Source organism: Clostridium akagii DSM 12554 (assembly GCF_000686725.1).
Taxonomy (GTDB): Bacteria; Bacillota; Clostridia; order Clostridiales; family Clostridiaceae; genus Clostridium_I; species Clostridium_I akagii.
Window position 1 is genome coordinate 360,102 of sequence record NZ_KK366008.1, and the last position, 57,671, is coordinate 417,772.

Annotated in this window: 52 protein-coding genes and 2 pseudogenes (2 of these 54 cut by a window edge); 13 read left to right on the forward strand and 41 right to left on the reverse strand. The window is 30.4% G+C overall.

Annotated features, from left to right (window positions below; genetic code table 11):
- The 3 genes from BR66_RS0120190 to BR66_RS0120200 all read right to left on the reverse strand — a co-directional run.
- Positions 1–360, reverse strand: the start of a protein-coding gene (locus BR66_RS0120190) for an FtsX-like permease family protein (RefSeq protein WP_026884538.1). Its footprint begins 453 nt before the window's first position; only the first 360 of its 813 coding nucleotides appear in the window; the start codon lies at positions 358–360; its stop codon lies beyond the left edge, outside the window.
- Positions 361–583: 223 nt separating this feature from the next.
- Positions 584–1,714, reverse strand: a complete 1,131-nt coding sequence (locus tag BR66_RS0120195; RefSeq protein ID WP_026884539.1) for a right-handed parallel beta-helix repeat-containing protein — start codon at positions 1,712–1,714, stop codon at positions 584–586.
- A 201-nt stretch (positions 1,715–1,915) separates the two neighbouring features.
- Entirely contained in the window at positions 1,916–2,149 is a 234-nt protein-coding gene (locus BR66_RS0120200; RefSeq protein WP_026884540.1) for a hypothetical protein, read from the reverse strand.
- Positions 2,150–2,416: 267 nt separating this feature from the next.
- Here BR66_RS0120200 and BR66_RS24365 point away from each other — a divergent pair, with 267 nt between their 5' ends.
- Positions 2,417–4,045, forward strand: a complete 1,629-nt coding sequence (locus BR66_RS24365) for a putative bifunctional diguanylate cyclase/phosphodiesterase (RefSeq protein WP_051624322.1) — start codon at positions 2,417–2,419, stop codon at positions 4,043–4,045.
- Positions 4,046–4,241: 196 nt separating this feature from the next.
- Positions 4,242–5,414, forward strand: a complete 1,173-nt coding sequence (locus BR66_RS0120210) for an AI-2E family transporter (protein WP_026884541.1) — start codon at positions 4,242–4,244, stop codon at positions 5,412–5,414.
- Positions 5,415–5,477: 63 nt separating this feature from the next.
- Here BR66_RS0120210 and BR66_RS0120215 read toward each other — a convergent pair whose 3' ends face one another.
- The 4 genes and pseudogenes from BR66_RS0120215 to BR66_RS0120230 all read right to left on the reverse strand — a co-directional run bounded on the left by BR66_RS0120215 (position 5,478) and on the right by BR66_RS0120230 (position 10,298).
- Complete coding sequence (locus tag BR66_RS0120215; RefSeq protein WP_035796702.1) at positions 5,478–7,529, reverse strand: methyl-accepting chemotaxis protein; 2,052 nt, start codon at positions 7,527–7,529, stop codon at positions 5,478–5,480.
- A gap of 177 nt (positions 7,530–7,706) precedes the next feature.
- Complete coding sequence (locus BR66_RS25885; RefSeq protein ID WP_156946338.1) at positions 7,707–7,874, reverse strand: hypothetical protein; 168 nt, start codon at positions 7,872–7,874, stop codon at positions 7,707–7,709.
- Positions 7,875–7,934: 60 nt separating this feature from the next.
- Positions 7,935–8,468, reverse strand: a pseudogene (locus tag BR66_RS24370) (hotdog family protein).
- Between the two features lie 381 nt (positions 8,469–8,849).
- Positions 8,850–10,298 (reverse strand): MDR family MFS transporter, encoded by a 1,449-nt coding sequence (locus BR66_RS0120230; protein WP_026884543.1) that lies wholly within the window; start codon positions 10,296–10,298, stop codon positions 8,850–8,852.
- A gap of 283 nt (positions 10,299–10,581) precedes the next feature.
- On the opposite strand from BR66_RS0120230, the gene BR66_RS24375 reads away from it, so the two are divergent.
- Positions 10,582–11,184, forward strand: a complete 603-nt coding sequence (locus BR66_RS24375) for a TetR/AcrR family transcriptional regulator (protein ID WP_051624323.1) — start codon at positions 10,582–10,584, stop codon at positions 11,182–11,184.
- A gap of 98 nt (positions 11,185–11,282) precedes the next feature.
- Here BR66_RS24375 and BR66_RS0120240 read toward each other — a convergent pair whose 3' ends face one another.
- Together BR66_RS0120240 and BR66_RS0120245 are read right to left on the reverse strand one after the other, a co-directional pair.
- Positions 11,283–12,278 (reverse strand): aldo/keto reductase, encoded by a 996-nt coding sequence (locus BR66_RS0120240; RefSeq protein WP_242841189.1) that lies wholly within the window; start codon positions 12,276–12,278, stop codon positions 11,283–11,285.
- 13 nt (positions 12,279–12,291) lie between these two features.
- On the reverse strand, positions 12,292–12,639 hold the full coding sequence (locus tag BR66_RS0120245; RefSeq protein WP_026884545.1) for a winged helix-turn-helix transcriptional regulator: 348 nt from the start codon (positions 12,637–12,639) through the stop codon (positions 12,292–12,294).
- 156 nt (positions 12,640–12,795) lie between these two features.
- On the opposite strand from BR66_RS0120245, the gene BR66_RS0120250 reads away from it, so the two are divergent.
- A complete protein-coding gene (locus tag BR66_RS0120250) occupies positions 12,796–13,467 on the forward strand; it encodes a flavodoxin family protein (protein ID WP_026884546.1) in 672 nt (223 codons plus the stop codon).
- Here BR66_RS0120250 and BR66_RS0120255 read toward each other — a convergent pair.
- The 10 genes and pseudogenes from BR66_RS0120255 to BR66_RS0120295 form a co-directional block, all read right to left on the reverse strand.
- Complete coding sequence (locus tag BR66_RS0120255; protein WP_026884547.1) at positions 13,464–14,276, reverse strand: EFR1 family ferrodoxin; 813 nt, start codon at positions 14,274–14,276, stop codon at positions 13,464–13,466. The two genes, BR66_RS0120250 and BR66_RS0120255, sit on opposite strands and share 4 nt — an antisense overlap.
- A 359-nt stretch (positions 14,277–14,635) precedes the next feature.
- A complete protein-coding gene (locus BR66_RS0120260) occupies positions 14,636–15,433 on the reverse strand; it encodes a PhzF family phenazine biosynthesis protein (protein WP_026884548.1) in 798 nt (265 codons plus the stop codon).
- A gap of 29 nt (positions 15,434–15,462) precedes the next feature.
- Complete coding sequence (locus tag BR66_RS0120265; protein ID WP_026884549.1) at positions 15,463–15,993, reverse strand: CDP-alcohol phosphatidyltransferase family protein; 531 nt, start codon at positions 15,991–15,993, stop codon at positions 15,463–15,465.
- On the reverse strand, positions 15,993–18,995 hold the full coding sequence (locus BR66_RS0120270; protein ID WP_026884550.1) for a helicase C-terminal domain-containing protein: 3,003 nt from the start codon (positions 18,993–18,995) through the stop codon (positions 15,993–15,995). The genes BR66_RS0120265 and BR66_RS0120270 overlap by 1 nt, the downstream gene beginning before the upstream one ends.
- A 45-nt stretch (positions 18,996–19,040) precedes the next feature.
- Positions 19,041–20,258 (reverse strand): iron-containing alcohol dehydrogenase, encoded by a 1,218-nt coding sequence (locus BR66_RS0120275; RefSeq protein WP_026884551.1) that lies wholly within the window; start codon positions 20,256–20,258, stop codon positions 19,041–19,043.
- Between the two features lie 32 nt (positions 20,259–20,290).
- Positions 20,291–20,473 (reverse strand): annotated as a pseudogene (locus tag BR66_RS24380) (AraC family transcriptional regulator); the annotation flags it as partial.
- 148 nt (positions 20,474–20,621) lie between these two features.
- Positions 20,622–21,071: a GNAT family N-acetyltransferase gene (locus BR66_RS0120285; RefSeq protein WP_026884552.1), complete on the reverse strand. Its 450-nt coding sequence runs from the start codon at positions 21,069–21,071 to the stop codon at positions 20,622–20,624.
- Between the two features lie 368 nt (positions 21,072–21,439).
- Positions 21,440–21,640 carry a nucleotidyltransferase domain-containing protein gene (locus BR66_RS26520; RefSeq protein WP_242841197.1) on the reverse strand — a complete coding sequence of 67 codons (201 nt, stop codon included), beginning with the start codon at positions 21,638–21,640 and terminating at the stop codon, positions 21,440–21,442.
- Positions 21,564–22,097, reverse strand: coding sequence for a GNAT family N-acetyltransferase (locus BR66_RS0120290; protein WP_026884553.1), 534 nt, complete (start codon positions 22,095–22,097; stop codon positions 21,564–21,566). The genes BR66_RS26520 and BR66_RS0120290 overlap by 77 nt, the downstream gene beginning before the upstream one ends.
- A gap of 62 nt (positions 22,098–22,159) precedes the next feature.
- A complete protein-coding gene (locus BR66_RS0120295; protein ID WP_026884554.1) occupies positions 22,160–22,624 on the reverse strand; it encodes a hypothetical protein in 465 nt (154 codons plus the stop codon).
- A 277-nt stretch (positions 22,625–22,901) separates the two neighbouring features.
- On the opposite strand from BR66_RS0120295, the gene BR66_RS0120300 reads away from it, so the two are divergent.
- On the forward strand, positions 22,902–24,506 hold the full coding sequence (locus BR66_RS0120300) for an ATP-binding cassette domain-containing protein (protein WP_026884555.1): 1,605 nt from the start codon (positions 22,902–22,904) through the stop codon (positions 24,504–24,506).
- Positions 24,507–24,637: 131 nt separating this feature from the next.
- Here the strand turns inward: BR66_RS0120300 and BR66_RS0120305 are convergent, their stop codons facing one another.
- The 6 genes from BR66_RS0120305 to BR66_RS0120330 form a co-directional block, all read right to left on the reverse strand.
- Complete coding sequence (locus tag BR66_RS0120305) at positions 24,638–26,257, reverse strand: MORN repeat-containing protein (protein ID WP_026884556.1); 1,620 nt, start codon at positions 26,255–26,257, stop codon at positions 24,638–24,640.
- Between the two features lie 170 nt (positions 26,258–26,427).
- Positions 26,428–27,630 (reverse strand): HD-GYP domain-containing protein, encoded by a 1,203-nt coding sequence (locus tag BR66_RS0120310; RefSeq protein WP_026884557.1) that lies wholly within the window; start codon positions 27,628–27,630, stop codon positions 26,428–26,430.
- A 244-nt stretch (positions 27,631–27,874) separates the two neighbouring features.
- Positions 27,875–28,240: a hypothetical protein gene (locus tag BR66_RS0120315; protein WP_026884558.1), complete on the reverse strand. Its 366-nt coding sequence runs from the start codon at positions 28,238–28,240 to the stop codon at positions 27,875–27,877.
- 24 nt (positions 28,241–28,264) lie between these two features.
- A complete protein-coding gene (gene argS, locus BR66_RS0120320) occupies positions 28,265–29,956 on the reverse strand; it encodes an arginine--tRNA ligase (protein ID WP_026884559.1) in 1,692 nt (563 codons plus the stop codon).
- 414 nt (positions 29,957–30,370) lie between these two features.
- Complete coding sequence (locus tag BR66_RS0120325) at positions 30,371–32,476, reverse strand: RNA degradosome polyphosphate kinase (RefSeq protein ID WP_026884560.1); 2,106 nt, start codon at positions 32,474–32,476, stop codon at positions 30,371–30,373.
- Positions 32,477–32,508: 32 nt separating this feature from the next.
- The gene (locus BR66_RS0120330; RefSeq protein ID WP_026884561.1) at positions 32,509–34,041 is read right to left on the reverse strand and encodes a Ppx/GppA phosphatase family protein; all 1,533 of its coding nucleotides are present in this window, start codon (positions 34,039–34,041) and stop codon (positions 32,509–32,511) included.
- A 225-nt stretch (positions 34,042–34,266) separates the two neighbouring features.
- On the opposite strand from BR66_RS0120330, the gene ppx reads away from it, so the two are divergent.
- A complete protein-coding gene (gene ppx, locus BR66_RS0120335; RefSeq protein ID WP_026884562.1) occupies positions 34,267–35,769 on the forward strand; it encodes an exopolyphosphatase in 1,503 nt (500 codons plus the stop codon).
- Here ppx and BR66_RS0120340 read toward each other — a convergent pair.
- Positions 35,757–36,338 (reverse strand): sigma-70 family RNA polymerase sigma factor, encoded by a 582-nt coding sequence (locus BR66_RS0120340; protein WP_026884563.1) that lies wholly within the window; start codon positions 36,336–36,338, stop codon positions 35,757–35,759. The genes ppx and BR66_RS0120340 overlap by 13 nt on opposite strands.
- Positions 36,339–36,579: 241 nt before the next feature.
- On the opposite strand from BR66_RS0120340, the gene BR66_RS0120345 reads away from it, so the two are divergent.
- The gene (locus BR66_RS0120345) at positions 36,580–37,071 is read left to right on the forward strand and encodes a YajQ family cyclic di-GMP-binding protein (RefSeq protein WP_026884564.1); all 492 of its coding nucleotides are present in this window, start codon (positions 36,580–36,582) and stop codon (positions 37,069–37,071) included.
- Positions 37,072–37,228: 157 nt separating this feature from the next.
- Here BR66_RS0120345 and BR66_RS0120350 read toward each other — a convergent pair whose 3' ends face one another.
- Positions 37,229–38,779 (reverse strand): nitrite/sulfite reductase, encoded by a 1,551-nt coding sequence (locus BR66_RS0120350; protein ID WP_026884565.1) that lies wholly within the window; start codon positions 38,777–38,779, stop codon positions 37,229–37,231.
- 122 nt (positions 38,780–38,901) lie between these two features.
- Here BR66_RS0120350 and BR66_RS0120355 point away from each other — a divergent pair, with 122 nt between their 5' ends.
- Positions 38,902–39,789 (forward strand): LysR substrate-binding domain-containing protein, encoded by an 888-nt coding sequence (locus BR66_RS0120355; RefSeq protein WP_026884566.1) that lies wholly within the window; start codon positions 38,902–38,904, stop codon positions 39,787–39,789.
- Positions 39,790–39,810: 21 nt separating this feature from the next.
- Here the strand turns inward: BR66_RS0120355 and BR66_RS0120360 are convergent, their stop codons facing one another.
- The 3 genes from BR66_RS0120360 to BR66_RS0120370 are packed head-to-tail and all read right to left on the reverse strand — an operon-like array spanning position 39,811 to position 41,946.
- Positions 39,811–40,746, reverse strand: coding sequence for a cation diffusion facilitator family transporter (locus BR66_RS0120360; RefSeq protein ID WP_035796708.1), 936 nt, complete (start codon positions 40,744–40,746; stop codon positions 39,811–39,813).
- 14 nt (positions 40,747–40,760) lie between these two features.
- Positions 40,761–41,627 carry a Cof-type HAD-IIB family hydrolase gene (locus BR66_RS24385; RefSeq protein WP_084156567.1) on the reverse strand — a complete coding sequence of 289 codons (867 nt, stop codon included), beginning with the start codon at positions 41,625–41,627 and terminating at the stop codon, positions 40,761–40,763.
- A 28-nt stretch (positions 41,628–41,655) separates the two neighbouring features.
- Positions 41,656–41,946, reverse strand: coding sequence for a metal-sensitive transcriptional regulator (locus BR66_RS0120370; RefSeq protein WP_026884568.1), 291 nt, complete (start codon positions 41,944–41,946; stop codon positions 41,656–41,658).
- A 162-nt stretch (positions 41,947–42,108) separates the two neighbouring features.
- On the opposite strand from BR66_RS0120370, the gene iadA reads away from it, so the two are divergent.
- The gene (iadA, locus tag BR66_RS0120375) at positions 42,109–43,284 is read left to right on the forward strand and encodes a beta-aspartyl-peptidase (RefSeq protein WP_026884569.1); all 1,176 of its coding nucleotides are present in this window, start codon (positions 42,109–42,111) and stop codon (positions 43,282–43,284) included.
- Positions 43,285–43,302: 18 nt separating this feature from the next.
- Here the strand turns inward: iadA and aspD are convergent, their stop codons facing one another.
- From aspD to BR66_RS0120405, 6 genes are all read right to left on the reverse strand, one after another.
- Positions 43,303–44,952 (reverse strand): aspartate 4-decarboxylase, encoded by a 1,650-nt coding sequence (aspD, locus tag BR66_RS0120380; protein ID WP_026884570.1) that lies wholly within the window; start codon positions 44,950–44,952, stop codon positions 43,303–43,305.
- A 79-nt stretch (positions 44,953–45,031) separates the two neighbouring features.
- Entirely contained in the window at positions 45,032–45,823 is a 792-nt protein-coding gene (locus BR66_RS0120385; RefSeq protein WP_026884571.1) for a cyanophycinase, read from the reverse strand.
- 49 nt (positions 45,824–45,872) lie between these two features.
- The gene (cphA, locus tag BR66_RS0120390) at positions 45,873–48,497 is read right to left on the reverse strand and encodes a cyanophycin synthetase (RefSeq protein ID WP_026884572.1); all 2,625 of its coding nucleotides are present in this window, start codon (positions 48,495–48,497) and stop codon (positions 45,873–45,875) included.
- Positions 48,498–48,722: 225 nt separating this feature from the next.
- Positions 48,723–49,085 carry a DUF1634 domain-containing protein gene (locus tag BR66_RS0120395; protein WP_035796711.1) on the reverse strand — a complete coding sequence of 121 codons (363 nt, stop codon included), beginning with the start codon at positions 49,083–49,085 and terminating at the stop codon, positions 48,723–48,725.
- Positions 49,085–49,924 carry a sulfite exporter TauE/SafE family protein gene (locus BR66_RS0120400; RefSeq protein WP_026884574.1) on the reverse strand — a complete coding sequence of 280 codons (840 nt, stop codon included), beginning with the start codon at positions 49,922–49,924 and terminating at the stop codon, positions 49,085–49,087. The genes BR66_RS0120395 and BR66_RS0120400 overlap by 1 nt, the downstream gene beginning before the upstream one ends.
- Before the next feature lie 322 nt (positions 49,925–50,246).
- Positions 50,247–50,594, reverse strand: coding sequence for a DUF6483 family protein (locus tag BR66_RS0120405; protein ID WP_026884575.1), 348 nt, complete (start codon positions 50,592–50,594; stop codon positions 50,247–50,249).
- 311 nt (positions 50,595–50,905) lie between these two features.
- On the opposite strand from BR66_RS0120405, the gene BR66_RS0120410 reads away from it, so the two are divergent.
- Complete coding sequence (locus BR66_RS0120410) at positions 50,906–51,589, forward strand: TerC family protein (protein WP_026884576.1); 684 nt, start codon at positions 50,906–50,908, stop codon at positions 51,587–51,589.
- A 161-nt stretch (positions 51,590–51,750) separates the two neighbouring features.
- Here BR66_RS0120410 and BR66_RS0120415 read toward each other — a convergent pair whose 3' ends face one another.
- The 4 genes from BR66_RS0120415 to BR66_RS0120430 are packed head-to-tail and all read right to left on the reverse strand — an operon-like array spanning position 51,751 to position 54,966.
- The gene (locus BR66_RS0120415) at positions 51,751–52,548 is read right to left on the reverse strand and encodes an ABC transporter permease subunit (protein WP_026884577.1); all 798 of its coding nucleotides are present in this window, start codon (positions 52,546–52,548) and stop codon (positions 51,751–51,753) included.
- Between the two features lie 14 nt (positions 52,549–52,562).
- Positions 52,563–53,363 (reverse strand): ABC transporter permease, encoded by an 801-nt coding sequence (locus tag BR66_RS0120420; protein WP_026884578.1) that lies wholly within the window; start codon positions 53,361–53,363, stop codon positions 52,563–52,565.
- Between the two features lie 4 nt (positions 53,364–53,367).
- A complete protein-coding gene (locus BR66_RS0120425) occupies positions 53,368–54,252 on the reverse strand; it encodes an ABC transporter ATP-binding protein (RefSeq protein ID WP_026884579.1) in 885 nt (294 codons plus the stop codon).
- Between the two features lie 54 nt (positions 54,253–54,306).
- Positions 54,307–54,966, reverse strand: a complete 660-nt coding sequence (locus tag BR66_RS0120430) for a TetR/AcrR family transcriptional regulator (RefSeq protein WP_026884580.1) — start codon at positions 54,964–54,966, stop codon at positions 54,307–54,309.
- Between the two features lie 311 nt (positions 54,967–55,277).
- On the opposite strand from BR66_RS0120430, the gene BR66_RS24390 reads away from it, so the two are divergent.
- The 3 genes from BR66_RS24390 to BR66_RS0120445 all read left to right on the forward strand — a co-directional run bounded on the left by BR66_RS24390 (position 55,278) and on the right by BR66_RS0120445 (position 57,402).
- Entirely contained in the window at positions 55,278–56,027 is a 750-nt protein-coding gene (locus tag BR66_RS24390; protein WP_051624326.1) for a carbohydrate-binding protein, read from the forward strand.
- 286 nt (positions 56,028–56,313) lie between these two features.
- Positions 56,314–56,484 carry a DUF1737 domain-containing protein gene (locus tag BR66_RS25390; protein ID WP_084156569.1) on the forward strand — a complete coding sequence of 57 codons (171 nt, stop codon included), beginning with the start codon at positions 56,314–56,316 and terminating at the stop codon, positions 56,482–56,484.
- Between the two features lie 102 nt (positions 56,485–56,586).
- A complete protein-coding gene (locus BR66_RS0120445) occupies positions 56,587–57,402 on the forward strand; it encodes an alpha/beta fold hydrolase (protein ID WP_026884581.1) in 816 nt (271 codons plus the stop codon).
- Between the two features lie 168 nt (positions 57,403–57,570).
- Here the strand turns inward: BR66_RS0120445 and BR66_RS0120450 are convergent, their stop codons facing one another.
- Positions 57,571–57,671, reverse strand: partial view of a hypothetical protein gene (locus BR66_RS0120450; RefSeq protein WP_026884582.1) — the 3' end only. Its footprint extends 322 nt past the window's final position; only the last 101 of its 423 coding nucleotides appear in the window; the start codon falls outside the window, past its right edge — the gene reads right to left on this strand; its stop codon occupies positions 57,571–57,573.

A 57,671-nucleotide genomic window follows, 5' to 3' on the forward strand; every position in this document is an offset into this window, starting at 1 on the left:
TTTAATCTGAGATATTATTTTGGGTATATCATTAGGCGCATTCACTTTAATCATATATGCCGGTGATAGTGGTGGCTCATTGTGAAAAGTAAAAAAGGTTACACTATCTTCCCCTTTTATTTTATTATATATATTTTGCTGATCCGTAATCTTTATATCATGCTTTAATGTGGCCTTTATTTCAGATTGGGTTTCAATACCAATTATGCCCATTTTAACATTCAATATGAATAGCAAAAATATTCCTAAAACAAATAACGTTGACATTACTGTAGTAATGCTAGAAATGCTACTAGTAGAATTTCTTCTAAGATTTTTCAAAGCATCTTTTAAAAATAGATTCAAATTACTAATTCTCATAACATAATTATCCCTTTCTTAGTCTCTTGTCAACATCACATTTTCTTAACAATATAATAATACATATTAATCCATTTATCAACTTTTAATCTTTTGAAGTTCTTTCATCTTATCAGTCTATATATTGGAAAGTCCAGTAATTTAGATAAAAGAAATCACTATTTATAGTTTCAGTACAAATAGTGATTTCTTTATTGTATTAAGTTATATCATGATTTATAAATTAATCGTTGATACCAGGCAATGGAGTATTAGGAGCTGTTGCCGTAACGGTACCTCCTATAACTTTTGCAGCGGAATATATAGTGCATTTTCCTGTTGTTGTACAATTTGTAAAAGTAAATACATTTTCATTACCAGGATTGTAAGGAAAATTGAAGTTAGCTTTAGTAGTTTTTTGATTAGCATTAAGTATGTTATCTGCACCATTTCTATCAGCATCACAATTAGTAAGAGATAAAGATGCTGCACTATTATTTTGAGCAAACCCAGATGCTTTATTATCATAGGACTTACATCCAATTACCACATGATTACCTAATGATCTGTGTGTGCCTTTTGGAGGTTTTTGATTACCACCCAGTTTAATACCATCACCATTCATGCCTGAGTTGTTAAGTGAATTTTGCGAATCACCATGATAGTATCCATTTTTAGTAGCTGTGCAGTTAGTTAGTGTAACTACTTCATCAGTCCCAAGCAAATCCCAACCATCATCTGAATTATTGTAAGAGTTACAATCTGTAAATTTGTTTCCTGCTCCTGCAGCAAGTTTACAAGCAAATCCATCTGCATTTGAACCCTTTGTCCCTATATCATAGTTGTTAAAAGAATCAGAACCTTGTACTAAATTGTCGTGAGCACCAGCTGTAATTTGTAAACCTGCATCATTATTGTTATCTGTTATACAATTTGTAATTGTATTGTTATTAGATGCAACCCCTTTCATTAATATACCATTATCACCAGCACCATATACTTCTATATTGTCTATTTCCCAATATGAATTTGTAATGTTAATTCCATAAGAACTATCTCCATCTTTTTCACCAGTAAAATCAAGTTTAACTTTTGCCGTACCTGATGACTTTAATTTTATAGTGTTTCCTTTAGCTCCATCTTTGTTTAACACAATAGGTGATGTTAATTTGTAAGATGGACTAGTAAGCACAATGGTATCCCCAGGCACCGCTTTATTTATTGCTGCCTGAATAGCTGCTGAATCATTGTCGGTGCCTGTGCTTGCTACCTGTATAGGTGTTGATGCTGCATATACATTACTTGTTAATTGTGGAAGTGCAAGTAAAGAAAGAGACATTACCATAGAAGCAACTAAACTTAATTTCTTTTCCACTAATAAAAACTCCTTTTAATAATTTTTTCGTTAACGTTAACATTTTTAATTTAAATATAACAGGCCTGTTATATTTAAATTATATCTTAATATGAAATTTTTGTAAACGATTTTATGGTAAATTTTTTAAAAAAATTGTCGCCATATTATGCAGCGACAAAACTTTCAATTCTATAAGGTATAATTTTATAATTGTTACCTCTACTTATCTTCATCTACTGGAGTTCCATAACTAGTTTTATACATCTTATCTCTTTCAAAAGCATCAGCACCATCTTTAGTCTGTTCATCTCTAACAGCATTTTCACCTATGACTCCTGTTACGCCAGTATGTTTTCCAATAGTTTCTTTAGCAGTCTTCATATCTTGTTGGCTGTTCATTGAACTTAATTGACTTGGGTCCTGTTTTTTATTTATCTGCTTCGTTATAATCAACCTCCTTAGGTTTACCTTATATTCTAAGAAGTATCTAAATTTACTTCTCTAATAATAGTATTCCCTTATTGATTTTGGGTATTCTTATATATGGATTATGGCAATTTTTTATGAATTAAGAATCTACATTTTGCTATTAGCCAATTTTATGTGTATGCTAATAGATTGTTTTTAATATAAATCCATTGGTATATAGTATGAAGCAGAATGTAAAACCCAATAATTAATAGTACCATATGTTTAAAAATCGAAGGTGGGTAAAATGCAATGGTGGATGAAGATAGATCGGAAAGGATAGTAAAGTTAATTGTATCCAATAAGGAGTATGCCTTTCAATGTGAAGAGAATGCAGAATTGGGTGCAGAATTAATTATTGCTAATAAAGAACTTGCTTTTCAAAGCGGTGAGAAAGCTGACCGTGCCGCAGAATTAGTTATTGCTAATAAAGAACTTGTTTTTCAAAGCGGTGAAAAAGGTAAGCGGGCTGCAGAATTAATTATTGCCAACAAGGAACTTGCCTTTCAAAATCATGAGAAGGAAACACTCTTAACTGAATTAATTGCTGCTAATGAGGACCTTAAAAATGAGATTGCAGAAAAACTTATTGTTGAAGAGCAACTACGTCATTTTGTATATTATGATGCACTTACCGGTCTTGCAAACAGGAAAAATTTATTAGAAACTGTTGGTGACTTACTAAAAAATAGAAATAAAAATCTAGCTTTTTTATTTATAGATTTAGATAAATTTAAGGTTATAAATGATAGTTTTGGTCATGATGTGGGAGATATAATTCTCGCAAAAGTAGCTGATAGATTAAATGATAATATAGAATCAACTGATATCGTCAGCAGAAATGGTGGTGATGAATTCATTTTAATTATAAGAGATTTAAATTCTTCAAAAAGTATTACTAAAATTGCAGAAAAATTAGTAAAAGTATTAAATACTGCTTTTATTTATAATAATAATCTTTTATATATTGGTGCAAGTATAGGTATTAGCTTATTCCCTGAACATGGAACTGATATTGATGCATTAATAAAAAATGCTGATTTAGCCATGTATGAAGTGAAAAAGAACGGTGGCCATGGTTATCTTCTATATAACAAGATCTTGAATGATATCAATGTACATATGTTAGAAACAGAAAAAAACTTAAATAATGCTCTAGATAATAACGAATTTGTAGTCTACTATCAACCAATAATAGATTTAGAATCAATGAAAGTATCAAGTGCTGAGTCTCTTATAAGATGGAAAAGAGGTAAAACCCTTATACAACCTGTAGAATTTATTGCAATTGCAAAGAAGATAGGTAAAATGGTTGAAATTGATAATTGGATGCTTTATAATGCTTGTCAGCAGTGTAAACAATGGCAAAGGTTGGGTTTAGAAAATTTCAGCATCTCTGTGAATACATCATATAAGCAGTTGATTCAATTAAATTTCGTTCAGTTAGTGATAAATATACTTCAGGACTGCTCACTAGACCCCAGGTATTTAAGTCTTGAGATTACTGAGGATGAGACCATGGAGGATATTGATTTAATAATAAAAGTGCTGTTAGAACTAAAATCTAATGGTATCAGAATTTCAATGGATGATTTTGGTACAGGATATTCTTCAGTTAGCTTACTAAGCAATCTTCCGATTGATACAATTAAAATAGATAGATCACTTATAATGGATTTAGATAGCAAATCTAAATTTGTAGTTATAATTAAATCCATATTATCCGTTGCTAGTAGTTTAAATATTAAAGTTATTGCTGAGGGAATTGAAACAGAAACAGAATTTGCTATGCTAAAGGAGTTCCGCTGTGACTATATTCAAGGATATTTAATTGGTAGACCAATGCCTGCCGCCGATTTTCAAAACAATTTTATTAAATAATGGTTATTAATTTAGTCGAAAGGCTTCATAGTGTTACCCCCATTTCTTTTGAATAACCCTACAACTCCATCAAACAATAATACTTGCTGAAATTATCCTTCCCATTATATAATTATATATCAAATGAGACGATTTCATTATATTATGGTACTATATACTTAATTACATAAACGCAAGTTATAAAGGAGCATAAAGGATGAAATTAGATAAAAATCTATTAAAATACTGTTTATATGCGGTTGCAACTGTGCTGCTAATTTACATGGGTATAACTATTTTTAACAATATAAGTAGTATATTTTCTTCATTATCCAATATTTTATTAGCATGTATTGGAATTGTAAAACCACTGCTTATTGCATTAGTTATAGCATACTTACTGAGACCAGGTGTGCTAACTATTGAAAATTTCTTAGGAAAGAAAAAGATATTCAAAAAAGTAACTGCAAGAAGAGCTGTAGGGATTTTAGTAATATACTCACTAGTAGTAGCCGTTTTTATTGGTATTATAAGTGGCATATATATTATGATTGGAGGAAAACTTTCAAATAACATAACACTAGCCAATATGTCAGCATATCTATCTAATTATTTAAATAACTCAACATTGTCAGTTACTTCAATTAGTAAAAAGTTGACTAGTTTAAATATTGCTATACCTACAAATCTAAATGCCGAGATTGCTAAAATCGTAAGTTATGTCCAAAAATATTTTTCTTCCAGTATAGGGGGCTTTACAAATTCTATTTTATCTATAGGCAGTAATATAGCTACATTTTTTATAGCAATAATATTAAGTATCTATTTGATACAAGATTCCGAGTATTTTATAAACTTATGGAATAAAATTTTTAATCTTATATTTAGAAAAACTAACACAGGAAATAAATTCAAAAAAATATTGCATATTATAAATGAAACATTTTTTAACTATATAAGAGGACAATTACTAGAAGCTTGCATCGTAGGTATTTTATCTAGCATAGTACTGTATTTTATCGGTATAGATTATGCTATAGTAATAGGCCTTATTGCAGGTATTTGTAATATGGTACCTTATATTGGTCCTGTTGTTGGAACTATTTTGGCTGTTATTATGGCACTATTAAGTGGTGAACCTATTACAGCGGTATGGGCAACTATTGGAATGCTTGTAGTTCAACAAATTGATAATAACTTTTTAGCACCTAAAATTGTTGGAAACAGTGTTGGACTACATCCTGTATTTACAATGCTGGCAATTATAATAGGAGGAAATGTAGGTGGACTTATAGGGATGCTTATTGCTGTGCCTGTTATTGCTTCTGTAAAAAAATTACTGAGTATTTGGTATAATTATCACATGGAAATTTCCAACATAAAAAATTAAATAAATATGATGCATATTATCACCACAAACTAGTAATAACATACATCATATTTAATTACGTTGCTATAGTTTAACCTTTGCTACTACTAATTCTAAGTCGGAAGACATAGTTGCTAAAGCTTCCGCTACATTTGCTACTTCTTTCATTGAAGCAGTCTGTTCTTCTGTAGATGCAGCTATTGTTTGGGTTGAATCATTTGATTCTGATGTGATCTTATTTATGCTTGCAATTGAAACAACTAATGATTCAGTACCTTCATAAACTTTATCTGCTCTATTTTCTATCTCCTGTGTCTGTACAGATACGCTATCAACCTCAACTAATATTGTGTTGAAAGTTTTCCCTACATCTTGGACTGCTTCAATCCCTTCTTTAACAGATTCAGTGCCATCTTTCATAGAATCCACTGCACTTTTTACGTCCTTCTGAATCTCACTAACCAAAGTACTTATGTGGTTAGACGCAACTTGTGATTGCTCCGCAAGTTTTCTAACCTCATCTGCGACTACTGCAAATCCCTTACCGTGCTCTCCTGCTCTTGCTGCCTCTATTGCAGCATTTAATGCCAGTAAATTTGTTTGCTCCGCTATACTAGTTATTAATGAAATTATGTTGCTTATTTCACCAGACTTCTGTCCTAGAGTGTCAATAATAGTTGAGGACACACCAACCTTAGTCTCTATTTTGCTCATCTTAGCGAGCGCGGCTAAAACAACAATATCACCAGTCTTTGCTTTAGAATAAGCTTTTTTTGAAGCGATATTTGCTTTATTTACATTAGAAAGTATGCTCTTAATTTGGTTAAATATATCATCTGTAACAACTACCGCCTTATTTGTAAGTATAGTCTGAGTTTCACCACCACCAGCTACATCCTGTAATGCTTTGGCTATTTGTTCTGAGGCCAATTGTGTTTGTTCAGTATTAGATGATAACTCTTCTGAAGTAGCTACAACATTCTCAAGTGTTGATGAAACTTCTTGAACAATATTTCTTAAATTTTCAACCATTGTGTTTAAATTTTCACTCATTTGGCTTATCTCATCATCACCTTTAACTACTAAACTATCAGTAGCTAAGTTACCTAATGCTATATTCTTGGATAGTAAATTTACAGGTTTTAATCTATTAGTTAGATAACCGCTATATAATAATATTACTATTACGAGTAAAAATAATGTTATTGCTATTACTATTAAGGAGATAATTAATAAATTAGCTGAAGATGCGTTTAATTCAGATTGTGGTATTATTAAGCATATTTTCCATCCAAGTTCACTTTCAGTTGAGTAATAAACTTTGTTTACCCCATTGTTATCAGTAAATGTTGCTACACCTTTATTTTGGGATAGTAAATTTTTTCCTGCAGTTGCTAAGGATTTATTATCATCAGAAGATATCTTAACTTTCATTATTTTAGCTGTATCCGCTCCAGCTAAATACTTGCCATCCTTTGTTAATAATATTGCCTTGCCTTTTGTTCCTACCTTCATACTGTTAACTATTTTTTGTAATTGTGACAAATTAATATCCCCTGTAGTAACTCCAATGAATTTATTAGTTGCAGAATACATAGGCACAGATGTTGTTATCATTGTTACTTTTGTTGCATCATCAAAGTAAGGCTCAGACCATACAACCTTATTAGCTTTTTGCGTTGATGTGTACCAATCCTGACTCAAATAATCATATTTTGGATCTGAATATTCGTCAGTATAAGTGATCCCTGCGGTTGTTTTATAAGCATAAGGTCCAAAATATTTTACCCCATTTTTATATAAATTTGGTTCAAACCAAACACCAGTGCCAAATGTATCCGTATTAGATGTTGGAACTTTTGACACAAGTGAGACAAAGTTATCTTTTGTCAATACACTGTATGATGATTCTACTGATTTTGCTAGAGTTGAAACAATCATCTCATGTTCATGTAAATGGGTATCAAGATTACTTATAGTAAATGATAATTGATTATCCATTTTTGCTTGTACCTCTTTCTCAATGGCACTCTTTGAGTTTATATAGCTTATTGATGTCAACGCTACAGTTGCTAAAATAGTCACCGGTAATAATATTGCTAGTGTCAGACTCTTAATAGACTTAAATGATTTCAAAACTATCCCCCCTCTTATACTGAATATGTCTAGTTTAAATAAGTTTTCTTTAATGCTACAACATAGTGAATATTTTTGTAACCATTGTTATTCCTTATTATACAATAATTTTCGACATTATATCTCATACTTTACGTACATTTTACATAAGAATTAAACTATAATTCCATATTTGTTTTATTTATATAATTCATTTGAAAATATAATAAGGGCACCAAACCCTAACCCGAGTTTAATGTCCTTATTGATAATAACTTTATTTAATTCAGAAGTACCATTAGCAACAAGCATAAATGATTGATTAAAGATTTTAGGTCTGAGAATACTATAGGCAATACTATCCATAATATTTTCATCTTTCTCCTATGATTTTTTTATACTAACTATATGTATTTTCAAAAAAATTTAAGATAGGCTTGCTTGAAAACATAATATACCATCACTAAATCCTTTGATATTATTTTCTTCATGTTTTAAATAAACTTGGTTATCCCCATAAATAGGATGAATGTATTTTACTTCTATCTCATTAGTTTTAGTTGCATCAAAAAGCTCTTTCAAAATAAACAATCCTTGTACAACAGGATTTTCTGTAAGATGTATAAAATTTGTATCACCTGTTTCATGACTAAAAGCTGATATTTCTTCTTTTGAAAAACTTCTCCACAAAGTGCCCTGTTCTTCAATAGTTTCTGTTTTAATAGATTACTTAACTGTTACATTCATCATCAAATATACTGTTAAAGTTTCCGCAATTTCATTTTCAATATATCCATTACAATTTATTATGCAAAGCCTTCTATTACTTTTTACAATTTCATTTTTATAAGTTTCCACACTTGTTTTTTCCTTAAACCGCTTATACTTTACTTTAGCAATAAATGCCCCATCATAAAAAAAATCTTCTGTTGTAACAAATTCCCTAAATAAATCTATCATTTTTTATTATCCTCCAAAAGTATTATTCATTGAGTTCTGACGTCCAATTATTAATTTTATCATTTATATTAAACACTAATTTACTCAATGATAGATTAAAATAAAATCATCTTTTCAGTCTCACTATATAAGAACCTCATTATAAATTCATATTACCACAATAGACATATATTGCAATATATATTATTTATGATGGAGCTTCTGTTACAGCTAATTTACAAATTGAATAACCTAGTGCTAGTAATTATTGATATGATATTATCGGTTTTATATGAGTATGAAAATGTACAGATAAATGTATAATTTATATATATAAAGACACCACCTATACGTTAGATGATGTCTTTATATATATATTTGTTATTCTATGAGATTAACTCTTTATCCAATCATGCTGGATATTTTTGTGTCCTCATCTATCTCCTCTTTATTTTTCGGCTTTTTAATAATAATACTTAGTACAATTCCTACAATAGCTATGCATGCACAAAGTAAAAATGTATCATCATAAGAACTTATAGCTGCAGTTAATGGATTTTTAGTGTTAGCCATATGATAAGTTATTCTTGAAGTTAAAAATCCTGTCATTCCTGCAATTGCAAAAGAAAAAATAACTTGCTGAAAAGCTCCAGTTAGTGGAGTTACTCTACTTATCAATTTTTTGGGTGCTGCTTGAAGCATATGAGAGTTAATTGGCATCATAACAAGCCCTGATCCTAGTCCCATTGCTACAAGACATAATACAATGTAGGTAACGCTAGTAGTGGCAGATACCTTTGATAGCATAAATAAAACAACAGCTGATATTGATACTCCTGTAATTGCCAAAGGTTTCGCTCCTATTTTGTCAAATAGTTTCCCAGATATAGGCATCATAATACCTGCTGAAAGAGCCTGCGGTAAAAGAATAAATCCAGTGTGAAGTGTGGTAAATCCCTTAACACTTTGTAAATATAATGGAGCAAGTATCATTACTGAAAATAGTGTGATTTGGAAAATGGATAAAACTGCAATTCCACTTAAAAATTCTAAAGATCCAAACACCTTAAGTTCAATTAATGGTTCCTTTTGAGACAACTCTACATAGATAAATATAATTAAGGCAATGCCGCCCACAACTAATCCAACAATTGTATTTATTGAAGTCCAGCTTTTACTTCCTTCATTAACACCATAAACTAACATTGCAAATGCAATAGGTGCCAAAATCATTCCAAAAATATCAAGAGATGGTACCTCTTTACGTTCGAATTCAGGTAAAAAAAGATACGTTACAATAATTGCGATAATTCCTATTGGTATATTAATACGGAATATCCAATGCCATGAGGAATATTCTAAAATATAACCTGAAACCACAGGTCCGAGTGTTGGAGCAAGTAGTATTGGCATACCAAGTAAACCCATAAATGAACCTAATTTATCTTTAGGTGCTATTCTAAAAATTGTAGCTATGCCTATAGGCATAACCATACCACCACCAATACCTTGAATAACTCTAAATAAAATTAATTGAGAAGGTGAAGTGGCCATGGAACATAACGCTGATCCTAATGTAAATAACGAAATAACGATAATAAAAATTCGTTTTGTACCAAAACGGTCGGTCATCCAGCCTGCTAGTGGAATAACCGCAGCAAGCGCTAGCGCATATCCAGTTATTGTCCATTGTATAGTTGAAAGATTACTTCCAAAATATTTAACTATTCCAGGAATGGCAACGTTCAAAACAGAACTATCTAGACTTACCATAAACATTCCTACAATAATGGCTATTATTGGACCTACCACAGATTTTTCTGGTGCTTTTTCCTTTGTTTTTGTGTTCATAAATTTAACGCCTCCATATTTCAAGTGATTTTAACTAAATCTAAAATAGATATTACTTCATCTATTTTAAACTATTTTTCTTCTTTTTAAAACAATGACAATTTAAACAACATGAGTTGTTTAAGCTACTAATGTATGTTACAATAATCATAATAATATGTAATAAATATTATTGCAACCAACAAATAAGTCTTATTGTTGTTTAATCAACATATTATCAATAGTGTTGCCAATATAATTATAAAAAATAGATTATCAATAATTTAATTAAGGAGAAATACATATGTCAGTGCCAATGAATAAAACTGACCCGAGGGTTATACGGACTCGTCGATTAATACAAGATGCTTTCGTTTTCTTATCAAAAGAGAAAGATTTTGATACTATAACGGTTAGGGATATTACTGAGAGAGCTACAATAAATAGAGCTACCTTCTACGCCCACTACAGCGATAAATATGTACTAATAGAATCTATTATTTCTGATAGCTTCATGACTTTCGTATCCAAAAGAGTTTCCCCACAACCTATGGCCACGGAAGAAACCATGAGAAGCTTAATTCTTTCAGTGCTGGATTATTGTGATAGTTTATGTAATTCATGTAAATCTGGTTATAAATCTTTTGGCCCAATAGCTCAAATAAAAGTGAAGGAACTATTACAAAATATTATAATAACTTTACTTACAAATAAGGTTAGTTCCACTGATAATGAAAAGCTAAGCATATATTTATTAGCTACAATGATATCTTGTTCTATTTGTGGTGCTATATATAGCCTGAGGAAGAAATACCCATTAACTGTACCTTGCAATTTTACAGAAGAAATTCTTCATTTTATTATGGCTGGAGGTTATGGTGAAAGATGTCAGGATATAAAAAACTAGCAAATTTCATAAATCCATTTGATAAAATATGTGCCTTAAACTGATTTTTAAAATCAGTTTAAGGCACATATTAACCTATATACTTTAATTTTAATACATTATAAATTCACAGTTTTAATGCCGAAGTCGCTATAACGATTACCCTTAGCGACATTTTTGGGACTAATGACATCAATGCGTGCTAAATCTTCTCTAGTTAATTCTATTTCAAGAGCACCAATATTTTCTTCCAAATAATTTTGATGTTTTGTTCCTGGAATTGGTAATGCTCCATTTGATATTGTCCAAGCTATTGCAAGTTGTGATGTAGTGCAGTTTTTCTCCTTTGCAATTTCACGAATTTTCTCAACTAGTTCTATATTTTTTTTGAAGTTATCTCCTTGGAATCGTGGCATAAGTCGTCTAAAATCATCTTCAGCCAAACAATCAAAACTCTTTAGTTCACCAGATATAAAACCTCTACTTAGTGGACTGTAAGCCACGTGAGTAATTCCTAGTTCCCTCACCGTAGGCAATATTTCATCCTCCATTTCTCTACTCCAAAGAGAGTATTCAGTCTCTAAAGCAGTAATTGGATGAACTGCACTAGCACGCCGTATAGTTCCCGCTGATGCTTCTGATAATCCAAGATATCGTACCTTTCCTGCTTTAACAAGATCAGACATTGCTCCTACAGTTTCCTCAATAGGAATCTTTGGATCAACACGATGTTGATAATAAAGATCTATATAATCTACTCCTAATCTAAGAAGACTATTATCAATGGCTTTCTTCACATAATCAGGACGTCCGTTTACACCTTGAAAATTTGGTCCTAATGAAAACTTTGTGGCGATAATAGCACTATGTCTACGTCCTTTAAGTGCTTGTCCAAGAAGCCTCTCATTATGCCCATTACCATAAACATCTGCGGTATCAAAAAATGTAACACCTAGATCCATTGCATGGTGAATAGTGGCAATGGATTCATTATCATTTGTTTCACCATAAATCCCAGGTGACATACCCATTAATCCAAGACCAATAGATGAAACCACTAAATCACTGTTCCCTAGTGTCCTTGTTTTCATTTCAAAATTTAATTCTTTTTTCATTATTTACCGCCCCCTATTTATCAAAATCAATTTGCTGCTCACCCCATATATATAATTCATTCAAAGCAGGGATTAATCCTTTTCCTCTTTCTGTTAATGAATATTCAACCCTAGGTGGAATTTCGTTATATTGTCTGCGAGTTATAAGTTTATTACCCTCCAGTTCTTTTAAAGATTTTGTAAGCATCATACTAGTGATACCATTTATACTACGTTTTAATTCATTATATCTAATGACCTGATTGTCAAAGAGATACCACATAATGGGTAATTTCCACTTTTGTCCAACAATATCAAGAGCGTATATTATAGGACATTTTGTTTCATATATATTTTCATTAGTTACTTCTTCATTATCCATAATATTATTCGTACAACTCCTTATAATCCTAATTAGTATGTTTTTCATACTTAAACAGAAATAACTGCATACTTGTGCATTTATGTCTTTGTGATATATTGATTATAACAGAAAAATTTATCATATTCCAATATAAAAGCAAAGGAGTGTTTTATCATGAAGATTTATGCTATTAATGGAAGTCCAAGGAAAAATAAAAATACAGCCACGTTACTTAAAAAGGCGCTTGAGGGCGTAAAATATTCAATAAAAGATGAAGAAGTCCAAACTGACATTATAAATTTATACGACTATAATTTTACTGGTTGTAAAAGCTGTTTTGCATGTAAAAAAATTGATGGCAAAAGTTATGGCAAGTGTGCATTAAGGGATGATATTTCTGAAATTATAGAAAATGTGTCCCAAGCCGATGGTATTATTTTTGGTTCTCCTATCTTTTTTCAAAATATAACCGGTGAATTAAAATCATTTTTAGAAAGATTGTTATTCCCTTACCTTACCTATGACGATAAACATACTTCTCTCGCCCCGAAAAAAATGCCAACTGCTATTATTTACACAATGAATGTAACAGAAGAACAAATGAAAAAAAGTGGTTATGTAAATACCTTTAATCAAATTGAATCCTATATTCAAGCCATATTTTCAAAACCAGAATCAATGTATTCGAATAATACATACCAATTTGATGATTATTCAAAATATAAGTCAGATCTTTTTTCAGAGGAAGATAAAGCTAAACAGAGAGACATTCAATTTCCACTAGATTGTGAAAAGGCCTTTAATATTGGCGAAAATATGGCTAAAAACAAAAGAAACCAGAATTAACTGGTTTCTTTTGTTTTTAGCTCATTTATATTTACATTGGGATTTCTATATCTCTTTCTTTTAACAGTTTTTATTCCCCATTGAATAGCCTCATTAGGACAATATTGGATGCAGGCCGTACATTGCTCACAATTATGTTTCCATTTTGGTTTATTTTCAATAATCTCTATATTATTTGCTGGACAAATACTTTTACATACTCCACAACCATTACAATTTTCATTGACCCAAAATTTCTTATCTCTTATATGGAAATTTTCCATTATTTTGTTTGTAGATTTAATAAAAATCCTATCAATTGGTATATCTATAAGTAATTTGCTTAATTCATATTTGCAATTTTTCCTTAGTTTAATTATGTATGATATTTCCCTCACTTTCTCTTTTTCTCTTTTAAAATCCTTATTTTGTCTTTTCAAAGACATAGCACCAAAATAATATATATTGTTCCCTGGCATACGAATTAGAAAACCAGAGTTAAGTGTTTTACCATTACTTTGTAATGTATTGCTAAGCTTATTTAATACTTCCGCGGGACTTCCAGCAAAGGTTGCTATGGCAAAAACATATGTATCTTTATCAATTTCTATTTTCTTCAATACACTCTCCACCACTAATGGTAACCATGCATAATATACTGGAAAAACTATTCCTAGAATTTTAGATTTTACTTCTACCTTGTTTTCATCTATAAGTGATGCTAATTTGCATAACTGAACTCCACCTAGCTCACCACTTATGTCCTTTGCAACTTGCAAGCTATTCCCCGTTCCTGAAAAATATAATATAGTATCCTTTTCTATTACCATTAACCCCTCTCCTTTTTGGCTAAATTCTATTTATCCGATGACTACCATCCTTTATTTCCCTTATTCTATTAAAGATGACACGTCCCATTATAAATATTTCTAAGTTGTTAATGGTATTATAAACCATGTACTATGCTACACGGTCAAGGAATAGTTTTTTAAATAAGTTTCCATATCATCACAACACTCTATATTCTGCATTTATCTTTAATTCCTTAACTATCTCTCCAATATTATAAATCTCCTTCATATACATCCTCCCAGCAAAAGAAAAGTACTCCTACCCACATTTTAGCATAAGAGTTTATATCGTTATAGCAGTGGATGATACCGTTAATAAAGTCCGCCACATTATTAGCTTATAATTCTTCCAAAAGCTTACCTTTGAAAATTGTCACTGCATTTCCTCGCAATAATACCCTATCTCCTAAAAGTTCCAGATTAACTTCCCCACCCCTCTTTGAACATTGGTAGGCACTAAATTTTGCCTTGCCTAATCTTTCACTCCAAAATGTTGCTAAAACGCAATGTGCTGAGCCTGTTACTGGATCTTCTGAAACCCCAACTTCTGGTGCGAAAAATCTTGATACAAAGTCATATTTGCCAGCACCCTTAGCTGTAACTATAACTCCCTTCATCTTACATTCTAATAGTTTAGAAACATTAATCTGCATACCTCTGACTTCTTCTTCAGTTGCCACTTCAATTAGATAGTTTTCTCCTGATTTACCAAGAAAAATAGGCTTTATTCCTCCTAAAGCCTCAATTAGTGAATTTGGTAATGCACTTACCTCTGAACACTCTAGTGAAGGAAAATTCATCTCGAGCAGATTATCTTTTAGATTAACAATAAGTTTTCCACTACGCGTATTAAATATGATAGGTTTATCTTTGTCCCAAAATCCTTCTGTCCATAATATATGAGCAGTAGCTAATGTGGCATGCCCACATAAATCTATCTCAAATGTAGTAGTGAACCACCTAAGCATAAATTCATCTTTATTTCTAACCACAAAAGCAGTCTCAGATAAGTTCATTTCTCTAGCCATATTAAGCATACTTTTATCATTAGCAAATTCCTCTAAAATACATACTCCTGCTGGATTACCCTTGAAGCGTTCTGAAGTAAAAGAATCAACTTGGTAAATATCAATCATAACTAGCCCCCAATTATTTTTACTTTTGCTCATTTTGCAAATATACTTTTTTTGTTCACTTGAAGCTCACTTGACACAATTTGAATAACTAGTTCCTCAATTGCTGATAGGCTTGCCATTGCGCAAATTATATACATTAGCTCAATTGCAAAGATATAGTGAAGCAATATAGGAACCATAAACAGAACAATTCCTGTGATTTTATTTCCATAAGTGTGAATACTAGCAAAGGTTTTATATTTTTTAATTGCTATTGCCATTGCTGCAAATCTTATAATAGCTATTGTAATTATCCAAATGACGATTTTTCTATCAGGATTTATAATTGGATAAAGCACAATTAATAACACGCCTACCATTGCCATATCAGCCGCTGAATCAATCTTTGCACCAAGTACACTTGCTGTCCCTGTGCTTCTAGCAATAAATCCATCCATAATATCACTGAATCCACAAATAAGATATATAACGTAAAAAATTATGCTTAATGGCTTGACAAAAATTAAAATTAGAGAAAGAATTATTCTACTAAATGATATAAAATTTGGTATTAATTTCATCACGATACAACCTCCTTAAAATACTGTTTTATATTCTCAGTGTTTCTTCCTAATTTCACTTCTTTATCACCAATATAAATTGCTAATTCTCCCTCTAAAGAAATATTTACATCATATTTTAAATTTCTTTTCTTATACTCTAAGGACAAAAATAAATTTATGAAATCCTCTGTTTCTTTAATTGATTTGATTTTATTATTACTGTTTTTTACTAAAATAGATTTTTTTAAAGAACTTTTTACTTCCTTCATTATCTTGTAAAGGTTAATTTGTTTCCACCTTACTCTCCTTAAATTTAAATCTTGAAAAATCAAATCTTTGCTTTTTCTTATAATAGGAACACCATAAAGCTGATTTTCAAGTTTTTTCACTGCTTGGTTATTGCCATCGAATTTACTCATAATAAATAGTGAGCCGTAATCATATTCAGTTCGTATAAGTCTTCCATAAATTTGCTTCAAATCTATGGATACAATTGGGAAATTAACCTTTGAATAGGCATTCCAATAGCTGGCACCTTTTTCAATATTTTTTTCTATTAATGACTTATAAAAAGGTTCATTGCTGTTTATATTCGGTAATTTGTCTAAAACTACTGTTGCCATAGCATCACCTGGAATATCTATTCCTTCAAAAAATCCCTTTGAACCTAGAAGAATGTATCTTACTTCCCTGGATTTAAGTTTTTCAATATCTTTTTTACCTTCCACAACGGTGATTCCTAGAGTATTAAGTTCTTCTGTAGCTTCGTTTTTAAATGCATTAAGTCTTTTTCTACTTGTAAAAAGTACAATAATATTACCTTCAACATTAGTTGATAGCTCCACAACAAATTTTTTCATTTGCTGTGAAAAAGTTTGAGCATCATTTGGATCTATATTTTCTATAGCATAAATGACACTTTTATCTCTATATTGAAAGATCGGTTTTATAGGCATTACTTCTACTATTTCTTTGTTTTGAGACTTTGCAATATTAATGCCTAAGGTGTTTTTTAAATTATTGTAGCTGTTATCAGTACTTAAAGTGGCAGATAAAAATAGACAGCTTTTAGCACCCTTTAGAACTTTTTCATAAAATACCCCTGATACATCTAATGGAATACTAGCTATCTTCCACCAGTTAAAATTTTTATCCACTTCAAAGTAAAAGCAATAATCCTCTATGCTTTGGTTCGCTATATCTTCTGAAAACCTAATATAATCATTTATAACTTCCACTTTTTCTATTAATATCTTAAGGCTCTTATCTTTTTCAAGGTTAGCTATATTTTTGAGAACCGTAATCGCTTTGTCTAAATTTATGTTAAGTCTAGCCATGTCTTCTTTAAGACATCCTAAATATTTTATTATCTTTGCTATGTTAGAATTACTTTTATTTAAATGTTCTTTAATATTGTATTCCCTGCTTATTTTGCTATCTTTCACATAGTTTTCAAAAGCGCCTCTAATATTTTTAATTTCATCGCTACACTTTTCTATATCCGATTCTACATCGCTTAAAGGCAAAATATCCTTTTTGGTTCTTGTTGACAAATAATACAGGTAACCACTCTTTTGTGAGCTATTATATATATCCTTTAAAAATTTTTCAAATTCGTAGGAAATCAAATTTTCTTCATAGGCTTCATATACTTCTTTAGATAAATTATGAGCTTCATCCACCACAATATTATCAAGTGGAGCAATGCTTTGATAAGACCACCTTAACAATAGTGAGTGATTTACTACAATAAGTTGTGACTCTTTTAAATCTTCAACCCTTAAAGCATAATAACATCTATCTTTATATTTGCATTTTTCTGAATCGCAAAGTTCAGTATCACATATGCATTTTTCTAGTAATTCCTTTAAATTGAACTTTTCTTTTATATCATCACTTATATCTTCTATATCTCCAATTCCCTTTTCTGTTATAAGTCTTTTTAAATACACATAACCAATAAGGGTTTTCATGTCCTTTGGAAACTCTATATCCTGAAATCCATCAATACATAGATAATTATTTTTCCCTTTTATTATTGTATATTTTATATCTCTTTTTAAATCTAATGCTTCTAAAAGATTTGGAATGTCCTTATTTACAAGTTGATTTTGTAGTCCCTTAGTATTAGTAGATATAATGATTTTTTCTTGCTTAAGATGTGTATGTATAATTGCTGGAAGTAGATAAGCCATACTTTTGCCTAGGCCTGTTGGCGCTTCCATTATTGTTATTTTTTCATTTTGTAGACCTTCTCGTACAAATTTTGATGCATCCCTTTGCTCCGGTCTTAAAGTATAGCTTCTGCCACCCCTTTTCCAAATTTTTTTATTTTCAAAAAGTTTTTCATAATCCTTAAGAGCGAAAACCGGATATGGTTTTCTCTCCTTATTTCCCAGTTTAATAGCTTCATTATTATCTAAAAAATATTTCACATCATCCATGTTCACATTTGAAATATACGTGTACCAATCCCACCCCTCAAGGTCTATGAGACTCATAGATAAAGTGTACCCATTTTCACTATAAAACCGACTTAAACAAAAATTGAGTACCTCTATTATCTCTTCAACATAACTAAGTTCTCTATGTTTTCCATTTTTAGAATCAGGGATAAATTTTTTTATTAAATATTTAAGATTAAACTCTGGAAGTTCAGGAAAAAGTATAGCAACAAGCTCTAATGAATCTAAAAACTTATTATTTACATTAAGAAAACTTTTTTGGTTCTCTAAATCATGACATACCAAAGGAAGGTCTTCAAAGAAAACCTTTAGTTTTTTCATAACCTCTTTAAACTCCGAGGCGCTACTGAGTTTTTCTTGAGTAATTCCTTTGCAAAGCCCCAAAATGTTTAGTGGGACTGATCTATTGGGATTAACTAAAGCATCAAATTTAGTGACTTTTTTTTCTTTTATCTTAATGGCACTTATTTTTATTATTTTATCATTTTTAGGATCATTGCCTGTAGTTTTTATATCTAAAAATACTAAATTGTTTAATATGCTATAAGGTTTCATAACTGCTCCTTGTCATTTACTGAGATTCTTAGCAATTATATTGTATCACAATTTTACAATCAAATTTTTTACAAGTTCTTCACACTCATTAATACTTATTATTTTAGGAACTGGATAACCTGGGTTTCCTTCTTTAGTAGCTCTTTGTGCAATTAAATGTATATCCTCTTCCCTTAGTTCTTTAATGCCTAAAGGAATATTCATATTTTTGTTCATATCCTTTATCTTTGCTATGAATTTTAGAGCTAAATCCTTTTGTGATTCATTTTTATTTCCTAAATTTATGTAAATAGCAATTTCAGATAACTTTTTATATACTGATTCTCCATAGTACTCCAATACCTTAGGAAGTATTATAGCATTAGCCTGGCCATGAGCCACCCCATACAAACCACCAATACTATGTGCTATTGCATGTACATATCCAACATAAGCCCTAGTAAAAGCCTCTCCTGCATAATTTGACGCTAGTAACATTGAGTTACGCCCTTCTATATTGGTTCCGTCTTTATATACAATTTCTAAATTATCTATAATCATTTTTGTAGCTTTTAATGCTTTATGATTTGTATAATTTGTTCCATTTTTCCCTACGTAAGCTTCAATAGCATGGGTTAATGCATCCATTCCAGTTGATGCTGTCAGTTGTTTTGGAACCCCAACAGTTAATTCTGGGTCTAATATCGCAAAATCTGGTATAAGTTTAAGATCTGCAATTGCATATTTCTCATGTGTAGTGGAATCCGTTACTACAGCTGCTACAGTAGCTTCCGATCCACTCCCAGCAGTAGTTGGCACTGCGAAAAAAGGTGGGATAGACTTTTTTACTTTTAAAAACCCCCTTAAATCTTTAATTTGTAAATTACTATTAGTAGCTCTTGCTGCTACTACCTTTGCACAATCTATTGGAGAACCTCCTCCAATTGCGGCTATAGCATTACAATTTGTATTTTGATAAACTTTTAGGCACTCCTCAATATTTTCTATAGTAGGATTAGGTTTTACACTATCATAAATCTCATAGCCTATATTATTTTCTTTTAGCTTTCCTAAAACATTGTCTAATAATCCTGATTTCATTATGGTTTTGCTTACTATAATTAGAGCTTTATCAATATGCTCCTTCTTCATTATATCTGGTAATTTATTTACACTACCTGCCCCAGTGATTAATTTTGGTTCTTTAAAGTGTACTAGTTTAGCTCCAGTTCTAACTACTGACTGAACTGTTCTGTAATATATTTTTTTTAATGTCCAAATCATATTTTACCCCTCCATATTACCCCATAACTCATTTCATCACTGGAATAATTACTGTATTTTGAAACTGGAGAAATACCCTGTTGAAATACATGTTCACTATCAAAAACAATAGGTAAATTTCCACTTATAACATCATTCCAATTATCACCGATATTTCTTATTCCTTCTTTAGAATTATTCGTTGTTATTGTAATTTTATTTAATTTATATGCCATAATTTTGCTCCCACCATTATCTAAATACTTCTCACTTCAAATTAGTGTTTATAAATTTACTGTTGTTACACAAGAATTGAAAAATGCGAAACAACTGAGTCTAAAATTATGTTAATTCAAATCTACAAATTGGAATTTATCAACATATTTATATACTTAAATGATATCTGAATGCATCTTCAGTAGGATTATCATAATACCCTTTAAAAGTTTCTACATTTCTGAAATCAAAATCACTAAATACTTTTTGCATTGGATAGTTTGTAACTCTTGTCTCTCCTCTAAACTCTTTCATTCCTTCTTTTTTCATCTCATTTAGCATTGTTTCAAATAATTTATGAGCTAATTTTTGTCCTCTAAAACAACTTTTAATTCCTATATTAGTAATTTTAACGTAATTTTTTTCTTTTCCCCAATTGAATATCATCAAGTATGCAATTAATTCATTATTTTGTTTCACTAAATAAATAATATTATGTTCTAAATCCCCCAAAATTTCTTGCCATAATTCATTTCCCCAGTAATCTACTTCAAAACATTCTTTATCTAACTCTAATAATTCATTTTTATCTTTTAAATTAAACTTTACTATCTCCATAAATTGTTCCCCCTTCAAATTACTATTTGTCTGCATCTTTTGTAAATAATCTTTACTTCGTCTTTACTTACTCTTCCGAAGTAACTTTAAATACTACTGCATCTTAGCTACATTTATATCGCATAATAAAATCATAGCATAAATGTATAATAATAGGAAGAAAGGATATGTTTATTTTCTACATACACAATTTAATTGTAAATAAAAACTCCAAGATATCATTCTCAGAGTTTTTTACTTAATACTTTCAAAATAGTCTTTTTCAAATTGATCCAAATAATACTTTTTATCACCATAATTTCTTATTACATATTCTATAAAGTCACAAACTTTAATATAGTCCGACTCATATAAATTTCTGCCTTCCTTTATAGTTTAAATTGAAGAGTTATAGGTGCTTTATTTATATTTATAGTATCAATATTATCTATTTTAATTGTATCAGTGATACCACATGCAATTTTTATTTCTTCAAAATCGTTTATATCCTTGTCATACAGTATGGAAAAGTCTATTAGAACGAATATCTTTCCAGCCATATCCAGCCAATTTAACTTCTTGATTTCCATATGTATGTTGTCTCTCCCCTACTTTAATCCCACCTATTTTTTCATAAAACCTGCAATATGGATTATCCTTTAGTGCCCAAATCATTAATGAATTGCACCCTAAATCTACTAGTTCTTTAACTGCTGTTTTTATGATTTTACTCCCACATCCACAATTTTGATACGCTTTTAGGATATATATAGCATGTAAATCCCCATCGTATTCATACTTTTTTTCATTATTAATCCCATAAAAAGCGAATCCAACTATATCTCTTAATTCATTTTCAATAACAAGTGTTCTTTCGGCTTTTCTATTCTCCTGAATAATATCTTTCCACTTTTTAGTCTTTTCGCCCAATGATATGGAATTCAAATATTCCTCACAAATCAATCCCTTATATGTCTCTTGCCATGCCTTAATATGGACTTTCGCAATGCCAATAGCATCTTCAATTACTGCCTTTCTAATATTCATAACTTCAACTCCACATAACTATAATAATTGATTATAGTTTCAATATAATCCTCTAACATTCATTACACCATCTGAATTGCAATATATAAATAACAATGTACTTTCCCATCTTTCGTATATTCACCTGGGACAGTGCTCTCAAAATCTGCTGTGAATGTTCTATGTATATGTCCCGTTTTTTGCTCAGACCATACCTTTTCCCACGCCTTTCTAGTACAAGCACTTATTTCTCCATTTTCATCTTTTTCATCATATTTTTTATAAAAACCTTTGCTTACTTCTGCATCCATCATTTTAAAAAAATCCGCTGTCACAGCCATTATAGTTAAGTCATAGTCTCCATTTTCATCACTAGAATAATTACTGTATTTTGAAACTGGAGAAATACCCTGCTGAAATACATGTTCACTATCAAAACGAATAGGTAGTTTTCCACTTATAATATCATTCCAAATATCACCAATATTTTTCATTCCTTCTTTGGAATTGTTCGTTGTTATTGTAATTTCATTTAATTTATATGCCATAACGTTACTCCTCCTAAATTTCTATCTGTTCATTATAGTAATATATTAAATACGACCCCTGCATATCGCCTTATTCTATACCCTTATTTACAATTAAATATAAATATAGTAACATATTAGTATAAAAGGATAGTAGCAACATACTTATCATCAATATACAAGTTTATAATTGAATTAAGGATACTATACCTTGCAAAAAAAGTAAATACAATCATTAAATATCTAAGTTCTTATGTGTTTAGTTGAAAATAATTCATAAATTTTATAGGAGATTAAAATGAAAAAGTACTTTAGAAAAATACAAAAAGAATTAATAATGTTCATAATATTAACTTTTCTTTCATATGTCGTAAATTCGTTAAACCCATACTTTTTAAAAATTCTTTTTGAAGGACAATATAAGGAAGCAATAATTGGGTATACTGCATGTCTTATTTTATTCATCGTTTTATGTTATTTTTGCAATATAACCCAAACCAAATATAAACTAAAGTTTGACCAGATTTTAAAAGAAGATTATTTTAATAAAGTTGTTAGCTTGAATTATGAAGAATTCTCAAAGAAAAAAGTTGGAGAGTATATATCGTTTCAAGTTAATGATATCACTGAAATAGGCAATGATTATCTAGGACCTTTAATGGCAATTATTACTCAAAGCATTAGACTAATTACATATTTTGTAGTTATAATTATAACCTTAGATATTAAGGTCAGTTTAATATTGCTTGGTGTATCGCTTCTTGGAGTATTACTTCCTAAATCTCTAGGTACTGAAACTGCTAAAAGAAGGAACAATTACTTAAATTATCAAAAGAAATATTATTCCAAGATTGAAGAATTTTTTAATGGATTTAAAGTTATTAACTTTAGAACTAGAAGCAACATTGAAGGAGATCACAGGAAAAATTTAAAGAAAGTTTTAGATGAAAGATATAAGTACGGAAAAGCCAATAGTTTTATGTGGGTACTAAACGGGCTAGGGTCTGAAAGTCTAAATTATATTATATTTCTATATTTAGGGTATTTAACCTTTAAAGGAAGTGTTACAACCGGCTTTGCAGTAGCCACTTTTCAATATGCCCAAAGTTTTATGGAACCAGTGCAAGAAATACTGTATGACATGAGTATGATTAATTCTTCAAAAGGTTTGGTTAAATCGTTTCTAGATTTTATTAGAGCTGATAATGAGGCGCATAAAAGTATTCATATTAAGGACTTTACCGAAGTTAATATTAACAATCTAAATAAAAATTTCTCTGAGTTTAGCTTGAAAAATATAAACTTAAATTTAGAGAAGAATAAAAAATATGCATTAGTCGGGTTAAATGGTTCGGGGAAAAGTACATTGTTTAACATTTTATCTTCACATATTAATGACTACTCTGGAGAATTCAAAATTGATGGCAGGGATATTAGTGAAATTGAGCCAAGCTATTTATTTGGTGTTATGAATCAAGATGAATATATGTTTTCTCAAAACTATGATGACAATGTTACTATTTTTAATAGTTATAAAAATATAAATAATAATGTATTTACTAATGATGCAGAAAAGCTAAAGGGATCTAATAACTGTAGACTATTAAGTGGAGGTGAAAAGAAGTTAATAGGATTAGTGAGATTATTTAATGAAAATACTCCTATTGTATTACTAGATGAACCTTTTTCGGCAATTGATGAAAGCAAAAAACAAGATTTATTTGATAAAACTTTGTCTTTGAATAAAACAGTTGTGATGATAACTCATGATATAGGTGAAAATTTAGACAGATTTGATAGCATTTTATTTATGGAAAATGGAAGTTTAATATATAATTTGCCCTATGAAAAACTAAAGGATAAAAAAGAGTTTAGATCATTGAAAAATGCAGTAAGTATTTAAAGAGGGGGTTTCATGAAAGGATTCAGTATCCAATATATTATGAATGATGACCAAGACCAATTTCCCCCAATTAACTTCAAATACTACTGCATCTTAGCTGAATTTATATTTCATAACTACCCAACTATTATTCAGACTTCTTTTTTCTTCCAATTAGAATAGGCAAAATGCTTCTTGTTGATAATATCATCATCGTACACTGTGCAGTCACCATGATTCCAATCTGCCTTTATTAATTCAACTACATGTCCATAATTTTGCTTCAAATCATCGAAGGTATTTTGATTTTTTTCTCTTTCGTAATTTTCATTCAGCTCTTGTTGCATTTCTTCTGGAATATTTTCATATTGGTCATTATAATCGTCACTGCCATCCACTTGCGTGTCACCATTATAATCTTCATTCACATACTCGTTATCAATTATTTCCTGGGCGAACTTATACCCACTTCCATCTATTGGTTTACCTTCCTTAATCATTCCCTTAAATCCATAGGTACCATCAAGTTCAAAGAACTCAGAGCATTCGATATTTCCAGAATAAGGCATTTTGTTAAAGTATTCCCCCTTAAAATAAATTATTTTTTTGGAAGATTTATTTAAATATTTACCCTTAAGCATTTTACCTTTTTCAAATGTTCCAGAAAACATCAATTTTAGTGAGTTCTTATTAGCATAATACTTGCCTTGTCCCGAATATTTTCCATCAATAATTAGGCCTTGATATTTCATTATATTTGGTGAATAAAAAGTAGTTGTATATCCTTCTGTCTGCTTACCTTCACCGTTAAATTTGCAGTTAAAAATCAATTCACTTTCTTCTCTAAATTTATTGGTATATTCCCCACTAATAATTTTACCATTTTCACATTTTAAAGAATATAAAAGTGTACCATCATCTAAATGCCATTCATCCGTACCATTATGTATGATACCATTGATAAATTCTCCTCTGTATTTTACCATTTCATTGTTTTGATTGACGCATAACTCTCCGTCTTCACTATTATAACTATATTCATTATTATCCAGATTAATTTTTGATGCCAATTGAATTTTTCTTAAAATAGGATAATATTTATTGTTCAAAATTGATTCAGTTGCTCCGTTAAAATCCATCCATAAATGATCTAATAAAACTGAAATAAATATTTTTTTTGAAAGTTGTTTCACTAATGTTTTTAACTCATTACTTTCATCATTTGGATTGCGCTCAAGTTCACTAAGTAAAGAAAAACTATTATATAAATTAAATAATATTTCTATTTCTTTTCCTGTTAATATATCTCTTAAATTTCCTATATTTTTAACCCAATCTGATATAATATTTAATTTATTTGTTTCCACTGCTTTTGTTTTTAGCATTTGTGTTGAATATAACATTTTAAGAATACTTATATTTGAAACCAGGTCGTAGTACACTATTAATGCGCTCTCCCTAATGATTTCTTTATCTTTATTTTCCTCTTTATTACTAATATCCTTCCAAAGTTTATTACTTTCCATGCTTGCTCTCCAAATAGCATAGGACAATAATCCAGTTACTTCAATACCAACAACTGAAATATAATAATACACATAATCACCAAGCTTTATTGGTGTAGCAATATCAATAATTAATCCACTTGTATTGACATTTATAGCCCCCCACTTCACAATTAAACTCAACACCGATATTAATATAACTGGGCAAATCAAAATCCAAACTAAATATTTTCTTATAAAATCTCTAACTCTATAGCCTTTTTCCATTGCAAACTCTCCTTTTGCTCTTTCAGAGATTTTTTTCGTCATATAAAGTATATACTAAATTATATATTTTTGTTAATGTATAATTTTAGGTGTCACTTGATTATTTTATTAAAAAACCATCTGTACCTTAGCACAGATGGTTTTTTACTCTAAAATAACTTGTCACTTCCTCAGTTATTCAATTGAAACACTTTATCAACATCCCTAACTCTATCCTTATCAATAAACCCTTCATCAGCCATTCCTTGCATTATGCCTATAACCTTATCATGTGGAAGTGGCCTTCTATAAGGCCTTTCCTCAGTTAATGCCTGATAAATGTCAATGCACCCCATAAGTCTAGAATTAAAATCCAGTTCACTTGCATTTTTACCATAAGGATACCCAAAACCATTCAATTTTTCATGATGATTGGCAGCCCATTCTGTTATATCCTCAAAACCACTGATTTTTGATAATGCAACTCTCGTGTAATATGTATGTGATTTTATTATATCAAACTCATCTTCAGTAAGTTTATCCGATTTATCCAAAATGCTGTTAGGAACTGCCAATTTCCCTAAATCATGAAGATTTGCCGCAATAACTAGTCTTGTTTTCTCATCAAATCCATAATTATAGTAATCTGACATTATAGCCGCTTTCTCTGCAATTCCCTTGGAATGTTTCCTAGTAAACTTTGACTTTGAGTCAATTATTTGTGAAAACACGTCTGTCATTTTCACTATATCTATAAGGCTTAGTTCCACTGTGTATTGTGGGGTGTATTGGTCTAATGCTGCATTGATAAAATTATCTCCCAGATCCAATCTAAAACTTGTACTCCCCGCTATTTCCAAAAATGCTTCACATATTTCAGTTTTAAAAATCTTTCCACTCTGCTGATTTACAAACTGTTCTATTTTCCTTTTGTTTTCGTCACACATCTTATCAAGAGTAAATCCATTTTCCATAAAATCAGCGAAACAAATTATTTCAGACATAAGTGGTATTTCGTGTCCCATTAATTTATAGAACCCTGAACCATCATGTTTTTCATGATGATATTTTATAATATTTTTCCGTTTTCTTAAAAATGGGTAGTTTTCTACATTACGCTCACCCGTTATACAATGTTCCATTGCGTGTTCTTTATCATTTATTTTATCATGAATAACATCATTATTAGCTTCACATATTCCATTGTCATGCAAAATTGCAAGTGAAACAATATCATACAAGTCTTCATCCTTAAATCCCAGTTTTTTAGCTATTCTAAGTGTAATGTAAGCAACCCTTTTACCATGGTTTGTCCTTCTTCCTGCTATATCTATTTCTACAAAATCTAGTGCAAATGATACTGCTAGTAAAAACTCGTTTAAATTAAATTTCATGGTTTGTCGCTCCCCTCAAATCTTTTATATACATAAACAGTATTTGTTCAAAGTACAGAGTGAAAGTGCGAATCCTCCTGTTAATTTACGCAGTATAACTTTTATCTAAAGATATAATTCTAAATATTTTTATATTGGCATCTGATTATAATTTTTGTACATAACTGCCACTTTTCATAAAAATCAAAACTAGCACCTCAGCAGGTTTTATATTTTAACCCCGCTTAAGTGCTAGTTTAATACATTATTTATTTCTGTTTTTTACTCTATTTGGTTTTGCTTTTGGTCTTGGTTTCATTGATGACTCATCAACTTTTTTGTCAGCTTTAATCTTTTTATTCTTATCCCCAACCCAAAAATCTGCTGTTGTTAAAATTGACAATAAAACTACAGCTGTTCCTATATAATATTCCCAGCTACCTTCCTTGTATCTAGTTGATAAAAAAGCACTAAGTACTAATAGAACCACGGACAGAATGGTAGATCCAATTTTAATTGGCAAATTTACTTTTACCTTACTTAGTATAAATACCTTTAATACATTATACAATACTATAGCTATTACTGAAAAAACAACTACTTTTAATATCATACTCACTGTTGCTTCCATTTTTATCACTCCCACAAAATTATACTACATTTCTTCTACTACGCCTATTCCTAATAATTTTAATCCATTTTTTATTACCTGTGTTGTTGCCTCTGTAAGTTTAAGCCTTGCATTTCTAACAGCTTCATCTTCTTCTGTACTTATTCTATTGCTATTATAAAATTTGTTAAAAGCTTTTGCGATTTCAATAATATGTCTTGTAAGCGTTGATGGTTCTAATTTATCTATGGCGCTAAGAATAGCACTTTGGAAGCTTTCTAAAAGTTTTATAAGATCAAAGTCTTCAGGTGTAGCTAATTTGGAGTAATCGATTTTCCCTTGTGAAGTACCAAGTTTTCTTAGTATGCTACTCCCTCTTGCATAAGTGTATTGAACGTATGGACCTGTTTCTCCGTCAAAGCTAAGCATTTCCTGCCAGTCAAACACAATGTCCTTCTCTCTTGTGTTTTTAAGAAAAGTAAACACTATAGCTCCTATTCCTACTGTTTTTGAAACTGTCTCTTTATTTTTAAGCTCAGGGTTTTTTTCATTAATTACCTGAAGAGTTTTTTCTACAGCCTCATTTAAAAGTTCATCAAGAAATATAACATCTCCCTTTCTTGTTGAGAACTTTCTGTCCGTAAATCTCACCATACCATAACTAACATGCTTACAATCCTCAGCCCAGTCATGGCCCATTAATTCTAACGTCTTAAATAGTTGCTTGAAATGAAGTTTTTGATCACTTCCAACTACATAAATGCTTTTATAAAAGTCATAAGTCTTTTTTCTGTACTCCGCTGCTGCCAGATCTCGAGTTGCATAAATCGTAGCACCGTCCGATTTTTTAATAATACAAGGCGGCATGTTATAATCCTCAAGCATTACTACCTTAGCCCCATTACTTGTAACCAGAATGCCCTTTTTATCTATTTCCTCAACTATAGCATCCATCTTATCATTATAGAAACTTTCGCCTGTATATGCATCAAATTTTACATTAAGCAATTTATATACAACTTCAAATTCCTTTAGACTTAATTCTCTAAACTTTTTCCAAAGCTGAACTTCTTCCTCTTCACCATCTTCTAATTTTTTAAAATATAATCTCCCTTCGTCCTCAAGAGATGGATCTTTTTCTGCTTCAGCATGAAATTTCACATATATTCTTAGAAGTTCTTTTATTGGTTCTTTTTCCAAAGCATCTATGTCACACCATCTTTTATAGGCTGAAATAAGTTTACCAAACTGAGTGCCCCAGTCTCCAAGATGATTTATACCTATACAATTATACCCTTCAAAGCTCAACATTTTGTATAGCGAATTCCCTATAGATGTACCAAACAAATGACCTACGTGAAATGGCTTTGCAATATTAGGTGATGAAAAATCTATAGTTATATTTTTACCATTTCCAACCTTTGAAGCACCATACTCATCTTTTTCCTTTAATATTTTTTCTAGAGTATTTTCACTAAAGGCACCTTTGTCTACAAAAAAATTTAGATATGGTCCTAAATTATCTATTTTTTCAAAACCTTCTTTGCTTATCTTAGATGCAAGTTCTTCAGCTATTAAATTAGGAGCTTTTCTAAGGGCTTTTGCTAAACTAAAGCATGGGAAAGCATAATCTCCCATATCTGATTTTGGTGGTATTTCAATCAATTTTTCAATTGACTCTACATCCACCACCAAATTTTCTCTAATTTTATCAGCAATTATTTTTTTATAATCCATTAAATTTCCTCCTGTAAAACATATAGTTTTTGTAAACAAAAAAACGCCCCTGCAAAATATGCAGAGACGGAAAATTTCCGCGGTACCACTCTGGTTAATTTAAGATTTTAGCTACCTTAAATCCACTCAACACTTTAACGCAGTGCACGTCTTTCATCAGGCTATCTTGCCCTTTGAAGCTTTTCCAAGGCTCTTTTCACATTATAAAATAAAATGTGCTATGGTCTTTAACACATTTTCAATAAAAACTGCTGAACTTTCACCAACCTTCCAGCTCGCTACGAGTTTTATACTGGTTACTTTCCTCTTCGATAAATTTGCATATAACTAACTTAATATAAATTATAATATTTCACTCATGGTTATGTCAAGAATAAATTAAATTATATGCTAGTCTATTTTCTTGATTGTGCCTTAATAAGCTGTTATTGGAATAAACTTTTGTTCTTTCTCTTGTTTTTTAGCCTTTTTTATTTGCTTCATAGCTTTTTTTGCAAAGTAATTTTGGCTATTAATTCTTTCATCCTCCTCCTTAAACGTAACCCTATTATACCTGCCATCACTGCAGAGAATTCTAGCCTTTACATTATCTGAAAGGTACACCTCCAAATAATTTTTTATCTTATGTTTATTATGCTCAGCCTCTATAGGAAATAGTATTTCCACTCTCTTATCTAAATTTCTATTCATGATATCTGCGCTGGACAAATATATATCTTCTTCTCCATCGTTATAAAAATAGAATATCCTACTATGTTCTAAAAACCTTCCAACTATGCTTCTTACGGTAATATTTTCGCTTACTCCTTCAATTCCAGGTCTTAAGCAACATATTCCCCTTACTATACACTGAATCTTAACCCCTGCTTTGGAAGCCTTATATAAAGCTTCTATTGTTTCTTTATCTACAAGAGAATTTATCTTTATAATTATATGAGATTTTTTTCCTTTAGAAGCATTCTCCTCTTCTCTTCTTATAAGTGAAATGAATTTTTTTCTAAGTCCCGTTGGTGCTATATATAACTTATTCATTTCATCTATAGTTGAATAGCCCGAAAGCATATTAAAGAGTGCTGAAGCATCCTCCCCTATATACGGATTTGATGTAAATAGACCAATATCAGTGTAGAAATTAGCTGTTACATCATTATAATTTCCTGTAGCCATATGGACGTACCTTTTTATCCCATCAGCCTCATTTCTCACTACTAATAATATTTTCCCGTGTATTTTAAGGCCTAGTAGTCCATATATCACATGGCATCCTGCTTTTTCAAGTTTTTTAGCCCATATTATATTATTTTCTTCATCAAACCTTGCTTTAAGTTCCACAAGAACGGTTACTTGCTTTCCATTTTCTGCTGCTTCCATTAGTGCCTTTACTATAGGTGAGTTTCCACTAACTCTATAAAGTGTCTGTTTAATTGCTAAAACCTTGGGATCTTTTGCTGCATTTTCTACTAAATCCACAACGCAACCAAAACTTTGATACGGATGATGAACTAAAATATCTTCATTTGAAATGATATCAAACATATTTGAATCCGATATAAACTCTGACACTGATACTGGTTTATGAGCCGCATATTTTAACTTTTCGCAGTTCACCATGGATTTAAGTTTTGATAAAAAAGTCAAATCTATAGGTCCTTTTATTCTATAAAATTCACCAAATGATCCCTCTAGTTCATCTTTTAGAACTTCTATTAACTCTTCACTCATGTCATCCTCTATTTCAATCCTTATGGCTTCACCCCATTTTCTATTTTTCACGGACTGCTCAATTGCTTCAAGTAAATCTTCAGCACCTTCTTCATCTATGCTAAGATCTGCATTTCTAGTAATTCTATAGCAGGCCATATCCTTAATGTTATGCCCTCTAAATACATCATTTATATTTAATTTAATTATATCTTCAAGTAATATATAACATTTTTCTTCGCCTTCAGTCACTGGCATTTCTATAATTCTGTCTAACACTGATGGAACCTGAACAGTAGCAAATATATTTTCTTTTTCATCCATTCCATCAATAAAAAGCGCTATATTTAAGCTTTTATTCATTATCAGTGGAAAGGGCCTGCTACTATCCACTACCATTGGAGTTAATACCGGATATACATTTTTATGAAAATAAATATGTAAAAAATCCACTTGGCTTTGATTTAGATCTTTTGGTTTAATTATTACTATTTTTTCTTCTTTTAAATGGACGTTTAAGTCTTTATATGTATCGTATTTTTCATGGACCATTTCATGTACCTTAGAGGTTATCATTTTAACCTGCTCAGTTGCACTTAATCCAGAAAAATCGACCTTATCAAAATTTGCTTGGACCTGTTCTATAAGGGAAGCAACCCTGATCATAAAAAATTCATCCAAATTTGAGCTTACAATAGATAAAAAATTCAGTCTTTCCAGTAGAGGATTTGTCTTATCACCTGCTTCCTCTAATACTCTTTCATTAAATTCAAGCCAACTTAGTTCCCTATTAATAAAATTTTCGTACTTGTTTTCCATATTTTGCACCACCTGTTTTTAGTTTAACAAATCTAATTTATTATATTCATTACTGGTTTTATACCCATAACCTCTTCAAAAAATTCTGCTTTATTATCAAAACTCCAAATTTCCAAAGTTATATCGTTATATGCCTCTACTGTAAAGTAGACTTTTTTATCATCCATTCTTATATCAAATTCTTTAAATTTATCTTTCTTAGATATATTTAGAGCTTCTGATAATTTTAAAATAGAAGCTAATTTTGAAACCGTCAGCTTATCTGAATAAGTTAGCCTCTTATAATTTTCGTGAGCAGCAGTAGGAATCTCTTCATCATGATATCTTACTATATTGGCCACTATGTTTAAATTTTTATCAGAAAGTCCCAAAATTTCTTCATTGTGAATAAGGCTGTAACAAAAGTATCCATGTTCATTTAAATTTACAAATTTACCTATATCATGTAAGATAGCTGATATTTCTAAAAGTAGCCTCTCCTCATTTCCAAGTCTATGAACTTTCTTCGTACAGTCAAATATTTTTAAAGCTAATCTTTTCACTATTTGTGCATGTTCCTTGTCAATGGAATATTTTTCACCCATATGCCAAACAGTGCTTATAACATCATTTTCAAATACTTTTCTCTTATCTGGACTAAGCCTGTTACTTAGCATATCTATGAGCATTCCATGTCTAAGAGAAACATGAGGTACATAAATTCCTTCTGCCTCAGTCATATTGAAAAATATTTCTATTATAATAGATGACGGTAGCAAAAGTTTAGCTTCAGTATAATTTATGCCAAAGGTTTCCCTTATTTTTTCTGTACTCATGTCTTTTATCTTTTTAGAAAAATCTAAAAGAGAATCTTTTGTTATAAAGCTAACATCATTTTCATAAAGCTTAAGTAGTAATTTAAGTCCTCCACCTAGTCCTATAAAATTTTTAATTTTATAACTTTCCAAGTAGTTCCTAAGTGTATAAATTTTACTCTCTACAAATTCACCTATCACCTGTGGAAAATTTAATGTAGAATTTTCAAGAGGACCTAATACCTCCCTAAGTCTTAATGAACCTATTTTTATATATTCTGTGAATTTCAAATTTCCCTCATTATACAAAGAGATTTCCACTCCACCAGAACCAATATTTACAATCATCGCACCATCATTATATATTTTTTCAGAATTTTCCAATCTATCTCTAAGTGCTTTAAACACCAAATATCTTTCCTGCGCGGTGTTTATAACTTGAATTTCTATACCAGTTCTAACCCTTATCTGTTCAAGCACATACTCTCTATTGTCCGCTTCCCTAATACCACTAGTGGAAACTGACCAATAAAATTTCACCCCGTAATCTTTCATAAGTCTTACAAATCCATTCAAAATACTACATGCTTCATAAATTGCATCAGGCCCAATCCTTTTTTTTGAAAAGGTGTCTTTTCCAATTGACGTATTTTTTTGTAATTCATCTAATACGTTAATTTCTCCGTCACTTCCTATTTCAGCTATTATCATTCTGAAAAAATTAGCTCCGAGATCTAATGCAGCTACAGTTTCTCTTTGAATATTACCCATATAAGTCTCCCCCAATCTTTTCTATAATCCCCCATCATGCTACTATTTATTGCTATAATTTCATTTTACCATTCTTTCAATTAAAATATAATATTAAAATTTGTATTGAATAAAATTAATATATGAAATACTATATATTATAGCAACATATTGTTGATAACTCCTTAAAAAACACATAATTTTAACATTACCATATAATAATTTTTTAATAGTTGAGGTGTAAGTATGAATAAAAAAGTAGGAATAATTGATATAGGCTCTAACTCCGTACGACTTTTGCTTGCAGAAATTGGTAATGAAAAGTCTTTTAGAGTAATTAATGAGTTGAAAGAATACGTAAGACTTGGCGATGGACTTGATGATGACGATCTATTAAGTGACGAAAAAATGGATTTAGCTATGAAAACACTCTCCACATATAAAAATATTTGTGATTCTTTTCAGGTATCACATATAATTGCCGTGGCTACTGAAGCTGTGAGAAGAGCAAAAAATAAGACTGATTTTTTAGATAGAACTAAAAATATAGGTCTAGATATAAAAATACTTTCGGGTAATGAAGAAGCTTATTATGACTATTTTAGTACCATTAACAGTATAAACGTTGATAATGCTCTTATTATGGATATTGGTGGGGCAAGTACAGAACTTATCCTTGTTAAAAATAGAGACCTTATAAAAAGCGTAAGCTTACCTTTTGGAGCAATTACTCTTACCCAGCATTTTCACATAAATGATAGTCTAGAAGACGAGAAAGAAAAAGATTTGATTAACTTTCTTAAGAAAAAACTAAATTCATTAGAATGGTTAGATGAGGCTAATGGTTTACCTCTTATTGGAATAGGTGGTAGTATAAGAACCATTGCTAAAATACACAAAAAATCTGTGGATTACCCTTTGAATTTAATTCATAATTATGGAATGACCAGTGATGACATAATATCTATTTATAATTCTGTTAGAACCAAAAATAACACACAAAGGAAAAAGATAAAAGGTCTCTCATCTGATAGAGCTGACATTTTTGTTGGAGCTGCTGCTTTAGTTAAAACGTTGATGGAATTATGTGCAATGAAAAAAATTCAAATTAGTAGGAATGGAATTCGTGAGGGTTTACTCTACAGCTATCTCTATAAAAACCAAAAGCCAACTGATGACATTCTGTGTTCATCTATTAACAATATATTAATTAATCAAAATTCAGACAAAAAACATTCAGAGCATATATATTATCTTTTTAATTCCCTTTGCACTAAACTTGAAAATCTTTTAGATAATAAATATAACATAAATAATATAATAAAAGCTTCAGCAATGCTTCATGATATTGGATCTAATATAACCTATTATTTTCATCACAAACATTCTCTTTACATGATACTTAATTCTCAAATTTATGGATTAACTCATCGTGAATTAGTTATGAGTGCTTGTATAGCAGCAAATCACAGAGATGATAACATTGCCGTTAACTACCAGGAATATAAAATGATACTAGATAAGGACGATTTAGAATTAATAAAAAAACTAGGTATACTTTTAAGGCTATCAGAAAGTCTTGATAAAAGTATGACCTATAAAGTCTCTGATATATCTTGTGACATTCACGCAGAGAGCGTAATAATAACCACAATTTCAAAAGATTCCGCCTACATTGAAATAAAGGATGCGCTCTCTGCCGCTGAAAGTTTTAAAACCATTTTCAATAAAAAGCTTTATGTTGTTTGATTAAGATTATGCCCTAACAAGGCTTTTCTTAATTTTTTTATGATTCTCTCCTTCCTCTTTGCACATGCGCTGTAACTTATCCCCTTCACTTTACTGTACTCTTTAAGTGTCCTTTCTTTAAAGTATATAAAATCTATGAGTTCTAATTCCATGGACGAAAGCATATTTAGTTTTTCATTAAGTTCCCCTAAGTCCTCATTTTGCAATAACGTTTCTTCAATATTGCCTTTTGCTTCTAATTCATCCATTAGTTCAATACCTTCACCTATAGGTTTATTAAGGCTTGTCTCTGCATTACATCTGCACTTACTTCTTATAAGACAATAATAATTATGTATCACAGCTGCTGAGATATATGCAACAAAACTATTATTCCTATTTATATCTATTACTTTTAATGCATCAAGTATACTATTATATCCAATTTGTATTAAGTCATCTTCTTGGTATCCACATATATAGGTTGATCTAGAATATTTAATGATAAGCGGTGTAAATCTATTCAAAATTTCTTCTTTTGCTTTTTCATCTCCTAGTTTAGCACTTTTTATAAGCTCACCTAATTCCAATTTTCTCACCCCTAATATTTGTTAAATATCGTAATTATATTATATACGAACATACGTTCAGTGTAAATATATAATGTTATTTAATTTGTATATATGCACTTAACAGTTATATTGGACCTCGGCGTAATAAAAAAACACATACTCATTATACTTGTATGTTTTGAACCATACTTCCTTACAAATAATACAATTGTCTGATATAATGTTATTATATTAGGTAAACTTTAAGGAGGTTTTTTTAATGGCAAGTTCTTATTCATTTGATATAGTATCAGATGTGGATATGCAAGAAGTAGATAACGCTATAAATCAGTCTAAAAAGGAGATTTCTCAAAGGTACGACTTTAAAAACAGTACAATAGAAATCGAGCTAGTTAAAGATGAAATTAAAATTACTGCTGATGATGACTTTAAAATGAATGCGGTAGTAGAAGTTCTTAAAGGAAAATTTGTGAAAAGAGGAATTTCTCCTAAATGTCTTGAGTTTGAAGAAAAAAAAGGTGAAACTTTAGGATCTGCAAAACAAACTGTTAAGATCGTAAAGGGAATATCAAAAGAAAAATCAAAACTTATAAATGCGGACATAAAAGGTAGCGAATTAAAAGTTAAAACACAAATACTAGATGACGTACTAAGGGTTACAGCTAAAGACAAAGATGAACTTCAAAAGGTTATTTCACTAGTAAAAGGAAATGACTACGATATTTCTATACAATTTACAAATTATCGCTAATTAAGTCGCAATTTAGAGACTTACATAGTCATACAAATAAAAGAAAAAGTAGTAAGATTTATTTACACAAATCTTACTACTTTCCCTTTTTATTTCTAGATTTTTAAGCCTAAACCTATAATTTTCATTAACTTTTATTTATTCTCAAAGAATCAGACTATACAAGATACGTGTTTATAATTTTATTTAATTCTTCTTCGTTTTCATCCTTCCAACTATTGAACTCTTTATTAGAATTATGTACAGCACTTGCAAGTTCAAATAAAAATCTAGGCACTTCCTCTTCCTTTATATCTCCATAATTTTTAGCAAGCTTAGTTTTACCTATGCCAAGTACCCCATCAAAATGTAATTCAAATACATTTATAATTTTATCTTGAACTTTTTTCTTTTTACCACAAAACCCAATTATTCCTATTTCGTGCACAGAACAAGAATTTGGACACCCTGATATATGAAGTTGTGGCAGGATATCCTCTGTTAAATTATTATCCTTAAAATAACTTAATATATTTCTTAAAGTACGCTGACTTTCTAAAATTCCCATCTGACAAGTGGGAACCCCAATACAGCAAATGGAACTTTCTAAAGCAGTGTTTCCTCCCATAGATTCTGTTAGCTTAATAATTATTTCAGCTTCATTTCCATTGAGATTTCTAATGTAAAATCCTTCTGTCATAGCTAATCTTATTTCTACATCTGCCATGGCTTCTATTTTATTCATTATTAGTTTTAAATGCTGAATTTTTAATATGCCCCCTATTGGATGAACATAAACACTGTATAACCCATTTTGTTTTTGAGAAAACAGTCTTGTATTTTTTGTAAAAGTTTCAATCCCTTGTTTATCATAAACCTTACTTTCAACGCTGATCATTAAATTTTCTGTTTTTTTAACTTTTTCCAAATAATTCTTATAACATTTTTCAAATTTTTCTTGGCCCATTCTTTCCATAATATATCTTATGCGAGCTCTTCCTTTATTCACATAGTCACCTTCATTAATGAAAAGTTCTGTCATTGCCTGAACATGATATAAAATATCTTCCGGCTTAATTAACTGCTCTGTATTTGCAGATAATTTTGAATTTCTTCCCATTCCTCCACCTAGATATACTTTGAAATATTGCTTACTATTTTCATTAACTGCCAAAAACCCTAGGTCAACAGCGGTTACATGTGAATCATCCTCTTCACTACTGGAAAAAGCAACTTTTAATTTTCTTGGAAGCTTATATGTATACACCTTATTTAAAATATATTGCACTACCTCTTTTGCATAAGGTGATGCATCAAAAGCCTCTTTCTTATCTACTCCAGACAAAGGTGAAAGAGCAACATTTCTAGGAAAATTGCCACCTGCTCCCCTTGAGTATAGACCTTTTTTTATGCCTTCCTCCATAGCATCACAAGCTTCGTCAATACTTATTCCATGTAATTGTATTGCTTGACGGGTAGTTAAATGTACAGTTTCTAATTTATACCTCTGTGCAAAATTATAAACTAATTTAAGATCCTTTATTGATGCTATTCCTGATGGTATTCTAAATCTTATCACAAATTCCTTGCCGCTGCCCTGAGCATATACACCCATACCACCGGAAATTCCTTTAAACTCCATTTTGCTTATTTCACCACTTAAAAATTTATGTCCAATGGCCCTAAATCCTTCAACTTCACTAAGAAGAATATGGTTTAGTGTATTCATATATATCAATCCTTTCCTATTGCAACATTATTACAGCTCTAGTATACTGTTCTTTAACCAATAAGTATAATACATGTTTTTTATAATACTTATTAATATTTCTAATAGGTAGGGTGGTAATTATGATTGAAGAATTAAAAACTTTTATTGCAGTAGTTGATAAAAAGAGCTTCACAAAAGCGGCAAATAGCATTAACATATCTCAGCCTAGTGTAAGTTTACACATTGTGATTTTAGAAAAGTATTTTAATACAAGACTAATAGAAAGATCAAATAAACAGAGAAGTATATTAATTACACAAACTGGAGAAATGTTATATAAAAAAGCTAAACAAATAATATCCCTTCTAGATGAAACAAAAGATGAACTGGATAATTATAATAATGCCACTTCTGGTACTTTAAAGATTGGGGCAAGCATGACAATAGGTGAATATTTATTGCCTTCAATTCTAGGTGAGTTTATAAAAGAGTTTCCAGACATAAAATTGGATGTTTGTATTGAAAATACACACAATATTTATGAGAAATTTAAAAACTATGATATTGATATTGCATTAACGGAGGGAACTGTTCCTGTGCATAACTGTGTAGCTAAAAATTTTTATCGAGATACAATGGTAATTGTGACTCCAACTATTTTTACCTATAATAAAAATATGGGACTTAAATCTTGTTTATCAAATCAAACTTGGATACACAGAGAAGAGGGCTCTGGAACTGGTGAAAATCTGAATATTTTTCTAAATACAGAAGGTATAGCACCAAAAAATTTAATTATACTTGGAAGCAACTACGCTATTAAAGAAGCTGTTAAAAACAACCTAGGTGTTACTTTTATTTCATCATTAGTAGTAACTACTGCAGCTAATAACAAGGAACTTAAAATAATACCTACTAAAACAAAATATAATAGATATTTCTCCTATTTAATTCATGAGAAAAACCTATCAAAACTCGCAACATTATTTGCTCTAAAACTAGAAACACGCAGCAATATTAATAAATAATCGTCAAATTACTTTGTAAAGTTAATTCTTTTTTATTATTCCTACTCCACTACAGCAATTACATTCAAATTGAATTGTCACATGGGTTATTCCAAAATGCTCATGAAGTTCTTTTTGGATTTTTTCATAGATTTCTTTTGTTTCACTTACCATCATATCCTTAACATTAACATGAGCTTCAAAATTAATATTTTTTTCATCTAAACTCCACAAGTGTACATGATGTACATCTTCAACTCCTTGAATACTTGTTATAACACCAGCAACCTTATCTATTTCAATATTTTCAGGTACTCCTTGCATTAAAATATTCACTGCATCTTTCAATATTTCAAAACTTTCTTTTAATACATATAATCCTATAAGCACAGATAAAACTGAGTCTACCCAATATATCTTGAAAAAATAAATTAAAATTCCTCCAATTACTACACCTAGTGAAGCTAATGCGTCACTAAATAGATGTATGTAGGTTGCTTTAACATTCATATCTTCATGAGACCCTCCATGTAGTAAATAAGCTCCTAGTGTGTTTGCCACTATTCCAATTAAAGCAACCCAAATAACAATAAGTCCATTTATTGATGTTGTATTCATAAATTTTGTATATGCTTCTTTGAATAAAAAAACAGATATTATAATTAACACAGAAGAGTTAATTACTGCTGCTAATATTCCAGATCGTTTATATCCAAAAGTCCTATTTTTATCATTTTCTTTTTTGGAGATTTTAATTGCAATATAGCTTATAATAATTCCTATGGCATCACTGAGATTATGTAAGGCATCTGAAATTAAAGATAAACTCCCAGAATATAAACCTCCAATAATTTCTACTGCTGTGATTGCAAAATTCAGTAGTACCGTTATAATAAAATTCCCGCCTTTAATGCTGGAAACATCATGACTATGGACATGCTTCTCATTATGATTATTTTCATTATTTTTAATGTCCATTTTAACACCTCTCCTTATTCTATTTCACGTTTATTGCATTTTATGTGACAGGAATTGTCATTTTGCCTACATACTACTTTATTACCACCACTTATATTTAAAGCTGAAGTTATTTCATTATAGACGCCATCTTCATTATTACTCCCAGCAATAAAGTTAGCATGTTTTTTTACATCTTCTGGAGCATTTTTCATGGCATAACTATAGCACGCTACTTTAAACATAGTCAAATCATTATAATAATCCCCAAAAGCCATTGTATTCCTTTGATCTATTTCAAATTTTTCTTGAAGTATTTTTATAGCTGTTCCTTTACTTATACCTTTATTCATTATGTCTATCCATTTGTCGCCTGATACAACAAATTCTAATGTATCATCTAAATTTTCCTCTAAAAATTTTATTATATTGGGTTTTACTCCCTTGGCCATATAATAAGTAATTTTATATATAGCATTTTTTGTTTCACTAAAAGATTTTAATATTACCACAGGAACATGAACACGAGTAAATTCATCCAACATTTTTTCTGTTGGATTTATTATATATGCCTCATTTTCTCCAGCTAAAAACAATTCTTCTCCTAATTGTGGCATTAAATTTATTACATGTTCTATTTCTTTTTTATGAATACTGTTTGAATACAATGTTTTACCCTTGTTATTATACTTAATAAGGGCACCATTATGAGCGATGAATATCATGTCAGTGCCTACCTTTTCAAAATTTTTTTTCAGTTGAGAATAAAATCTTCCACTGGCAGCTGCAAAGTTTATATTTTTTTTATTAAGATCATGTATTAAATCAAAAAAATTTTCATTAATACTTCCATCATCACTTAATAATGTACCATCCATATCCGTTGCTATTAGTTTTATCATAGGTATTCTCCCCCTTTTTCAAGAAAAGCTAATTAGTAAACTTCAAAAATTTTTTAACTGTATCTAGAAGATTTTCTATAGCTTTTTCTTTGTCTTCTGCACTAGTGGAATTCAGTATACAATCTTTGGAGTATTTTTCTAGCAATAGCATTCCAACTTTAGTAGTAGCTGCCCGAACAGCTGATATCTGAATTAATACCTCTCCGCATTGTTTTTCAGATTCAACCATTTTCTGAATTCCCTTTATTTGGCCTTCAATTTTATTTAGACGTCTAAGAATGTCTTTTTTATTTTCCGAACTATTAATTTCTGAATCCATTGGTACACCTCCCATACCCTATATGGGTACAAATGAATTATACCTATATATTTTATTTCGGTCAATATTTTGTAGCATAAAAATCAACTATAAAGAAAGAATAAACCTATAAGTAATTTCAATTTTATAGTTACTATAAAAAATTTTCAAGAGGTGATTTTAATGATTTTGATTAAAAATATAGATACATATAAACCAAAACATATTGGTAGAAAAGATATTCTCACAAGCTTTGATAAAATCGCATATATTTCAGAAAAAATTAATTTACCGCTGAGTAATTTCCCTAAATCTGAAATTATCGATGGATCAAATCTCATGGCTATTCCAGGAATTATCGATTTGCATGTTCATATTATTGGAGGAGGTGGAGAAGCGGGCTTTACTAGTAGAGCACCAGAACTAATGCTTACACAACTTACTACAAATGGTATTACGACTTGTGTAGGTCTACTAGGAACTGATGGTACAACACGAAATATGGGTAATCTTATTGCCAAAGCACGAAGTTTAGAAATTGAAGGATTAAATACTTATGTTTGGACTGGTTCCTACAAGGTACCCACAAGAACAATTACTGATAGTGCTAGGGGTGATATTATACTTGTGGATAAAATAATAGGCATAGGTGAAATTGCAATTTCAGATCACAGATCAAGTCATCCTTCTAATGACGATTTAATTCATTTAGCTACAGAGGCACGTCTAGGCGGTATGCTATCTGGTAAATGTGGAATACTTCATGTTCATGTTGGTGACGGTAAAAATGGAATAAATCCATTATTTTATATTAGAAAAAATTCAGAAATTCCTTTTAGTAATATCTTACCTACCCACATAAATAGAAATGGTTTACTTTTCAAACAGGCAATTGAGTATGCAGTTGATGGTGGTTTTGTGGATATTACTACAAGTATAAGACCCGAAGGAGATGATGATGTTGTGGACCCTGTAGTTGCATTTCAGGAATTATTAAAACATAATGTTTCCCCATACCAAATTACAATGAGTTCAGATTCTGGTGGTAGTTCTCCTATATTTGATAATAGTGGAAACCTAATAAAATTTGGTATTGGGTCACCAAGTTCAAATATTGAAATTCTGCAAAACATTATTAATGCTGGAATACCTGTTGAGATAGCTCTTATACCATTTACTTCTTCCCCTGCTAAATTGCTTAGGTTAAATGGGAAAGGCGTCCTAAGTGAAGGTTCGAGTTCCGATATAATTCTTTTAGATAAAAATTTGAAAATTCATTCTGTTATATGTAAAGGTAAACTTATGGTTTATAATTACACTCCTATTATATTTGGTAATTTTGAAAATCATAGTATATAATTGAAATTACAAAAAACTTTAAAGTTTAATTTTTTTGTGTGCTTTTTCTAATTTGAAAGAAGCCACATACTCATTTAATATTTTATGAAGCACTTCTCCAATTTTTGAATAAGATTCATCATTTAAATTTGCAAGTGATATTCGAACAGCCCATTCTGGTCCATGGAATCCGCCAACTCCTAATAATACTATAGATGATTCCTCAGCCAAACGGAAAAGAATATCAACAGGTTTGTATTTTTTCTGCAAGTATTCTCCAAATTCTTTACCATAATGATAATTTGCCCACTCCAACATATCAAATTGTGTATAGTAAGCCGCATCATAAGGTTTTTTTGTAAATTTAAGTTCAAGACCCTTAAATAAAAGCTTTTGACGGCGGTGACAAATATCCTGCGTTAACTGTTTATAATTATTTTCCTTATCAAGTAAAGCAAATACTGCAAAAAATGACATTTGAACTTGCTGAGGTGTTGATAACCCAGAAGTATGATTAAGTGCTACTTGGCGACTATCGGCTACAATTCTATCAATAAATCTCATATCTTCTGGGTCAGTGGACAAAGCTTCATACCGCTGTTTAAGCTCTTGTTTTTTATTAAATGATAATTCTCTTATTAATTTATCAAACACATTTTTTTCATGAATAGCAATTGTTCCAAGTCTCCAACCAGTAACACCAAAATATTTTGAAAAAGAATATACACCAATTGAATTAAAAGGCAAGTACGCTACTAGAGAATGAAAATTGTCCACAAAAGTACCGTATACATCATCAGAAATAATCATTAAATTAGGATTATGGTTATTTACAATTTCAACTAACTGGGTTATGCATTCAGGTTTCATTGCCACTGATGGTGGATTACTCGGGTTCACAAAAAATAATGCCTTAATTGCTGGGTCTCTTAGCTTATCCAATTCTGATTTAGGATATTGCCAGGTATGTTCTCCATCTATTCCAATTTCCGTAGCACTTACTGCCACAACCTTAAAATTATAACGAGGGAGAATAGGAATTTCAAGGTAGGGTGTGAAAATAGGTGTCATCAGTGCAACCTTATCCCCAATAGCTAATAATTCATTGGCTATTAGAGAGTCAAATATATAACACATAGCTGCCGTAGCACCTTCCACTGCAAATAAATTAAATTTACCCAAAAGTGGCTTATCGTAACACATTTCCTTAATAAGATAATCGTGGACAACTTTTTCGATATGAGGTAACATACGGTCCGGTGCTGGATAGTTATCTCCAATAATTCCATCTGTTAGTTCGTAAACCCAATCATCTGGCGAAAATCCTTCAACTGTTATACCATACTCATAGATTTTCTTTAGAAGTTCTATTCCTGGGGCATCATAGTACTTATGAACATAGGCAGAAAAACGTTTTGAGATTCCTTCCTTTTCAGGCATTCCAGCTAAATCACCTTCACTCCATACTCTACGGGTTTCCAAAACAGCAAATTGCCCAAAAGTGAAAAAAGCTTCACGTGGTGCTACTGCTGTCCAGTTAGGATTACCTCTTCCTGCATCAAGCAAAGTCCGTGTACTTTTTTGGTTTTTATCTTCTGCAAGGCTAATCAGCTTATTTTTAAATTCAAAAGGACTAATTTTCCCATAAACTTTTTCTATTTCTTGCTTTTTAACATTATATGTATCCATTTTTAGAATTCACTCCTCCTAACTTCAACATTTTTACCTAACTTAAATGTTACTGATTTCATCCCTTTACTTCCTATAATTATACTATAGGTCTTTTAGTGTTCAAATCATATTTATCCCCGGTTTTTAACACATGCATTTTAACATCAAAAATTGACAATATATTATCCTGATATTGTTCTGAAACATTTGTATCACTTATATTACTTCCATCTATAATATAAACTGCTCCAGAACCTAGTACTCTAAAAACATTTTCTTTATTTACAATAATTGAAGTATCCTCATCAATTCCAATTCCTAAAACCTGTGGATTTTCTGCTACCCCAACTAATAATCTTCCTACTCTCCCCCTCTGCGCAAAATGCTGGTCTATTATAACACCATTAATTAATCCTAGACCTGGAGCCATCTTTAGTGTACATTTTCTTGGTGATTCATCATCCATTCCTTTTACTATCATAGTATCGCTCATTACTGATGCTCCAGCTGAAGTTCCTACAAATACACAACCTTCTGTATATTTCCGTTTTATGCTAGTATATAAAGGAGTTCCTCCAAGAATACTTGTTATTCTAAGCTGATCGCCTCCTGTAAAAAATATTAATGAAGCTTTTTCAATTAGTTCCACATTTTCAATTTTTAATGCATCTTCTCTATTTTCTACATCAAGAACACCCACATTCTTAATGCCCATATTATGAAAAATACCACTGTATTCATTACCTACTTCTATTGGCTTTTCTGTTGCCACAGTTGCTATAACAAGCAGTTGACTTTCCTTGTCAATATGCTGGCATACATCATTAAGTATCTTCTTGTCACCCTTCTTATCTTCTGCTCCTCCTATTATAATTAAACCCTCTTGCATTGTAATCACAAATAAACTCACCACCCTATAAAAATACTTATATTTGTTTTTAGTTTTTCACCAATAGTTTTATTTCTGAGTTAATCTCATTAACTTTGTTCTTCATTATATTTATAAGAGGTTCATATTCGTCAAAAAATATGATAACCGTGTCTTTGGGTTCTGCTAAGTCTAATGCCATTTTAAAAGCTTCAGTCTCATTTAAAACTTTTTCTAAATTTTTGCTGTTAAACTTAGATTGTAAAATTCCTTTTTCTAAAAGATTTGCTACTTCACCTTTATACCTTCCTCTTCTGTCCTTATCTTCTTTTATAAAAATATAATCAAAATTATCTCCTGCACATTTACCTACTCTCAATATGTCACTGTCTAATCTATCCCCTGGTACTCCAATAATACCAATAAGCTTATTCTTTGCTATACACTTAACCCCCTCAAGTACACGCCTATATCCTTCTATGTTGTGTCCATAGTCTAATATTATTCTCACATCATTAACAGAATATATGTTAAACCTTCCAGGATTCTGGTTTTGACTACAATAAAATGACATTAAACCCTGTCTAATAGTTTTATAATCTATACCTAGCCCTATTGCAGCGGCACAGGCTGCCATGGCATTCTCTGTGTTATATTTTAATATACCTTTCATTGTTATACCTATGCTTTTTATCTCTATTAATTTTTCACAATTGGTACTTTTTTGTATCATTATATTACCTGCATCCACATATATTCCATATCCGCCGCTATTAATGTTACTTCGCATAATTTCGTTATCCTTATCATTAGAAAAAATAATAAGATTACTCTTTAGCCTGTGTAAAATGCTTATACTCATCCTATCATCACCATTAATAACAACATAACCATCTTTTTTAACTGCTTCACCAACTAAAGCTTTAACTTTCGCCAAGTCCTCTATAGTTTCCACTTCATCTATACCAATATGATCTTCTGTTATATTTGTAATAACTCCAACATCTGCAAGGTCATATGCCAATCCTTCTCTTATTATTCCTCCTCTTGCAGTTTCTAGTACCGCCGCCTCTACACTTTTATTTGTAAGTACGGCTAAAGCACTTCTAGGACCTGTTGTGTCACCTTTAAATATACATTTTCCATCAATATAAATTCCGCCAGTTGTTGTCATTCCAACAGCATATCCTGCAATTGAAAGTATATGAGAAATAAGTCTTGTAGTGGTTGTTTTTCCATTTGTACCAGTGACCGCCACAAGCGGAATGTGTTTTGGTGTATCCTTGAATAATTTATCAACTATATAACCCGCCACATTACGTTTTGCTCCAATATATGGATTATGATGCATCCTTATGCCAGGTGCGGCATTTATTTCTATAATTCTTCCTCCTTCATTTAAAGGTTTACTTATATCTTCACATATTAAATCTATACCACAAATATCTAGTCCGATAGCACTTGCAGCCCTTTTGCATATTTCTATGTTTTCCTCACATATTAATTCTGTACAATCTATTGCAAAACCACCTGTAGATAAATTTGCATTATCTTTTAAATTAATCTTTTCTTTTTTAGGGAGAATAGTATTTAGTGAATAATTCTTTTGCTTTAAATATGCTCTAAGAGTGTCGTCTATTTTAATCTTAGTTAATTCCTTTTCGTGACCTTCCCCTCTTCTAGAATCCTCATTAATATTATTTACAAGCGTCTCTATAGAGCTTACTCCATCTCCTAAAATATATGGTGGTATTCTTTGTGCTACTGCAACGATATCACCATAAACACAACATACTCTATAGTCCCTTCCAGTTATGTACTCCTCTATTATTATATCTTCATATTTCTTAGATAAAAGTTCATATGCATTTACTAATCCCTTATCATCTTTTATATTAGTAATAACTCCCTTACCTTGATTTCCAAACTGAGGTTTAAGTACCACTGGGTAATCAATGTTCTTTGCACCTGAAATTGCATCTGCCTTATTCTTTACCTTCATTCCACTTGCTACAGGTATGCAATGTAAACTCAATAATTCCTTAGTCAGCAGTTTATCCTGGGCAATATCTACCCCTATGGCACTTGTATCATTGCCTAAAGTCGCTTGTATCATCTTTGAATATTTACCATATCCTAATTGAAACATGCTGTTTTCACCTATTCTTAATATAGGAATACCCCTTTTTTTTGCCTCATTACAAATATTTAGCGTACTTACTCCAAGTTGTTCACTCAATAATACTTCTTTTAATCTATTCAATCTTGAATCTAAATCAAATGTTTTTTTATTAATCAATGAATTAATCATATCAACTGCTATATTTCCAGCCTCTAAGCCTGCATTTCTATATTCATATTGGTAAATAATATAGTAATTATCCCCAGATATTTCTCTGGCTTTTCCATAACTTATTTCCACACCAATCATATTCTGTAGTGCTATTATTATATGTTCGGATATATGTGCCAAGTAAGTTCCCTCTTCAAGTCTCTTAATAAATCCCCTTTCCTCGTCTATTCCACATCTATGCTTATTAAGCTCTGGCAACATTTTAACTAAGCTTTCATTAAACTTATAAATTTTTTTACTAGGAATCTCACTATACCCTTCTAAGTCTAAGTTAAGCCTTATACACTTCTTATGGGAGTATATATTTCTTCCCTTAAATACCTTAAAACCAACAATTTTCATGTAGTTTCCCTCCGTTATGGGCATCTAATCAACCCAATTATGTTTAAAATAAATTTTTCAGTCATAACTTTATCTAATTTATATTTTTATCCTTTATTTTTATATTTATTCATATTGGGCAATAAAAAAAGCAGTGACATATTAGTCATTGCTTTATAGATGATGATAACCGACTTGATGCAAATCTTATGTTTATACTTATTTCATTCAGTAACTAGATAATTGTTATTCGATTTTCCCTAATATAAAACTAATTAAAAGTATAATAAATACCAATGAAGTGATCTTTACATATAAAAAATCTTTCTCCTGAAAAAAAACTATTATTGATACCCCTACGCGAAAAACTGGTGTAAGAATAAGAATTAAAAGTCCAGTTAGTATTATTGAATAGGATTTAAATAATATTAATCCCTTTAGTATTTCTAAAGGACTTGTAGGATAATAATTTCCACTATATCCACTTTTACCTGTTATTAGGAACATACTAAGTCCAATAAATATAATAGCTGCACTCAATAAAACACCCAGTTTAAGAACGTTACTTATTGTTATCTCCATCTCTTCTATTTTATTGGATTTTATCATTATAACTTAACCCCCAATCCTTTTATAATCATCTGAATTGACACGAATGCAAGTACGGGAATAAAAATCATTCTTATTGTTTTACTCCTTAGGTTTTCCATTATTTTTGCTCCAATTGTGGCACCAATTAATACCCCTAATGCAACTGGAGCTGATATTTTAGGATCAATATCTCCTCTTAATAAATATACTCCTGCACTTGCAGCTGCCGTAACCCCAATCATGAAATTACTGGTGGCACTGGAGACCTTTAATGGAAGTTTCATAAATAAGTCCATAGCCATAACTTTAAACATTCCACTCCCTATTCCTAGAAGCCCTGATATTACCCCAGCTACATACATCATTCCAAAACCGCCATAAACTCCAGTAACATTATAGGTAATATCCTTATTTAATACTTTATCGTGATATTCACCATTGAGTTTTAATTTGTTAGCAATTGGATGAGCTACAACACCTTCTGGTGATTCTTGACTTTTCTTTTTTAGCATTGCAAGCGCCGAATATAGTAAAAGTATACCAAAAATAACATAAAGATATTTAGTGTCTATTAATCCACTTATAAATGCTCCTGTTATTGCACCAATAGTAGTTGCTATTTCAAGAAACATACCAATTCTCATATTTGTTATTTTATCTCTTACATAGGCAACAGCGGCACCACTAGACGTAGCAATTACAGAAATTATACTTGCTCCAATTGCATACCTTATATCGATACCAAATAATAGCGTTAATGCAGGTGTTATTATTATCCCACCTCCAAGCCCAAGAATAGATCCAAAAATACCTGCTATTACTGATAAAACAAGAATTTGAAAAGCCACTAATACCATTATATCATCCCCTATTACATTTATTATTACTCTATTATTATCTTTTATCTTTAAATTTATTTTTCAAATTAATTAACTTAATTCTTTTAAGGGCCTTTTGTAATTTTCACTTTTAAGTAAAGTATAACACTTTTGACCATTTTGGCAATAAGTTAATTGCACTAAACAATTTTTAGCATAATCATGAGATTATATTACGTAGGGTAGAATTCAGAATACTTTTCTCACTTTCACCGCACACTCATAATGGACAAAACAAAAGACATGCCTTTTTACTCGTAACATGCCTTTTGTTTTATATATGTGACTATATTTAAGAATATTATTTGATATTTTCAATTTCCTCTATTCCCTGGTATATCTCTTCCCTTGAAAAATTTCCTTTAGCAAGCTCTTCATCATTTTTTTCAAGTAAACCATTATAAAAGTTCATTCCAATATTAACTAAATCATTGCATGGATTTTTATCAATTTCTTCAAACAAAATATTTTCTGCTTCATTATATTTTCCTTGAAGGACAAATCGTTTTAATAAAATTGGAAGTATATCTTTTCCCGTCATGGACTCTATGCTTATATTTTCAAATTCATTTTGTTGTTTATTAAAAATAATTTTTGCCAATGCTTGCCCAATGGATTCAGTTAATCTTATTATATAATCATCGGTCATGTCGTATCCCTCCTTGTATAATGATTTTTTTACAGTAAGGTATATCAAGTGAATTATGTGTTGTTAATTACGATTATTTTGAAAATTCCTAATGTCTTTTGTACAATTATATATATTTTACCACTATAGTCTGATCATTCCAATAAATATTTGAGCACCTTCTAAATAAAAAAAACTTAGCTATTTATGAGAGGGGTTAAGCTGTATATAATATTACTTATAGTAAAATTTCTTACTTTGTAGTATACTTTTAATAAACCTAACCATAAACACTAAATTTCATCTATACTTTATTACTTACGGAGGAAAAAATGGAAAATTTGATTATAATGATTACTGGAGTACTTCAAATTACAATGCTAGATATTGTTTTAAGTGGTGACAATATAGGGGTCATTGCCCTTGCCACAAAGGACTTACCAACAAAACTTGCTAAAAAAGCGTCCTTAATTGGCGTAATTGCTGCCATATCTCTTAGAATAATATTTACATGTTTAGTTACATATATATTAATGATTCAGTGGCTTCCTATAAAACTTGTAGGTGGTGCAATTCTTGTAGTAATAACATGGAGTTTGATTAAACCTGGTGAAGAAACACAAATATCAAAAGGTAAATCTACCCCCAAATTAAGTCGTGCTATTCTTAGTATTGTATTTGCTGATTTAACTATGAGTCTTGATAATGTACTTGCTATAGCCGGGAGCGCTCACGGCAACATATCCTTGATAGTTTTTGGACTTTTAATAAATATTCCACTTATTTTCTTTGGTAGCGTTTATGTGGCTAGAATTATGAAAAAATACCCAATTGTTATTTACATTGGTGCTGCTATTCTTGCTCATACTGCTTTTGATATGATGCTTCATGATAGATTATTGTTTGATTTATTACCAAAGCTTATTATTGCATATGTACCTTATATAGCAGCAGGATTAACATTGATATATGGCATTTTTATCTTAATTAGAGATAAAAATAAATCCTTATTGTAGAAAATTGTGCATTTCAAGTTAAATGGAAAAACTGTGCTATTAAAACTATGTAATTCATAATTTTAGTAGCACAGTTTCCGCCCAGTCATAAATCTAATTCTACGACTAATTAACATAAGAGAATGGTATGAACATTAATATTGTATCCATTCCACCCTATTTCATACATTTAGATCTCTCTTTTTATAAAAAATATAGGTAGAACTCAATGCTATAAATATTATTATTATAGATAATATTAAAAATCCATGGTCAAAACCACTTCCATACATCAAATCTTTAGAATCAAAATATTTAAATGGAGTTAGAATCTTTAAAAAGGTGAGTTTGTTGTTTATTTCAATAATTACAGATAATAGATACATAACTGTAATTATAATTGTAGCATAATTCGCTGCTGAATTAGGTTTTTTCACTATAGCTGCTGTGGCTGTTCCTAGGGTGAAAAATATAATTTGCAAAATAAACATACCAATCATTAACATTATAATATCTTTATTTACCGCTTCCACAGTATTTGAATTTTTTACTATGGCAAGAGAACTTACAAGTGTTATCAGATTTAAAATAACTATATTCACTATGGATGCTGCTACTTTTTCTGTGATTATTCTATTCCTTGAAACTGGCTTTGCTAATAAAAATTCCGCTGTTTTATCCCTTTCTTCTTTAGAAATAATATTTGCACCAAGGGTTATTGAATGAATTCCAGACATTAAAAGTATATATACAAAAAGTACACCATAATATCCGCTTACTTTTGATAAATCAAAAGTACCTAAACCAAAAAGTGCTTTAATAGAGCTTGGTAATTGCGACATAAGCTGGTTATATGATACTCCATTATTACCTGCTGTACTAAATTTAGCCATCCCAGCTATAACTAAAAATATCATTGATATACACCATATTATCAGTGCTTTGCCATTTGCTTTCATTTCTCTAATAAATATATTCATAAAATCCCCACCTTTCATGCAACATGAATATCTTTTTTTGAATATATAAAATAGCTAACTGCTAAAGTTACAATAATAAATATTATTTCAATTATAATAAATTTGCTTTCATAGATTGAGTTTTTAATAATATAGGCTGAATCATAATATTTAAAAGGAGTGATATATCTTGTTTTATCTACTCCTATAACTGAACTAAACATACCAATAATAAAAAATCCGAACACAGTACTTAGTGATACTGTAAGTACTGATTTTATTTTGGGAACAATTACTGATACTATAATTCCCAGCGACAAAAACATAAGTTGTACAAAAAACAGTGTTAATGAAATCATAAAAAATATTTTGTAATCAAATGATGTATTTTTTATAATTTCAGCCATAATACTGGCACAAGTAATATAAATAATATTACTATATATCAATGAAACCACTGCTGCTAATACTTTAGCTGTAATTATAGTCACCCTTTTTACCGGTTTTGTAAGAAGAAAATCAGCTGTTTTTTCACGAATTTCTTTTGATAAAATTGATGTTCCAAGATTCATTGCTTGAATAGCCCCGCAAAGCAATACATACAAAAGTGTCAAAGATGAATAGAATCCTAAAAATGAAGTTATGCTATCTATAGAAAGACCCATTGCTTTTGTAAATGCAGGTGGATATGCTCCAAGTAACTTTTTAAAACCTTCCGCATCTTTATTAATTGCTGGAAACATAGAAAGCATTATTACAGCTATTGTCACCAGTGATACAGACCATATTATAGTAGACTTTCTATAGGCTTTAAGTTCATGAATGAATATATTCATTGACTTATACCTCCTTCTCATAATAGTGCATAAATATCTCTTCAAGATCCGGTTCTTCTATCCATAAGTTTCCTATGTCTATGTGCTCAAGTTTTTTTATAACTTCATTAATATTTCCTCTAAACAAAAAACTTACCATATTTGATTTTATTTCTAAATTACTAACCCCTTCCAAATTAAAATAATCCTTATCAATAGGATTTTTAGTTTCAACTTTGAACCTTTTATGATTATTATCTTTTAATGTACTGATTTGTTGTAGTTTTATAAGTCGGCCGTCTTTAATAATTGCAACCCTATCACACATCTTTTGAACTTCACTTAAAATATGTGATGAAAATAAAATTGTGGCTCCTTTTTTATTCTCTTCTTTTAGCAATTCAAAAAATTTTTGTTGCATTAGGGGGTCTAGTCCACTAGTCGGTTCATCTAAAATAATAAGCTTTGGCTCATGAAGCAAACCTTGAACTATACCTACCTTTTTTTTGTTTCCAAAGGATAAATCATCAATTTTTTTATTTAAGTCCAAATTCATTATCTCGGCTAGTTCCTTTATTCTTTTATTACAGTCTTTTTTATAAAAACTTGCGGAATATTTAAGAAGATCTATTACCTTCATATTTTCATAATAAAACACTTCCGAAGGTAAGTATCCAATTTCCTTTTTAATCTCCTCAGAATATTTAATACTATCTTTTCCAAAAATACTAATGCTACCACTGGTGGGATAAATAAGTGATAACATAGTTCTTATAGTTGTTGACTTTCCAGCTCCATTGGGTCCGATAAACCCAAATACTTCACCTTGCTCTACATTAAAACTTATGTCCGTAATACCTCTTGATTTACCATATGTCTTTGTAAGATTTTTGATTTCAATAACGTTCATTTTAAACTACCTCCTTGTATTTATCATACTGCCCTAAATAATCATTGGGATTATTTAGCCTCCATTATTTTGTCCAATTCCATTTTTCATAAGGGAAATCATATCTTTTATAAATGGTTCAAAATCCTCAAAGGACATGTCATAAATCTCCTTGCCCTTTTCTTTTGCAATAACAAGCATTCCTTCTTTAAATTTACCCGATACTGCTGAAATATAGATCCAAATATTTGCTGTGCTTATATCTCTACGCATTAAACCCTGCTTTTTGTTGTTTTCAATCATTTCCATAATTTGCTTAAAATATAATTGAGATTCCTTTCCTATAATATTAAATACATCTTCACTTATGTCGCTTTTAATATCTAAAGATATGTTTTGCAAAAAAACATATACCTCCCTTTCATCTTTAAAAAGTGTCCAAGCATTTTTATACCCAAAATATATATAATCGAAAACACTCATGTCATAACAATCTTTTATCTTGTTATCCACATATTTAAATGATATATCACAAGCCAATTTGACGCAGTATAAACATAATTCTTTTTTATCATCAAAATATTGATACATACTTCCCTTTGAAACTCCTGCATTTTTTGCAATAGTTCCTATATTTCCATTTTTATAACCTTTTTCTGCAAATTCTTTCATAGTCTTATTTATAATTTTTTTTTGTTTTTGTTCATCTAAATTAAAAAAAGTTTCTTTTGGCATTTTTCACCTCTTTCATGACTCACAAGTCATATGACTCATTAGTCGTAATATAATATTAATTCATGTAATTGTCAATAGTATTAGCTATAAATTTATATACATAAGTAATGAAGACATGTAACCCATATGTAGTTCGTTTAGTTTATTGTATATATGTAAAATATAGTCAAAATTTCAAGTAATATAATGATATTAGTTTATGTATGCGCTTACATGGCTAATGATGCAACATATTGTTTTTGATATTAGATGCAAATACTTTTATAATTCAATTAATGACATGTCATTACAAATTTAAAAGGAGTGATAAAATGAAAATTTCAAGAAAAATATTTAGTTTTATAATGTCTTTTGTTGTTTTAACTACTGTATTTGCATTTACAAGTGTCTTTTCTTCAAAGGCATTTGCAGATGACCTTCCTGTTCACTTGTACTATACCAACAAATTATATGATAACTCAGAAACCAGCTATTATGTTGGATATATTGCAGTAAAAAACCTTGGATACAATCAAAAAGTTACTGTACATTACAATTCTAATAGTATGGGTAATACATGGAATGACATCCCTGCAAGTTATGTGAAAACTAATCCATCAGATGGTTATGAAATATGGTCTTTCCAAACACCTACTTGTTATGAAGGCGCCGGTCCAGATAATATACAGTATGCGATTAAGTATGAAGTAAATGGACAAACTTATTGGGATAATAACAATGGTCAAAATTACTTTGATGATGCTCTTGGCTTAAGCTCATTATATGTGGATAATTTTAGTGGCTACAGCAAAAATGATAATAAATACATTAGTGCATTAATAAAATCGAAAAAATCATCCAACTCTAATACTGTTAAATTGCGTTATTCTACTGATAACTGGGCCACCTATAAAGATGTGGACGCATCTTTATCTTCTTCTGATGCTTCATATGAATATTGGAACGTAAATCAAGCCATATCTCCTTCAACAACAAAAATTCAGTTTGCAGTTTGCTATGAAGAAAATGGAATTGAATATTGGGATAATAATTGGGGAGATAATTATACCTACACATATTAAGCATTGCTAATGCATAATCAGAAAATTCCAATTCAATATTCTGGTTTATATTGTTGTAAACCTAAATACATTAAAACTGGACTAAGTCACTGTGGCTAGTCTAGTTTTTTTACTAAATTCATGCATAAATGGGTGGTATGTTAATGTATAAATTTTAAAATTTAGTATATAATACATTTATGTACTTAAGATAAAATTCGAGCTAGCTATAATATTTAAACATATATATAATTTATAAATTAATGTAGCGTTACTATTTATAATTAATAAAAGGGAGGTATACATTATGGAAAGCAAACTTAAATATCGCTTAATTACTGGAAAAGATGATGCGAATTTTTGTAAGAGAATCTCCGAATTGCTTGATCAAGGCTATATCTTATATGGCTCTCCTTCATGTACATTCAATGGACAAGATGTAATTGTGGCTCAAGCTGTAATTACTAGCGATAATTAAAAAATCACATATAACTTCTTCTAAAAACTCAGATTAATAAATATATTTATTAACAGCAGAATACAATAATAATAAATATATTTTATTACTGGGGGTATTTATTTGGGATATTATGTTAGAGTTGAACCAAATGTAAAAATATATGTGGAGGATCTTAATCCAGAAGGCAAGAAGACAATCTTGTTTTTACACGGTTGGCCTGGAAGCCATAATTTATTTGAATATCAATTTGACGAGCTACCAAAACTTGGATACAGGTGTATTGGCATAGACCAGCGAGGATTTGGTCAATCGGATAAGCCATTCACAGGTTATGACTACAATCGATTATCAGATGATGTCCGTGGCGTAGTAGATGCACTGAAATTAAAAGATTTCACTCTAGGAGGTCATTCTACAGGTGGAGCCATTGCTATTAGATATATGGCACGACACAATGGATACGGTGTATCCAAACTTGCTCTTTTTGCTGCTGCTGCTCCTAGTGTTATTCAGCGCCCAAATTTTCCTTATGGAGTACAAAAGGAAGTTGTTACTCAGATCATTCAAGGAACATATAATGACCGTCCTCAAATGCTTCGTGGTTTTGGAGATATATTTTTCTTCCAATATATTACATCTTCATTTTCAGATTGGTTTTTCCAATTAGGACTTCAAGCATCCGGATGGGCAACTGCAAAAACTGCAACTTCTTGGCTTGACGAAGAAGATTTATTTTCTGATCTTTCAAAAATAAACGTTCCAACTTTAATTCTTCACGGTATTCACGATAAAGTATGCCTGTTCCCACTGGCCGAGGCACAAAAAAAAGGTATTAGAAATTCTAAACTTATACCTTTTGAATTCAGCGGTCACGGGTTATTCTATGATCAGAAAGATAAGTTCAACAAAGAATTGACAAGATTTATTGATGGATAAAGTTGCTTTGTATATGAAACTTATAAAAATCAGCTATAAAATATAATAAAAAGGTGCTTTCTACAAACAAATATAAAAAAATTTATTTTTGTTTTTCGTTTGTAAATTATTTATGAAAAACTTGAATGTATTTTATAAATGTGGAAAGCTTTTTATTTAATGATATAGTTATAATTTCTCACCTAATTTTTTTTTCAAATCTAAAATGTATGTATTCTGAATTTTTTTTAAATCCACAAAAAAATACCACAGTGCATTAATGATAGGAT

Excerpts from the sequence above, each read along its gene's own strand:
- BR66_RS24365 (WP_051624322.1), top strand. The coding sequence starts at position 2,417 with ATGGTGGATGAAGATAGATCGGAAAGGATAGTAAAGTTAATTGTATCC.
- BR66_RS0120210 (WP_026884541.1), top strand. The coding sequence starts at position 4,242 with ATGAAATTAGATAAAAATCTATTAAAATACTGTTTATATGCGGTTGCA.
- BR66_RS25885 (WP_156946338.1), bottom strand. The coding sequence starts at position 7,874 with ATGGATAGTATTGCCTATAGTATTCTCAGACCTAAAATCTTTAATCAA.
- BR66_RS0120230 (WP_026884543.1), bottom strand. The coding sequence starts at position 10,298 with ATGAACACAAAAACAAAGGAAAAAGCACCAGAAAAATCTGTGGTAGGT.
- BR66_RS24375 (WP_051624323.1), top strand. The coding sequence starts at position 10,582 with ATGTCAGTGCCAATGAATAAAACTGACCCGAGGGTTATACGGACTCGT.
- BR66_RS0120240 (WP_242841189.1), bottom strand. The coding sequence starts at position 12,278 with ATGAAAAAAGAATTAAATTTTGAAATGAAAACAAGGACACTAGGGAAC.
- BR66_RS0120245 (WP_026884545.1), bottom strand. The coding sequence starts at position 12,639 with ATGGATAATGAAGAAGTAACTAATGAAAATATATATGAAACAAAATGT.
- BR66_RS0120250 (WP_026884546.1), top strand. The coding sequence starts at position 12,796 with ATGAAGATTTATGCTATTAATGGAAGTCCAAGGAAAAATAAAAATACA.
- BR66_RS0120255 (WP_026884547.1), bottom strand. The coding sequence starts at position 14,276 with ATGGTAATAGAAAAGGATACTATATTATATTTTTCAGGAACGGGGAAT.
- BR66_RS0120260 (WP_026884548.1), bottom strand. The coding sequence starts at position 15,433 with ATGATTGATATTTACCAAGTTGATTCTTTTACTTCAGAACGCTTCAAG.
- BR66_RS0120265 (WP_026884549.1), bottom strand. The coding sequence starts at position 15,993 with ATGAAATTAATACCAAATTTTATATCATTTAGTAGAATAATTCTTTCT.
- BR66_RS0120270 (WP_026884550.1), bottom strand. The coding sequence starts at position 18,995 with ATGAAACCTTATAGCATATTAAACAATTTAGTATTTTTAGATATAAAA.
- BR66_RS0120275 (WP_026884551.1), bottom strand. The coding sequence starts at position 20,258 with ATGATTTGGACATTAAAAAAAATATATTACAGAACAGTTCAGTCAGTA.
- BR66_RS0120285 (WP_026884552.1), bottom strand. The coding sequence starts at position 21,071 with ATGGAGATAGTAAAGTTTAATTTAAAAGATAAAAATGAATTATTAGAG.
- BR66_RS26520 (WP_242841197.1), bottom strand. The coding sequence starts at position 21,640 with ATGGAAATCAAGAAGTTAAATTGGCTGGATATGGCTGGAAAGATATTC.
- BR66_RS0120290 (WP_026884553.1), bottom strand. The coding sequence starts at position 22,097 with ATGAATATTAGAAAGGCAGTAATTGAAGATGCTATTGGCATTGCGAAA.
- BR66_RS0120295 (WP_026884554.1), bottom strand. The coding sequence starts at position 22,624 with ATGGCATATAAATTAAATGAAATTACAATAACAACGAACAATTCCAAA.
- BR66_RS0120300 (WP_026884555.1), top strand. The coding sequence starts at position 22,902 with ATGAAAAAGTACTTTAGAAAAATACAAAAAGAATTAATAATGTTCATA.
- BR66_RS0120305 (WP_026884556.1), bottom strand. The coding sequence starts at position 26,257 with ATGGAAAAAGGCTATAGAGTTAGAGATTTTATAAGAAAATATTTAGTT.
- BR66_RS0120310 (WP_026884557.1), bottom strand. The coding sequence starts at position 27,630 with ATGAAATTTAATTTAAACGAGTTTTTACTAGCAGTATCATTTGCACTA.
- BR66_RS0120315 (WP_026884558.1), bottom strand. The coding sequence starts at position 28,240 with ATGGAAGCAACAGTGAGTATGATATTAAAAGTAGTTGTTTTTTCAGTA.
- argS (WP_026884559.1), bottom strand. The coding sequence starts at position 29,956 with ATGGATTATAAAAAAATAATTGCTGATAAAATTAGAGAAAATTTGGTG.
- BR66_RS0120325 (WP_026884560.1), bottom strand. The coding sequence starts at position 32,476 with ATGGAAAACAAGTACGAAAATTTTATTAATAGGGAACTAAGTTGGCTT.
- BR66_RS0120330 (WP_026884561.1), bottom strand. The coding sequence starts at position 34,041 with ATGGGTAATATTCAAAGAGAAACTGTAGCTGCATTAGATCTCGGAGCT.
- ppx (WP_026884562.1), top strand. The coding sequence starts at position 34,267 with ATGAATAAAAAAGTAGGAATAATTGATATAGGCTCTAACTCCGTACGA.
- BR66_RS0120345 (WP_026884564.1), top strand. The coding sequence starts at position 36,580 with ATGGCAAGTTCTTATTCATTTGATATAGTATCAGATGTGGATATGCAA.
- BR66_RS0120350 (WP_026884565.1), bottom strand. The coding sequence starts at position 38,779 with ATGAATACACTAAACCATATTCTTCTTAGTGAAGTTGAAGGATTTAGG.
- BR66_RS0120355 (WP_026884566.1), top strand. The coding sequence starts at position 38,902 with ATGATTGAAGAATTAAAAACTTTTATTGCAGTAGTTGATAAAAAGAGC.
- BR66_RS0120360 (WP_035796708.1), bottom strand. The coding sequence starts at position 40,746 with ATGGACATTAAAAATAATGAAAATAATCATAATGAGAAGCATGTCCAT.
- BR66_RS24385 (WP_084156567.1), bottom strand. The coding sequence starts at position 41,627 with ATGATAAAACTAATAGCAACGGATATGGATGGTACATTATTAAGTGAT.
- BR66_RS0120370 (WP_026884568.1), bottom strand. The coding sequence starts at position 41,946 with ATGGATTCAGAAATTAATAGTTCGGAAAATAAAAAAGACATTCTTAGA.
- iadA (WP_026884569.1), top strand. The coding sequence starts at position 42,109 with ATGATTTTGATTAAAAATATAGATACATATAAACCAAAACATATTGGT.
- aspD (WP_026884570.1), bottom strand. The coding sequence starts at position 44,952 with ATGGATACATATAATGTTAAAAAGCAAGAAATAGAAAAAGTTTATGGG.
- BR66_RS0120385 (WP_026884571.1), bottom strand. The coding sequence starts at position 45,823 with ATGCAAGAGGGTTTAATTATAATAGGAGGAGCAGAAGATAAGAAGGGT.
- cphA (WP_026884572.1), bottom strand. The coding sequence starts at position 48,497 with ATGAAAATTGTTGGTTTTAAGGTATTTAAGGGAAGAAATATATACTCC.
- BR66_RS0120395 (WP_035796711.1), bottom strand. The coding sequence starts at position 49,085 with ATGATAAAATCCAATAAAATAGAAGAGATGGAGATAACAATAAGTAAC.
- BR66_RS0120400 (WP_026884574.1), bottom strand. The coding sequence starts at position 49,924 with ATGGTATTAGTGGCTTTTCAAATTCTTGTTTTATCAGTAATAGCAGGT.
- BR66_RS0120405 (WP_026884575.1), bottom strand. The coding sequence starts at position 50,594 with ATGACCGATGATTATATAATAAGATTAACTGAATCCATTGGGCAAGCA.
- BR66_RS0120410 (WP_026884576.1), top strand. The coding sequence starts at position 50,906 with ATGGAAAATTTGATTATAATGATTACTGGAGTACTTCAAATTACAATG.
- BR66_RS0120415 (WP_026884577.1), bottom strand. The coding sequence starts at position 52,548 with ATGAATATATTTATTAGAGAAATGAAAGCAAATGGCAAAGCACTGATA.
- BR66_RS0120420 (WP_026884578.1), bottom strand. The coding sequence starts at position 53,363 with ATGAATATATTCATTCATGAACTTAAAGCCTATAGAAAGTCTACTATA.
- BR66_RS0120425 (WP_026884579.1), bottom strand. The coding sequence starts at position 54,252 with ATGAACGTTATTGAAATCAAAAATCTTACAAAGACATATGGTAAATCA.
- BR66_RS0120430 (WP_026884580.1), bottom strand. The coding sequence starts at position 54,966 with ATGCCAAAAGAAACTTTTTTTAATTTAGATGAACAAAAACAAAAAAAA.
- BR66_RS24390 (WP_051624326.1), top strand. The coding sequence starts at position 55,278 with ATGAAAATTTCAAGAAAAATATTTAGTTTTATAATGTCTTTTGTTGTT.
- BR66_RS25390 (WP_084156569.1), top strand. The coding sequence starts at position 56,314 with ATGGAAAGCAAACTTAAATATCGCTTAATTACTGGAAAAGATGATGCG.